The 49340-nt window shown below is 58.9% G+C and carries 38 protein-coding genes and 1 rRNA gene (1 of these 39 running past the window's edge); 22 read left to right on the top strand and 17 right to left on the bottom strand.

Annotated features, from left to right (window positions below):
* The 4 genes from L888_RS0101745 to L888_RS0101725 form a co-directional block, all read right to left on the bottom strand.
* A 16S ribosomal RNA gene (locus L888_RS0101745) occupies positions 1-75 on the bottom strand; the annotation flags it as partial.
* 482 nt (positions 76-557) lie between these two features.
* Entirely contained in the window at positions 558-1151 is a 594-nt protein-coding gene (locus L888_RS0101735; RefSeq protein ID WP_027951626.1) for a LemA family protein, read from the bottom strand.
* 61 nt (positions 1152-1212) lie between these two features.
* Entirely contained in the window at positions 1213-2046 is an 834-nt protein-coding gene (locus tag L888_RS0101730; protein WP_027951625.1) for a TPM domain-containing protein, read from the bottom strand.
* Between the two features lie 13 nt (positions 2047-2059).
* Positions 2060-2764 carry a peptidylprolyl isomerase gene (locus L888_RS0101725; protein WP_044248357.1) on the bottom strand — a complete coding sequence of 235 codons (705 nt, stop codon included), beginning with the start codon at positions 2762-2764 and terminating at the stop codon, positions 2060-2062.
* A 208-nt stretch (positions 2765-2972) separates the two neighbouring features.
* Between L888_RS0101725 and L888_RS0101720 the strand changes: the two genes are divergently transcribed.
* From L888_RS0101720 to L888_RS0101700, 5 genes are all read left to right on the top strand, one after another.
* Positions 2973-3845: a GumC domain-containing protein gene (locus tag L888_RS0101720; protein ID WP_005843714.1), complete on the top strand. Its 873-nt coding sequence runs from the start codon at positions 2973-2975 to the stop codon at positions 3843-3845.
* A 160-nt stretch (positions 3846-4005) separates the two neighbouring features.
* Complete coding sequence (locus L888_RS0101715) at positions 4006-5523, top strand: TolC family protein (protein WP_075261826.1); 1518 nt, start codon at positions 4006-4008, stop codon at positions 5521-5523.
* 33 nt (positions 5524-5556) lie between these two features.
* Positions 5557-6543 (top strand): HlyD family secretion protein, encoded by a 987-nt coding sequence (locus L888_RS0101710; protein ID WP_005843718.1) that lies wholly within the window; start codon positions 5557-5559, stop codon positions 6541-6543.
* The gene (locus L888_RS0101705; RefSeq protein ID WP_027951622.1) at positions 6540-7712 is read left to right on the top strand and encodes an ABC transporter permease; all 1173 of its coding nucleotides are present in this window, start codon (positions 6540-6542) and stop codon (positions 7710-7712) included. The genes L888_RS0101710 and L888_RS0101705 overlap by 4 nt, the downstream gene beginning before the upstream one ends.
* A 2-nt stretch (positions 7713-7714) precedes the next feature.
* Complete coding sequence (locus tag L888_RS0101700; RefSeq protein ID WP_027951621.1) at positions 7715-8974, top strand: ABC transporter permease; 1260 nt, start codon at positions 7715-7717, stop codon at positions 8972-8974.
* Between the two features lie 62 nt (positions 8975-9036).
* Here L888_RS0101700 and L888_RS0101695 read toward each other — a convergent pair whose 3' ends face one another.
* Complete coding sequence (locus L888_RS0101695; protein WP_027951620.1) at positions 9037-11109, bottom strand: DNA topoisomerase 3; 2073 nt, start codon at positions 11107-11109, stop codon at positions 9037-9039.
* A gap of 257 nt (positions 11110-11366) precedes the next feature.
* Here L888_RS0101695 and L888_RS0101690 point away from each other — a divergent pair, with 257 nt between their 5' ends.
* The 3 genes from L888_RS0101690 to L888_RS0101680 all read left to right on the top strand — a co-directional run bounded on the left by L888_RS0101690 (position 11367) and on the right by L888_RS0101680 (position 15430).
* On the top strand, positions 11367-12968 hold the full coding sequence (locus L888_RS0101690; RefSeq protein WP_027951619.1) for a tetratricopeptide repeat protein: 1602 nt from the start codon (positions 11367-11369) through the stop codon (positions 12966-12968).
* A 541-nt stretch (positions 12969-13509) separates the two neighbouring features.
* On the top strand, positions 13510-13785 hold the full coding sequence (locus L888_RS0101685) for a hypothetical protein (protein WP_015298394.1): 276 nt from the start codon (positions 13510-13512) through the stop codon (positions 13783-13785).
* A 40-nt stretch (positions 13786-13825) separates the two neighbouring features.
* Positions 13826-15430, top strand: a complete 1605-nt coding sequence (locus L888_RS0101680) for a hypothetical protein (protein ID WP_027951618.1) — start codon at positions 13826-13828, stop codon at positions 15428-15430.
* A gap of 376 nt (positions 15431-15806) precedes the next feature.
* Here the strand turns inward: L888_RS0101680 and L888_RS0101675 are convergent, their stop codons facing one another.
* From L888_RS0101675 to L888_RS0101645, 7 genes are all read right to left on the bottom strand, one after another.
* On the bottom strand, positions 15807-17105 hold the full coding sequence (locus tag L888_RS0101675; protein WP_027951617.1) for a DegT/DnrJ/EryC1/StrS family aminotransferase: 1299 nt from the start codon (positions 17103-17105) through the stop codon (positions 15807-15809).
* Between the two features lie 14 nt (positions 17106-17119).
* Positions 17120-18058 (bottom strand): GNAT family N-acetyltransferase, encoded by a 939-nt coding sequence (locus L888_RS0101670; RefSeq protein ID WP_027951616.1) that lies wholly within the window; start codon positions 18056-18058, stop codon positions 17120-17122.
* 10 nt (positions 18059-18068) lie between these two features.
* Entirely contained in the window at positions 18069-18467 is a 399-nt protein-coding gene (locus L888_RS0101665; protein ID WP_027951615.1) for a sugar 3,4-ketoisomerase, read from the bottom strand.
* A 340-nt stretch (positions 18468-18807) separates the two neighbouring features.
* Positions 18808-19989 carry a formate-dependent phosphoribosylglycinamide formyltransferase gene (purT, locus tag L888_RS0101660; RefSeq protein WP_027951614.1) on the bottom strand — a complete coding sequence of 394 codons (1182 nt, stop codon included), beginning with the start codon at positions 19987-19989 and terminating at the stop codon, positions 18808-18810.
* A 30-nt stretch (positions 19990-20019) separates the two neighbouring features.
* On the bottom strand, positions 20020-20346 hold the full coding sequence (locus L888_RS0101655) for a hypothetical protein (RefSeq protein ID WP_027951613.1): 327 nt from the start codon (positions 20344-20346) through the stop codon (positions 20020-20022).
* Between the two features lie 39 nt (positions 20347-20385).
* The gene (locus tag L888_RS0101650) at positions 20386-21051 is read right to left on the bottom strand and encodes a cytidylate kinase-like family protein (protein ID WP_027951612.1); all 666 of its coding nucleotides are present in this window, start codon (positions 21049-21051) and stop codon (positions 20386-20388) included.
* The gene (locus L888_RS0101645; protein WP_027951611.1) at positions 21044-22426 is read right to left on the bottom strand and encodes an MATE family efflux transporter; all 1383 of its coding nucleotides are present in this window, start codon (positions 22424-22426) and stop codon (positions 21044-21046) included. The genes L888_RS0101650 and L888_RS0101645 overlap by 8 nt, the downstream gene beginning before the upstream one ends.
* A gap of 129 nt (positions 22427-22555) precedes the next feature.
* Here L888_RS0101645 and L888_RS0101640 point away from each other — a divergent pair, with 129 nt between their 5' ends.
* The 8 genes from L888_RS0101640 (at position 22556) to rhaM (ending at position 33254) form a co-directional block, all read left to right on the top strand.
* Positions 22556-24013 carry a S8 family serine peptidase gene (locus L888_RS0101640; RefSeq protein WP_044248350.1) on the top strand — a complete coding sequence of 486 codons (1458 nt, stop codon included), beginning with the start codon at positions 22556-22558 and terminating at the stop codon, positions 24011-24013.
* A gap of 19 nt (positions 24014-24032) precedes the next feature.
* Positions 24033-25349 (top strand): exodeoxyribonuclease VII large subunit, encoded by a 1317-nt coding sequence (gene xseA / locus L888_RS0101635; RefSeq protein WP_027951609.1) that lies wholly within the window; start codon positions 24033-24035, stop codon positions 25347-25349.
* A gap of 12 nt (positions 25350-25361) precedes the next feature.
* On the top strand, positions 25362-25553 hold the full coding sequence (xseB, locus tag L888_RS0101630; protein ID WP_027951608.1) for an exodeoxyribonuclease VII small subunit: 192 nt from the start codon (positions 25362-25364) through the stop codon (positions 25551-25553).
* A gap of 85 nt (positions 25554-25638) precedes the next feature.
* On the top strand, positions 25639-26655 hold the full coding sequence (locus L888_RS0101625) for a branched-chain amino acid aminotransferase (protein ID WP_005843747.1): 1017 nt from the start codon (positions 25639-25641) through the stop codon (positions 26653-26655).
* Between the two features lie 197 nt (positions 26656-26852).
* Complete coding sequence (locus L888_RS0101620) at positions 26853-29060, top strand: sodium-translocating pyrophosphatase (protein ID WP_027951607.1); 2208 nt, start codon at positions 26853-26855, stop codon at positions 29058-29060.
* A gap of 283 nt (positions 29061-29343) precedes the next feature.
* On the top strand, positions 29344-31770 hold the full coding sequence (locus tag L888_RS0101615; RefSeq protein ID WP_027951606.1) for a TonB-dependent receptor: 2427 nt from the start codon (positions 29344-29346) through the stop codon (positions 31768-31770).
* Positions 31771-31975: 205 nt separating this feature from the next.
* Complete coding sequence (gene pnuC, locus L888_RS0101610) at positions 31976-32605, top strand: nicotinamide riboside transporter PnuC (protein WP_027951605.1); 630 nt, start codon at positions 31976-31978, stop codon at positions 32603-32605.
* Between the two features lie 328 nt (positions 32606-32933).
* Entirely contained in the window at positions 32934-33254 is a 321-nt protein-coding gene (rhaM, locus tag L888_RS0101605) for an L-rhamnose mutarotase (protein ID WP_005843752.1), read from the top strand.
* Positions 33255-33865: 611 nt separating this feature from the next.
* Here the strand turns inward: rhaM and L888_RS0101600 are convergent.
* Both L888_RS0101600 and L888_RS0101595 read right to left on the bottom strand, forming a co-directional pair.
* The gene (locus L888_RS0101600) at positions 33866-34492 is read right to left on the bottom strand and encodes a hypothetical protein (RefSeq protein WP_005843753.1); all 627 of its coding nucleotides are present in this window, start codon (positions 34490-34492) and stop codon (positions 33866-33868) included.
* Between the two features lie 6 nt (positions 34493-34498).
* A complete protein-coding gene (locus L888_RS0101595; RefSeq protein WP_027951604.1) occupies positions 34499-35035 on the bottom strand; it encodes a hypothetical protein in 537 nt (178 codons plus the stop codon).
* Between the two features lie 240 nt (positions 35036-35275).
* On the opposite strand from L888_RS0101595, the gene L888_RS0101590 reads away from it, so the two are divergent.
* The 5 genes from L888_RS0101590 (at position 35276) to L888_RS0101570 (ending at position 42949) form a co-directional block, all read left to right on the top strand.
* Positions 35276-35830: a glutathione peroxidase gene (locus L888_RS0101590; RefSeq protein WP_027951603.1), complete on the top strand. Its 555-nt coding sequence runs from the start codon at positions 35276-35278 to the stop codon at positions 35828-35830.
* Between the two features lie 83 nt (positions 35831-35913).
* Positions 35914-36843: a thioredoxin-disulfide reductase gene (gene trxB / locus L888_RS0101585; RefSeq protein ID WP_005843759.1), complete on the top strand. Its 930-nt coding sequence runs from the start codon at positions 35914-35916 to the stop codon at positions 36841-36843.
* A gap of 148 nt (positions 36844-36991) precedes the next feature.
* Positions 36992-39748 (top strand): SusC/RagA family TonB-linked outer membrane protein, encoded by a 2757-nt coding sequence (locus L888_RS0101580; protein ID WP_005843763.1) that lies wholly within the window; start codon positions 36992-36994, stop codon positions 39746-39748.
* Between the two features lie 11 nt (positions 39749-39759).
* On the top strand, positions 39760-41409 hold the full coding sequence (locus L888_RS0101575; RefSeq protein ID WP_245594797.1) for a RagB/SusD family nutrient uptake outer membrane protein: 1650 nt from the start codon (positions 39760-39762) through the stop codon (positions 41407-41409).
* A gap of 178 nt (positions 41410-41587) precedes the next feature.
* On the top strand, positions 41588-42949 hold the full coding sequence (locus tag L888_RS0101570; RefSeq protein WP_027951601.1) for a TrpB-like pyridoxal phosphate-dependent enzyme: 1362 nt from the start codon (positions 41588-41590) through the stop codon (positions 42947-42949).
* 191 nt (positions 42950-43140) lie between these two features.
* Here the strand turns inward: L888_RS0101570 and L888_RS0101565 are convergent, their stop codons facing one another.
* The 3 genes from L888_RS0101565 to L888_RS0101555 all read right to left on the bottom strand — a co-directional run bounded on the left by L888_RS0101565 (position 43141) and on the right by L888_RS0101555 (position 48715).
* Positions 43141-45276 carry a DUF3857 domain-containing protein gene (locus L888_RS0101565; protein WP_052323268.1) on the bottom strand — a complete coding sequence of 712 codons (2136 nt, stop codon included), beginning with the start codon at positions 45274-45276 and terminating at the stop codon, positions 43141-43143.
* A gap of 83 nt (positions 45277-45359) precedes the next feature.
* On the bottom strand, positions 45360-47162 hold the full coding sequence (locus L888_RS0101560) for a transglutaminase domain-containing protein (protein WP_027951599.1): 1803 nt from the start codon (positions 47160-47162) through the stop codon (positions 45360-45362).
* Between the two features lie 782 nt (positions 47163-47944).
* The gene (locus L888_RS0101555) at positions 47945-48715 is read right to left on the bottom strand and encodes a gliding motility protein GldB-related protein (protein WP_044126757.1); all 771 of its coding nucleotides are present in this window, start codon (positions 48713-48715) and stop codon (positions 47945-47947) included.
* A 238-nt stretch (positions 48716-48953) separates the two neighbouring features.
* On the opposite strand from L888_RS0101555, the gene L888_RS0101550 reads away from it, so the two are divergent.
* Positions 48954-49340: the 5' portion of a DUF4861 domain-containing protein gene (locus L888_RS0101550; protein ID WP_027951598.1), read on the top strand. 825 nt of this gene lie beyond the right edge of the window; only the first 387 of its 1212 coding nucleotides appear in the window; the start codon lies at positions 48954-48956; its stop codon lies beyond the right edge, outside the window.

The raw sequence follows: 49340 nt of genomic DNA, 5'->3' as shown, positions 1-49340 counted from the left end.
ATGCTGCCCCTCGACTTGCATGTGTTAAGCCTGTAGCCAGCGTTCATCCTGAGCCAGGATCAAACTCTCCATGGTAAAATATAACATTGTACGTACCTACAATCACCACAAGGCCAATGCCCCACGGCAAATGAAAGCACGACGTCTTGCCTGTCACAGAACGCCTGGAAATGTATCGAAGTTCAAGTAAAACCTGTGAATCTCATCCAAAATGAATCGGACGGTTCTCATTCATACCCAATTCCCCGAAACCCAATAAAAACAGGAACGGGGACTTGCTTCTTGTACTACTACTCTGTCTATGTAAATACTTTCAAAGAACTCTTTCTGCATATTCGCCATGAGCCACAATCTTCCGACTGCCTCAACAGCAGCTTCCTGAATCCACGAATCAATTTCTATTATTGCTTGTTTATCCTCGAAAGCAATTGCAAAGTTAATGCAAAATCCGATTCCCTCCAAATAATCAAAGCAGAAAAACGCGAAAACCGCTATATTTTTCTGCTTTAATTACAAAAAGATCCTTATATACCTCCTAAGCAAAGAAAGAACCGTCCTTATTCAAAATTCAGTTCTGGAGCCTTTTCTGCTCCTGAATCTGCCTCAAATTTAGTCATTCGCTCAAATCCAAAGGCTCCTGCAAACAACACATTTGGGAAGGAGCGCACATTCTGGTTGTATTCCTGAACAGCCATGTTGTATTTCTGCCGGGCCTCGTTAATACGATTCTCCGTTCCCTCCAGTTGGATCTGCAGACTCTTGAAATTCTCGCTGGCTTTCAATTCCGGATACCTTTCGGCCACAACCATCAGCCGACCCAAAGCCTGGGAGAGCTCTCCTTGAGCCGCCTGAAACTGCCTCAATTTCTCGGGAGTCAGGTTGTCGACATCCAGTTTGATTTGGGTTGCGGCTGCTCGGGCCTTGGTCACAGCCTCATAGGTCTCCCTCTCATGCTTGGCATAGGTCTGAACCGTCTTGGCCAAATTGGGTATCAAGTCGGCTCTGCGCTGATATGTGGCCTGTACATCTGCCAAAGCTGTCGTTGCCGCTTCCTGTCCGTTTACCATTCCGTTATAGGAGTTACAAGCTCCCACACAGAGCATACAAAACAAAACAATCACGACGATTGTCACTGTCTTTCCTTTTTTCATTTCTCTTTTAATTAATGTATATACCTTTTTAATATAAACCTTTTTATATATAGGCCGGTCATTACCAACCTCCACCGGCACCGCCACCTCCAAAGCTGCCGCCACCGAAGCTACCGCCCGAGACACCTCCTCCGGATGCTGTTCCTCCGCCAAAGATAAAAGGCGGAAACCAATCATCGTCCTTTCGATTTTTACCACGCTTCGTCACCTTGCGGGGAGTCATCAACCCCAGTGATTCCAAAATGTTTCTGACGAACAACCATACGGGCATTCCAAAGAAAATTGCAAATAGGAAAATTCCCAACCACACGTCCGATTCCGTGGACTCTCCCCCATTGTCTACTTGCGGAATGCCCGTCTTGCCTGTCTTCAACTTCTGATAGATTGCCTTTGAGGTTTCCAGCACAGCATCGCCCACCCGGTTGACCCGCATGTTGGAGACAATGCAAGCACGGCCAATATCATCACACTCAACGTCTGTCAGGTCTGCTTCCAGTCCCTTGCCCGGAGCAATGAAATACCGACGGTCGTCGACAGCCAGAACGATGACCAGTCCTTTCCGTTCCTTTCGGGTACCAACGCCATGCCGGTTGCCCACATCTTGAGCCATCCGAAAGCAGTCGCCGTCTTTCACGTTGCCCACAACCACAAACACAGTCTGCACGCCACATTCCCTGTGCAGCCTCGCCAAATACGCATCCGACGAGTCGCGCTCTTCCTGCGTCAGCCGTTGTTCCGGGTCACAGACATAGCGGTTGCGATCCTGCAAATGAACCATCGGTACCTCATCCGCCGACCACACGTGGGCCCCAGCCTGCAAAGGTGCCCATGCCATTGCCCAGCAGAGCGCCAGCAACACGAAGAACGGACCAGTCCTTTTCAAACTTTCCAACATGGAAGCCTACCTTTTATTGAAGAACCGTAGCCTTCAAGATTCTCACATCGTTCACCGGACGGCTATAATCATCGGTGTCCACATAGTCGATGTCTCTCACAACGTCCAGCCCATCTGTCACCTCTCCAAACACGGTGTACTGTCCATCAAGGTGCGGACTTCCACCATATTTCTTATAATGCTCGCGTATCTCGGGTGTGAGCACCACCTTTCCCTGTGTGCGTTCGTCCAGACGCCCCTGCACCCGGTCGAGTCCTAATGTGCTGAACGTGCTACCATAGACGATGTAAAACTGGGAAGCCGACGAAGACCGCTCCGGGTTCCCTTGGTCGCCCTCGCGTGCAGCCGCCAGTGCCCCACGCTTGTGAAAGAACTGCGGATAGACAATCTCGGCCGGAATGGTGTAGCCCAAGTCGTGGGTGCCCACCGTGTCACCAGGCTTGGCGTGCCTCGTAGTGGAGTCGCCGGCCTGTATCATGAAATCTGCTATCACCCTGTGCCACAGCACGCCGTCATAATAACCCTCGCGTACCAAACGCAGGAAATTGTCGCGGTGACGCGGCGTCTCATTGTAAAGTTCTACGATTATCTTGCCTTTGGAAGTCTCCAAGAGCACCCGCTGACGCGCGGCTCCCTCCTGCACTTGTGCCAGCACGGGCACCTGCATCAGGAGCAAGAAGAACAGTACCAAGCGTTTTTTCATATCGTTTGCTTTCATTCCAGCTTTTGTTTTACGCACGTAAAAGTAAGCAATTATCTTGAATTTTGTTCTAAATTTCCCGAAAAATATTAATTTTTAATAGAAACCCAGGACGCTTCCAGCCTTTTTCTTTGCCGTTTAACGGAAATAGATTAAATTTGCAGGATGTTAGAACACCTCCCATGAACGGAAGAAAGACAAACTTCCAAAGAAAAAATGATGGAACATGAATAAAAAAATTATCCTTCCTTTGATACTGGTCATTCTCCTCCTCGCAGGTGGCATTGCATGGCTCTACGTCAGTCTTGACAAGCAGAAACAGGCCAACGAGGAAATGGTGCAACTGGCCGAGATGGACAAGAAAGAGATGGAGAACGAGTATCAGCAGTTCGCCAATCAGTACAGCGAGATGAAAACGCAGATCAACAACGACTCCATCGTGGCCCAACTCACGCAAGAACAGGAGCGCACGCAGCGGCTGCTCAAGGAGCTTCGGGACACCAAGAGCACCGACGCCCGCGAGATTGCCCGACTCAAAAAGGAGCTCGCCACCGTGAGAGCCGTGCTGCGCAGCTACGTCATCGAGATAGACTCGCTCAACCGGCTCAACCAAAACCTCACGGCCGAGAACACACGCATCAAAGGCCAATACGAAGAGGCCAACCGTCAGATCGAGGGACTGAACACCGAGAAACAGTCGCTCTCCGAGAAAGTGGCCATCGCCGCCCAGCTCGATGCCGTGGGCATCAGCCTCACCGCCATGGACAAGCACAACAAGGCCACCCGCAAGACCAAGAAAGCAAAGGCCCTGCAAGTCAGCTTCTCACTGGCCAAGAACGTGACTGCCCAGAGCGGCAACAAGACGGTCTACGTCCGTCTCACCTCGCCTACGGGTTCCCTCATGGGCGGCGCTGGAACATTCACTTATGAAAACCGCAGCCTGGAATGCTCCATGAAGCGCACCGTTGAGTACGGCGGCAAGGAGACTCCCGTCTCCCTCTACTATACCATCGACCAAGCCCTGCAGGGCGGCACCTACAGCGTCAGCATCTTTGCCGACGGCAACATGATTGGGAGCCGCAGTTTCACGTTGGAATAACCTTTCCTAAACGTTGGAGCAACCTTTCCTGAACGCTGGAATAACCCTCCCCGAACGTTGGAGCAACCCTCCCCGAACGTTGGAGCAACCCTCCCCGGCACAAGGACGACGCCGGCGTTACCCCCTCCACGGGCTTCAAACAAGATTAAGACCATTTATAATGAAAAGCGTTTCTTTCATTATCCTATTCTTTGGGTGCATGGCCACAGCCCAGGCCCAGCGCGTGTTGAGCCTGGACAGTTGCCGTGCCCTGGCGTTGCGCAACAACAAGCAAATCAACATTTCTCGCATGAGCAAGCTGGCCACCATGAATGCCCGCAAGGCCGTCCGCACCAAATATCTGCCCAAGGTGGATGCGTTGGTCGGCTACGAATGGACCAGCCGCGAAATCAGCCTGCTCAGCAAAACCCAGAAAGCCAACCTCGGCAACCTGGGCACCAACGGCCTCCAGCATGCGGGAGCCAACCTCTCGAGTGCCATTTCTTCACAGATCAACGGCCTCGTCCAGCAGGGCACCCTCACCGTCGATCAAGCCCAACGGCTCGGTGCGCTGATGCAACAGATGGGCAGCGGGCCCATTGCCCAGTACATCGGCAGTCTGGGCAACGCCATCGGCCAGGAACTGGCCAATGCCCTGCGCACCGACACCCGCAACCTCTTCGGCGGGGCCATCATGCTGCGCCAGCCGCTCTACATGGGCGGGGCCATCACGGCAGCCAACCGCATGGCCGACATCTCGGAGCAGATGGCCGACAACGACGTGAACCAGAAGACCCAGGCCACGATCTACAGCATCGACCAGACTTATTGGACCGTGGTTTCGCTCCGGCAAAAGCAGAAGCTGGCCAACAGTTACCGCGACCTGGTGCAGAAACTCGACGACGATGTACACAAGATGATACGCCAAGGGGTAGCCACCCGCGCCGACGGACTCAAGGTGGACGTCAAGGTCAACGAGGCCGACATGCAGATCACGCAGGTGGACGACGGCCTGGCCTTGGCCAAGATGCTCCTCTGCCAGCTGTGCGGACTGCCCATCGATGCCGACATCACACTGGCCGACGAGACCGACGGCGGAGCCTCTGCCACCGTCTGCCCCGACCCCACTTTCACCCCCGACCCCACCCTCTCCAGCCGCCCCGAGATACGCCTGTTGCAGAATGCCGTCGATATGAGCGCGCAGACCACGCGCCTCGTCCGTGCAGCCTATCTGCCCCACGTGGCCCTCACCGGCGGCTACATGATTTCCAACCCGAACGTGCTCAACGGATTCCAGAAACGTTTCTCCGGTCTGTGGAACGTGGGCGTGCTTGTCCAGATTCCCGTATGGAACTGGTTCGAGGGCGCCTACAAGGTGCGCGCCGCCAAGGCAGCCACCAGTATGGCCTCGCTCGCGCTCTCCGACGCGCAGGAAAAGATAAACCTTCAGATCACGCAAAGCCGCTTCAAGGTGAAAGAGGCCCGCAAAAGGCTTGCCATGGCCGAGAAAAACATCAGCAGCGCCGAGGAGAACCTGCGCTGTGCTCAGGTGGGATTCCGCGAGGGTGTCATCGAGTCCACCGACGTCATGGCCGCCCAAACCGCCTGGCAACAGGCCCAGAGCCAGAAGATTGACGCCGAGGTAGAGCTGCGGCTCAGCCAGGTGAACCTCGAAAAAGCGCTCGGCATTCTCAACTAACATCCAACGAACCGCATAACAAACCCAAATATCATGTCAGCAAAAACACAGCATAACAACATCCTCCTAGCCGTTCTGGGCTTTGCCACCGCCGTGGTCGTCGTGGCCCTCATCGGATTCTTCACCCTCGGCAAGACCGACGACACCATCCAGGGCGAAGTCGAAGTGTCCGAGTATCGCGTCAGCTGCAAGCTCCCCGGCCGCGTGGTCGAGCTCCGTGTCAAGGAAGGCGACTACGTGCACGTGGGCGACACACTGGCCATTCTTGAGGTTCCCGAGGCTAATGCCCAGCAGCGCGTGGCCGAAGCCGCCGAGGGAGCCACCCAGGCGCTGAGCAGCCTTGCCGAGGCCGGCGCCCGCAAGGAGCAGATTCAAGGGGCCTACCAGCTCATGCAACAGGCCATGGCCGCCGAGGAAATCACCCGCAAGAGCTACACCCGCATGCAGAATCTCTACGACGAAGGAGTGATGAGTGCGCAGAAGCGCGACGAGGCCTTGGCGGCCTACAAGGCGGCCGAGGCGCAGGTGGCCGCGGCCAAGAGCCAGTACGACATGGCCCGCAGCGGAGCCCGCGTCCAGGAAAAGGAGGCGGCCCGCAAGAATGCCCAGGCAGCCCAGGGGGCCGTAGACGTGGTGAAATCGCTGCTCCGCGAGACGGTACAAGTGTCCAATGTCGAGGGCGAGGTGAGTTCCATCTACCCCAAGGTGGGCGAACTCGTCGGCATAGGCTCGCCCATTATGAGCATCTCCATGCTGGGCGACATGTGGGGCACGTTCAATATCCGCGAAGACCAGCTCAACGGAATGAAGGTGGGCAGCCGCTTCACTGCTTTCTCGCCCGCATTCAACAAGGACGTGCAAATGACCGTTTACAACATCAAGGACGAGGGATCCTACGCCGTCTGGAAAGCCACCAAGAGCAACGGACAGTACGACCTCAAGACCTTTGAGGTGAAGGCCCGTTTCACCCGTCGGTTCGACGGGCTGCGTCCCGGCATGTCTCTCATCATCAGGAAATGAAAGATCTTCTGAGCCGCATCTGGCATCTCTCCTTGCGCGAGCTGGGCATCATGCGCCAGAACCCCATCTATGGGTTCTGCACGCTGGGCTTCCCGCTGCTCATCGTGGTGTTCTTCACCTCGCTGATGAGCCAGGGCGTGCCCGTCGACATGCCTGTCGGCGTGGTCGATCACGACAACACCGCCACCTCGCGCGCCATGGTGCGCCAGCTCGACGCCTTTCAAACCTCACACATCGTGGCCCGCTACGCCAACGTCAACGAGGCCCGCAAGGCCATCCAGCGCAACGAAATCTACGCCTTTCTGCTCATTCCGCAAGGCACCACCCGCGGCCTCATGACCTCCACCCAGCCCCGCATCTCGTTCTACTACAGCAACGTGTCGCTCGTGGCCGGCTCCATGCTCTTCCGCGACCTCAAGACTCTCGCCACGCTGGGCTCGGCGTCGGTGGGCGCCACCAAGCTCGCCGCCCGCGGCAAGACCGGCCGGGAAATCCGCACTTTCCTCCAGCCCATCACCATCGACCTGCACATGGTGGGCAATCCGTGGGGCAATTACAACATCTATCTCAGCACGGCCATGGTGCCCGGCGTGCTCATGATTTTCGTTTTCCTGCTCACACCTTATTCTATTGGCACCGAACTCAAGTTCCACCGCTCGCGCCAGTGGATTCGCATGGCGGGCGGTAGCATCCACGTGGCCGTCGTGGGCAAGCTCCTGCCCCAGACGCTCGTCTTCCTGCTGGTCATGTATGGTTTCGAGTTCTACGTGTTCTATGTCCTCGACTTCCCCCATCCCGGCGGCGTGGCACCCATGCTTCTGCTGGGCTTGCTCTCCATTTTGGCCTGCCAGGCCTTTGGAGTCTTCGCCTTTGGGCTCATCCCTTCGCTGCGCATGTCCATGTCGGTGTGCTCGTTGTGGGCGATGGTGAGCTTCTCCACCTGTGGCGCCACTTTCCCCGTCTTCGCCATGGACGGCGCCATCCAGAGTCTGGCCCCGCTTTTTCCCCTGCGTCATTTCTATATGATTTACCAGATGTGCATCTTCAACGGCTTCCCCCTGGCCAGTGCATGGGCCAGTTTCGGGGCCCTCGCCATCTTCATTGCGCTGCCCGTTCTGGCCATGAACAATCTGCGCAAGGCCATGCTCATCTACGCCTATATCCCGTAATCATGGAAAAAGACAGTCTGCTTTATAAAATCAAGGAGGGCTTCGCCGACACCTGTTACATCTGGACCAAGGAGATACGCAGCACCATTTCCGACGAGGGCGTGCTCATCTTCTGCATCCTTGTGCCCCTGCTCTATCCGCTGCTTTATTCCTGGATCTACAACAATGAGGTGGTGCGCGACGTGCCCGTGGCCGTGGTCGACCTGTCCCACTCCTCCACCTCGCGCGCGTTCATCCGTGCCGTCGATGCCACGCCCGACGTCCGAGTGGCCTACCACTGCACCTCCATGGCCGAGGCGCGCGACCTCAACCGCCGCCAGCAGGTGCGTGGCACGCTCTATTTCCCGCCCGATTTCGACACCCGTCTCTACCGCGGCGAGCAGTCGGCCGTGGGTGTTTATGCCGACATGAGCCTTATGCTCACCTACAAGGCCATCTACCAGTCGTCCCAGACCGTAGCCACCGAGCTCAACAGCCACATCCAACTGCAGCAGGGCGGCGGCTTCACCCAGCGCGACGACGAGGTGGCCGCCCTGCCGCTGGCGTTCGACGAGGTGCCCATCTTCAACGTCACCGCCGGCTATGGCAACGCCATCCTGCCCGGTGTGCTCATGCTTATCCTGCAGCAGACCCTGCTGTTGGGCATCGGTCTGGCGGCCGGAACCGCCCGTGAGAACAACCGTTATCAGGACCTCGTGCCCATCTCGCGCCACTACAGCGGCATCTTCCGCATCGTGCTGGGCAAGTCGAGCTGCTATTTCATGCTCTATCTCGTCATGGGCGCCTATCTCGCGCTGGTCGTTCCACGCCTGTTCGGCTTCGTCTCGCTGGTCTCCTGGCCCACGCTCGCGGGCCTCCTCGTGCCCTACATTCTCTCGTGCATCTTCTTCGGCATGATGCTCTCGTGCCTCGTGCGCTACCGCGAGAATGTCATGTTGCTCGTGGTCTTCACCTCCGTGCCCTTCCTGTTCCTCACGGGACTGAGCTGGCCTCAGAGCAACATCCCCGGCATCTGGCAGGGCTTTGCCTACCTCATCCCGTCCACTTTCGGCGTGCGCGGCTTCCTCCGCATCTCGTCCATGGGGGCCACCCTGTCCGACATCCGCGTGGAGTACCAGGCCCTGTGGATTCAGGTCTTCGCCTATCTAGTGCTCACCTGCGCCGTCTACCGCTATCAGATCAACGCCACGCGCCGCCGCGCCTTCGACCACATGGAGCGCATCAAGGCCAAGGCCGCCGAGGCCAAAAACAAGAAACTGTAGGGACACGCCCGTGGGCGTCCCTACAGTTCATTGCTTCACGGCACAACCCTTTCTGTCTCTGTTCAGAAAGGCTCACGCCAGTCGCAGCCCTCGCGCCAGCGCGAACAGCCGTAGGCTGTCCGCCCTTTCACCACCCGGCCCTGCCCGCACTTGGGGCACACGCCGCCCACCTGCACCTGCTGCCGGCCCTCCTCGGCCGCCGTCTGCGCCGCCGAGGCCTCTGTCTGCGCCACCGCCGTTTTGCGGGTGCGCCGCAGCTTGCGCGACTCGGCCGTTTTCTCCTTGCCCTTTTTCTCGTCTTCCAGCCTGAAAGCCTCTATCTGCCGGCTGCTGCTGTCGCGCATCACGTCGGTCACTATCTTGGCCACTTGCTCCTTCAGCTCCGCAATGAACTGCGCCGGGCTGTACTTCCTCCGCTCTATGTCGCGCAGCTTTTTCTCCCAGATGCCCGTCAGTTCGCAGCTCGTGAGTAGCCGCTCGTGTATGGTGTCGATGAGTTGAATGCCCGTGGGCGTGGGCACCAGGTTCTTCCGCTCGCGGCGAATGTAGTGACGCTTGAACAGCGTCTCGATGATGCCCGCCCGCGACGAGGGCCGCCCGATGCCGTTCTCCTTCATCGCGGCGCGCAGCTCGTCGTCGTCCACAAACTTGCCGGCCGTCTCCATGGCACGCAGCAGCGAGGCCTCGGTATAGTGCTTGGGTGGCTGCGTCTGCTTCTCGGTCAGCGTGGGCGTGTGCGGCCCCGACTCGCCTTTCACAAAGGCGGGCAGCGTGCGTTCCTCCTCGTTCTTCCGGCCCTCATCGTCCTGCTGTTCCTCCTTGGAGTAGACGCTGCGCCACCCCGGCTCCAGTATCTCCTTGCCGCTGGTCTTGAATGCCACCGCGTCCACCCGTCCCGTCACCGTCGTTGTGGCAAATTTGCAGTCGGGATAGAACGCCGCCACAAACCGCCGCGCTATCAGGTCGTACACCTTCAGCTCCATGTCGGTCAGCGCCACGGGCGTCTGGCCCGTGGGAATGATGGCGTGGTGGTCGGTCACCTTGGCCGTGTCGAACACGCGTTTGGGCTTCGGCAGCTTGGGGCTGAGGGCGGCCAGCGCCTTGATGATGTCCAGATAGGGCTTCTGTCCGGCCTTCATCATCTGGCTCACCCCGTTCAGGATGCCCGGACACTTGGGGTAAACGTCGTCCGGGAGATACTGCGTGTCCACGCGCGGATAGGTGGTGAGCTTCTTCTCGTAGAGCCCTTGTATCAGGTTCAGCGTGGTGTCGGCCGAGAATCCGAACTTGCGGTTGCAGTCCACCTGCAGCGACGTCAAGTCGTAGAGCGGCTTGGGGGCCTCCCTGCCCTGCTTCTTCTGTACGCCGTCCACCGTGAAAGGCTTGCCCTCGATGAGGGCAAAGTCCTGCCGTCCGTCCTCCTCACGGCTGTATCGGCCCGAGGTGGCGGTGAACAATGTGTCGCGGTAGAGGGTCGAGAGCACCCAGTAGGGCTCCGGCCTGAACTGGTCTATCTCTTTCTGCCGGTTCACGATGAGGGCCAGCGTGGGTGTCTGCACCCGTCCGATGGAGAGCACCTGGCCCTGCTGCTGACGGTAGCGCAGGGTGTAGAGGCGCGTGCAGTTCATGCCCAACAGCCAGTCGCCGATGGCTCGGCTCAGCCCCGCCATGTAGAGACTTTCGTAGTCTTGCTGCTCCTTCAGGTGGGCAAAGCCCTCGCGGATGGCCTCGTCGGTCATCGACGAAATCCATAGACGCTTCACCGGGCACTTCACTTTGGCCAGCTGCATCACCCATCGCTGGATGAGCTCGCCCTCCTGCCCCGCGTCGCCGCAGTTCACAATCATTTCGGCTTCGCCGTAGAGCCGCGCGATGGTGGCAAACTGCTTCTCGAACCCATGGTCGGGTATCAGTTTGATGCCAAACCGTTGGGGGATCATCGGCAGGGCCGCCAGCGTCCAGAAACGCCAGTTCTGCTCGTAGTCGTTGGGCTCTTTCAGCTCGCACAGATGACCAAAAGTCCACGTCACCTGGTAGCCGTTGCCCTCCATATAGCCGTCTTTCGGCGTGTTGGCGTTCAGAATGCGGGCTATGTCGCGCGCCACACTGGGCTTCTCGGCAATACATACTATCATGTCGTTTGTCCTGTTTTTATAGTCTCTTGCAAAGTTACGCAAACCATCCGGATTACCTGCACTTTCCGCCAAGATTATCCCGCCGCACGCCCCCTGCGCCGTCGTCGCCCGCCTATTACGGCGCAATCGCCACGCGTTTACACCGTCATCGCAGCACGTCTGCGCCGCCGCGACGGCCGCATTTGTTAAACATCATTAAAACTTCGCCCCACCAAGGCTTTTTGGCTACCTTTGCAACGAGATATTATATTTGGACCATGCAAAAACTTCATAACCTTTACCGTTTCGCTCTCACGGCCGCAACGGCCCTCCTGCTCTTCTCCTGCAACGGCGGAAACCGCACCGCACAGCGGCTCTGCACCTATGCCGACTCACTCAAGCGGGCCGACGAGGTCATCCGCACCACCGACAGCCTCCTCACCCACACCCATACCTCCCGCCACCAAAAAGCCCTGCTCCGGCTGGCCAAAGCCAAGGCCATGTTCGTGAAGCACTTCTTCTCGCCCCAGTTTCCCACCGGCCTCGACTCCCTCATCGACAGCAGCGTGGCCACCATGGAGCGGCACGGTTACAAGGAACGGCTGGCCGAGGCCCACTATTTTCAAGGTATGATTCAGAGCCTCTTCTTCGGCAGACAGGTGGAAGGCATGGTGGCCCTCGAGAAAGCACGCCTCGAAGTGCCCGACGACAACCTCGACTTGCAGTCGCGCATCTACCAGCAACTCGGCTCGGTCTACGAGCTCATGGGCAACCTCGACATGGCCATCAACTACATGCGACGCGTCATCGCCATCGAAAAGCGGCGGCGAGACCCCATGGTCATCATGGTCAACAGCTACAACATCCACACGCTCTTCCGCAAAAACGGTCAGACCGACAGTGCCGACTACTACCTGCGCCTCGTCATCCGCGAGCGGCCCAAGTTCAAAGACCCGCGTTTCAATGTCTTCAACGAGTCGTTCGGCACCTACTATCTCGAGCACCACGACCTCAGACGGGCACGCTATTACTACGACCACGCCCTCCGGACCGACGGCCGTCTGCCCGAGGTGCAGCTCGGACTGGCCCAGATAGCCCGACTCGAACGCCGCCCCGCCGAGGCCCGCCGCCATCTGCAACTGGCCGAAGCCATGGCCGACACGCTCTTCAGCACCAACCAGAACTACCGCATGGCCATGCCCTATTTCCTGCGTCGGCTCGCCGCCTGCCACCATGCCGACGGCAACACGCTGCAGGAGCTCCGCGCCCTGGCCCGCCTCGACTCGCTCTCCACCGTCATGAACCGCGCCAACGAGCGGCTCGTCAACAAGGCCACCCTGCTCGAACAAGACTATCTGGCCCGGCTGATCGAGAAGCAACACCGCCGCGAGGTCCGCTTCACCGTGGCCATCATCGTGCTTGCCAGTCTCATCGCCGCCATCCTGGCTTTCTTCTTCGTGCGCCGGCTCGTGCGCTCCTACCACGCCCGTCTCTACACCGCCACCCAGCGCAGCTACAAGCAAGCCTACGAGATTGGCAAACTCAAGACGCGCATCGAAGAGATGCCCATCGAGCTCACCGACAAGATTCAGGCCGGCAAACCACTCTACGAGGCCATTGCTTTAGGCCGCCAGACCATGAAAGACTGGGGGCGGAAAGAGCTCGAATGCTACATCAACTACGCCCGTCTGGCCGACAAGGAGATATTCTCCCTCCTCGATACCAACTACAATCAGCTGGCCACCAAGCCCACCATCTTCCTCTATCTCTGGAAGAAGGGCTACACCGATACCGACATTTCGCGCATCATGGGCGTCAGCAACGGCAGCATCCGCACCATGCGCTACAACATCCGCAAGCAGCAAAAGGAGTCCCTCTAACCCTCCCGCACCCTCCCTGCACCCCTCCTTTCCTCCCACTGTGCCCCCTTTTCTTTCCCGCTGCACCCCTTTCCTTTCACCCAGAGCCCTCTCTTCTCTTTCACGCAGAGCCGCAGAGAGAGGGAGTTTCCTCTCTCCTATCACCTCTTATCATTGCCTATCGCCCCTCCTATCATTGCCTATCGCCCCCTATCCCAGCCTATCCCCTCCTATCATCGCCTACCCCCATCCCCTCCTATCCCCGCCCATCCCCTCCTATCCCCGCCCCCCTTATTTCCCCTCTGCGCCTCCGCGTGCCCCCTTTCACCCCCTCTTCTCTGTCAAAATCTCCTAAAATCCTCGTAACTCTCTGGCTTTCAATTGTTTAAAAATGTCAAAAATGGGGGGGGGTAGACCCGTTTTTTCCTTTCCCTTTTGACACATCTTGCCGTCTCATCAAAGATTTTTCTCTTTTGGCTTGCCACTTTTTTGCTCCCTTTCTAACTTTGCATCAATTCCGAAGCAACGGTTAAGAATACACCAAACATAAAGTAAGCAAACCATGTACAGTGAAGTATCAACCAAGCGCATCTACGTCAAGCCTTTCTGTGAGGTCATTCCCGTAGAGGTCGAAAGCGGGTTCTTGTACACCTCTTTCCATGGACAGCACAACCCTGCACACCACGGAACCGTGCCCGAAGAGGACAGCGGGGGCGGCCAGCACAACCCAGGCCATCACGGTACAGGGCCCACGGGTGCCAAGATGTTCCGGCTGTCAAGCGACGAAGACGAGCTCGTGCCCGTAGGACGAAGCGGCTACAGCCCGTGGGACGACTAAGCCAACCTTAACAAAAGTCTTAAAAAATAAAGAGCACAACATGAAGACAACAAAAGCATTCTTCCTCGCAGCCCTCGCCACGGCAACCCTGTTGCTCGGCGCCTGCTCGGGCAGCGACCTGCCGCAAAACGGCAAAGACAACAAAGACAACAACCCCTCGGAGAACCAGCTCACCGAGTTTGTAGCCAACTCCCCCGATAAAAACACCACCCGCACCTCCATGGACTACGCCTCGGGAGCGTTCTATTGGGAGAAAGGCGACAGGATATGGGTCAAAGACGACGACGGCGTCTGGCAGCAAAGCACCAATGCCGTAGACCTCGATCGCCAGGCCAGCTTCAGGTTCAAGGTGCCCGGCAAGTTCACGGCCAGCCCCGTTTACACCGTCTACTACTCGGGCAAGAATGGCGATAAAAACCAAGTCTCCATTCCTGCCACGCAGAAAGCCACCGTGCCCAACAACACCACGGACTTCGGCATACAGGGCGACTGCGGCATGGCCCCGGCCACTCGCAAGGGTTCCTACTTCGATTTCCACCTTGACCACAAGGCCTCCTACCTCGTGTTCCAGGTCTACACCATCGGTCCCAAGCTGCGCAGCAGCTACCTCACCAAGGTAAAGGTCACGTCCGACAACAACATCACAGGCAACTATACCCTTGATCCTGCCACCAACAAGCTCTCGGGATCGGGTGCCGGCTCCGAAATCACCCTTAACGTGAAAGGCACTGGCAAGTATGCCGACGGCTTCCCCGTGAACGCCGGCGGGGCCGACATCAAAGTCAACGGGGCCTATATGGTCATCGCTCCCGGTCAGCACACCCTTCAAGTAGACTATACGGTGAAAGATCCCTTGACCAATACGGAAAAGACCATCCGCAAAAACCTCGCCGCTTTCGATTATCAAGAGAACTATTATTACGACATAACGGCCCAGATCGAGCTGCCCAACTTCCAGTACAACAACGAATACTACAAGTGGGATGCCAAGGAAAACTTCTGGTATGGCCACGAATGGTACAGCAATAGCAACTGGCAATCCGGCTCAATATTCCCCGGAGCCAATCAAGAATCGGACGACGGAATCCCCGAGAACGATGCAAACTCGAAAGCTACAACCAGTGCCAGCAATTCGTGCACCATTTGCCCTACTGCAAACGAACTGTTATGGTATATCCGAAAAGGTGATCCACGTTACGACGCAACCCAAGAATGGATTGCCTTTGGGGGACACTACAGGGGCGGCATTTGGTTCAAGAAAAAGGCTGTAATATGCAAAGAGCAAGGCATTACCCCCCAGCAGATGAGAGATCACTATATGAATGGTGATAGACCAGTCGATATACGCACGATAACTTCGTCAGCTGGTATATCCCTATCAAGGAACATTTACGGGACGACGAGGCCTTCCAGAGCGGAAATCGACAAGTATTTCTTCGTGCCATTCAGAGGTTACTACTCGATTTATACATCCTTTCCATTGGGAGTGGAGCTTTCAGGAATAGAGAGTATCGGGCGATACTGGTCGTGTGACCGCAGCCATATCTCAGGTGGTGGTGCTTGGGCTCTGTATATTCACAGTTATGAAGCAATGTTGGTGAACAGTGATATTACGTATGGGCTGTACGTGCAGCAATTCGAATAACCCGCAGCTCGCCGCGGCCCAACCCCGCATCGCGGGTGCCGGCAGGTAGGGACACACCCCGTGCGTGTCCTTGCACCCCCGGCCACCACACCCTCTCCCCCCGTTCTTTGACATACCGACACACGCAAAAGAAAGGCAAAAATCCCGGCCACTCATTTGGATATGCCGTTGGAAAACCGTAAATTTGCCAGCGAAACAACAAGGAATTATAACCTCTTATTTTTGTATTTATATTTGTACTCTTACATTGTTAAGGAGCCGCAGGACCGGTAGGTGATCTATAGGTCCTGCGCATTTTTTTTGTTTTAGCGTGTGGAACGGAGGCGAACAAGCGGTGCAATTCCAAATTCTAAATTCAAAATTCAAAGCATAGAGCTTATATCTTGTTGCCACGGAAAGCGTTGAGGGCACGGCAAACAGCGGCCACATCTGCATCGGTCATGGTCTGGTTGCAGGGAATGCTGAGCTCGTGGGCAGCGATGGACTCGGTGACGGGCAGCGAGAGACCGTGCCATTCGGGGTAGCAGTCCTGAAGATGGGGCGGAATGGGATAGTGAATCATTGTGCCGATGCCCTGCGCCGTGAGCCAGGCCTGCAGCTCGTCGCGGTGACGGCAGAGCACGGGGAAGATGTGATAAATGCACGCCTCGTCGCGTCCGGCCATGCCGTCGCCGAGCGGAGCGGCCGTAGCCCACTCCTGCCAGCCCGGCAACGTCAGCTCGGGGTTGTCGATATGGCTGTAGTAATGGTCGGCGATGGCCTTGCGCCGCCTGTTTTCTTCGTCCAGATATTTCAGTTTCACGCCGAGCACGGCAGCCTGAATCTCGTCGATGCGGCTGTTCATACCGCGATAAGGGAACACATACTTGCGGCTCGACCCATAGTTGCCCAGTGCGCGAACCACCCTTGCCAGCTCCTCGTCGTCGGTGGTCACGGCCCCCGCATCGCCCAGCGCCCCCAGGTTCTTGCCGGGGTAGAACGAGTGGGCGGCGGCACTGCCGAGGCTGCCACAACGCCCCAACGCACAGCCTTGGAGCCTGTAACTTGGAACTTTAGGCTTTAAACTTTGAACATTAAGCCCTGAACTTGGAACATTAAGCCCTAAACTTGGAACTTTGAGCCCTGAACTTGCAGCTTTGAATTTTGAATTTTGAATTTTGAATTGGGAGAGGCGACAGCCAACTCCCTGCGCATTGTCCTCGATGAGCCGGAGATGGTGGCGTGTGCAGATGTCGCTGATGCCCTCTGTCCACGCACAACGCCCGTAAAGATGCACCAGAAGCAGGGCTCGTGTGCGCTCCGTGACGGCCTCCTCGATGCGTGTCTCGTCGAGCTGGAGCGTGCCCGGACTCGGCTCCACGAGCACCGGACGCAACCCGTTCTCGCTGATGGCGAGGATGGAAGCAATGTAAGTGTTGGCCGAAACAATCACCTCATCGCCCTCGTGGAGCACCCCCATCTCCTTGTAGGCGCGGAAGATGAGCGACAGCGCATCCAGTCCATTGCCGCAGCCCACGCAGTGGCGGGTGCCGATGTAACGGGCATAGTCGGCCTCGAACTGCGCCGTGGCCCTGCCCTGCAGGTACCAGCCGCTGTCCACCACCCTGCTCACGGCCTCCTGTATTTCGTCGCGGTGCATGGCCGTGACCTTTTGCAGACTCAGATATTCCATCATGTCGGTATGCTGTTTCAGAGTTCCCACTCATACGTGTCGTACACCACGCCGCGGCCGCCGTAGCCTTCTTTATGCGCAATGAGCCCCTCGTTGATGACGCTGCCGCCCTGCTCCGTCGAGCTTCCAAAGTCGAGATAGGGGCGGTCGGGATAGTCGTGCGCCATCACCTGCTCGTAGATGGCCTCCATCGCGCCGTATGCCTTGCCCTCGTCGTTGGTGGAGCTGTACTGCCCGTGCACCACCTGCGGAGTGATGTAAAAGGTGAGGCCGCCGATGATGCGGCCCTCGCGGTAGGCGTTGTACTGGATGATGCTGTCGGGAAAACGGCCTTTCAGCAGCTCCATCTCCCGCAGCGTGTGCACGGGCGACGCCCCGAAGCGGTGCATCAGGTTGGCCTCGAGCAGGGGCCAGAAAGCGACCAGACTGTCGTCGCGCACCACCGTTACGCCGCCGTCGTGGGCGTTACGCAACCGCCGCAGATGGTCCTTGCGCCAGCGCAGGTGCTGTTGCACGAAGATGGTGGTGCCGATGTTGCGCGTGCGGAGCCGGGCCCCGCACTTCCAAAAGATGGCGTAGAGGTCTTCCTCGGACGGGTGGCGGTGGTAGATCCAGGGGATGGGGCGGTAGACAACACGCCGGAATCCCGCACCGCGCAGGTAGTCGTTGAGGACAATGAACAGCGCGCAGGTGTCGGCAATGGTCACGTGGATGTCCATCACGAGGCCGCCGTAGGTGAGTCCGAAATGGGAATACAGCGTGTCGTCCACGCGGTGGGCGGGCAGCAACGCGTAGAGACGGCCGTCCTTGTAGCACAGCAACGAGTGGTCGTCGAACCGGTCGGCATGATAGTCCATGTAGTCGCGGCGGAAGAGAAAGGTGGCATTGCGGGCCCGGTCCACGTAGCGGTCCCAGAGCGGCTTGTCGGCCGCGGTGTAGCGTCTCACTTCAAACATGGCTCCAAGGTTACAGGGATTTGCGGTATTCGGCATACTCGCGGATGTAGTCGACCTCGTCGAAGGCATCCTCGGCGAGCACCAGACAGACAGCGCCCGAGGAGAAATCTTCCAGCGTGCGCCACACCATCCGCTCCACCAGAAGCCCCTGATAGGGATGGTTGAGCAGGAAGGAGCGGCGGTCGGTGCCGTTGTCGAGCGTCACCGTGAACGATCCACTCACGGCGATAATCAGCTCGCGGCAGTGCCGGTGGGCGTGTCCCCCGCGGTGTTCGCCCGAGGGCACGTCGTAGGTCCAGTACACGCGGCTGATGCCGAAAGGCACGTCGCGCAACTGTTCGGCCACGGTGAGGTTGCCGCGCGGGTCGGTGATTTTGGGCAGATTTATGATTTCTCCAAGTTGTTTCATCATCTTCAAGTTTATGTTTTTACGGAAGTTGCCGATGCAAACGCATGGGGCTGGCGCAACGTTGCATGAGTATTGGCAATGCCATTAAACTGGCGCGCAGCCCCCGCACCCTGTTGTTCGCCATTCCACCACGCCGTAACGGCATCACAATAACGGCGTAAACGCATCGCGATAACAGCGTAAACGCGCGGCGATAACGGCGTAATCACGACGCGATAACGGCATTTTCGCAACGCCCCCGATACCTCGGGGCATTCTGCCCCACGCCTCACGGCATCACCTCGCACGCCCCACGGCGGCGCAGCGGCGCCCTCGCCCGGGCCCAGCGGCCGGCCGGCGGCTACTTCTTCATGTACGGATCGGTGCCCAGCACCGTGGCGGCCAGCCGACGGGCCTTGCCGCGCAGGGCATCCATGTTGCAGCCCAGCTCGTCGTAGCAGAGCACCACACCCATGCGACGACCCACGTGGGCCTCGGGCTTGCCGAAGATGCGCACGCGCGAGCGATCCTCGGCGCACACCGCTTCCAAGTGGTAATCGAGCGGCTCGGCCGACTCAACCGGCGACAGCACCACGGCCGAGGCCCCGCTGTGCTCCAGGTGAATGGCCGGGATGGGCAGGCCGAGGACGGCCCGCAGGTGGAGCTCGAACTCGCTGAGGTTGGTGCAATGGCTCAGCGTAACCATGCCCGTATCGTGCGGCCGCGGGCTCAGCTCGCTGAAAATCACCTCGCCCTGCTTCGTCAGGAAGAACTCCACGCCCCAGATGCCACAGCCCGTGAGGGCGCGCGTCACCTCGGCAGCCATGTGCTCGGCCGCCTTCAGGGCCTCGGGGGCGAGGGCAAAGGGCATCCAGCTCTCGCGGTAGTCGCCGCCGCGCTGCACGTGGCCAATGGGCGGACAGAAGAGCGTGGGGCCGACCTTTTGCGTCACGGTGAGGAGGGTGAACTCGGAGTCGAAGTCGATAAACTCCTCGATGATCACCTCTTTCACGTCTCCGCGCCCCTGCTCCATGGCCTCGCGGAAAGCCTCGCGCAGCTCGTCATCGTTGTGCACATAGCTCTGTCCGTGGCCCGACGACGACATGAGGGGCTTCACCACACAGGGGAAGCCTATCTCGTCGGCGGCCCGCTTGAACTCGTCGAACGTCTTGGCATAGAAGTACTTGGCCGTGCGCAGCCCCAGGTCGCGGGCGGCCAGGTCGCGGATGGCGCGGCGGTTCATGGTGAAATTGACGGCCCGGGCCGAGGGCGCCACCTGAACGCCGCCCTGCTCCAGCCGCAGCAACCGCTCGGTGCGGATGGCTTCTATCTCGGGCACGATGATGTCGGGGCGGTGCTTCCGCACCACGGCCTCGAGGGCATCGCCGTCGAGCATGGAGAACACCTCGCGCTCGTCGGCCACCTGCATGGCCGGCGCCCGGTCGTAACGGTCGCATGCAATGACATACTGCCCGGCGCGTTTGGCCGCAATGGCAAACTCACGGCCCAGCTCGCCCGAGCCTAACAACAGGATTTTTTTCATGGTTTCATCTTGTTTTTCGGTCGTCCACGGCTACCCGTCGCCCAGCCGCCGCCGCACCAAGGGCGGGAACCGGCTCAGCAGCATCTGCCACTCGGGCGTGACGGCGAGCTTGCGCAGGTCTTTCTCCAGTATCTCGACGATGGCTCCGGGCGGCACGCCATAGCGTGCGGCAATGGCCGCGAGGGGCTGCCGGACCGTGCCGAAGAGGCCGTAGCGGGCGCAGATGATCTGCTTGTCCACCTCGCCGAGCATGGTGATGAGGATGTCCATGTTGGCCCGGTCGCCGTCGGTGAAGAGCAGCGCGGAGCGGGCCATGAGGTCAAGACACTGGTGCAGTTGTTGGGAACAGGTGTCCATGGAGACGTGGGTTTTAGTTTTCGGGGTTGACTACAGGGCTCAACGCGGGGGCTCGGGGGCCGTGGGCGCAGCCGTTGCGGTCGGCCGGGCCATGCGCTGGCGGATGAACTCGGCCACGAGTCGGGCCGACGCCTCGATGCCGAGCAGACTGGAATTGATGCAGAGGTCGTAGCTCTCGGCCCGGCCCCAACGCTTGCCCGTGTAGTAATTGTAATAGGAGGAGCGGGCGTCCTCGTGACTCTCGATGTACTTGCGGGCGGCGGCGGCATTGAGGCCATGGCGGCGGGCCACCCGCTCGACGCGCTGCTCCAGGCGGGCCGTGACGAAGATGTTGACCACGTTGGGGAAGTCGCGCAGCACGTAGTCGGCCGTGCGCCCCACGAACACGCAGCTGCCCGCCTCGGCGGCACGGCGTATGGCGTCGCTCTGGAACTGGTAGAGACTCTCCTGTGAGAAGTTGTTCTTGTAGTAATTGTTCTCGCCCATGAGGGGCACGTGCACGTGGGAGAGGGAGCGGAGAAAGCCTTTACGCTCGTCGTTCTGCTCGAAGAACCGCTCGCTGAAACCGCTCTCCCTGGCGGCCAGATTGAGCAGTTCGCGGTCGTAGAACGTGCAGCCGAAGCTCTCGGCCAGCTGCCTGGCAATCACCCGGCCGCCCGAACCGATCTGCCGGCCGACGTTGATAATGATGTTTTGCTCATCCATGATTTGAGAATATGACTTGTTTCTTGAACTTTCGCATGTACAGAGACATGATGGCCGCGGCCACGAGGGCGGCCGTGAGGTCGGACACGGGGAGCGAATACCACACGCCATCGACCCCGAAGAACCGGGGCAGCACGGCCAGCAGCGGCAGCAAGAACAGCAGCTGGCGCGACAGCGAGAGGAAGATGCTCACCTTGACCTTGCCGATGCACTGGAAAAAATTGGTGACCACCATCTGAAATCCAATGACCGGGAAGAAGAACATGTTGATGCGGATGGCCTTGATCGACAACGCGACGAGCGTGGCGTCGGCCGTGAACAGACGGGCGCAATAGTAGGGCAACAGCATGGCCACGAGCCATCCGGCGGTCATGATGCAGGTGGCGCCCACGATGGAGAGGCGCAGCACACGCATCAAACGGTCGGTCTGCTGGCTGCCATAGTTGTAGCCTGCAATGGGCTGCATGCCCTGATTGAGGCCCAACACAAACATGAGGAACACCGTGGAGATGGCGTTGGCAATGCCGTAAGAGCCCACGACAAGGTCGCCGCCGAAGCGCACGAACTGGTTGTTCATGAAGATAACGATGATGCAGGCACACACGTTCATAAGGAAAGGCGAGATGCCGATACCCACAATGTTCTTCACCAGACCGGCCTTGAGGCAGTAGATGCCACGCTTGAGGTGGAGCAGTTCGCGCCGGTCGGCAAAGAGTTTCATCTGGTAAACGAGGGCCAGCGTCTGCGAAATGACCGTGGCAAAGGCGGCGCCGCGGATGCCCCAGCCCCACCAAAGAATGAAGATGACGTCGAGCACGATATTCATGACCACGGTGAAGATGGTGGCATACATGGCCTGGCGCGGCTTGCTGGCGGCGCGCAGCACGGCGTTCATGCCGAAGTACATGTGCGTAATCATGTTTCCGGCCAGTATCACCTGCATGAAGTCGCGGGCGTAGGGCAGCGTCTGCTCGCTCGCGCCAAAGAAGCGAAGAATGGGGTCGAGGAACAAAAGGCACACCACTCCGAACGTAAAACCGATGATGAGATTCAGGGTGACGGTGTTGCCCAACAGCCGTTCGGCCGTCTGATAGTCGCGTTGTCCCAGCTTGACAGAGATGGCCGTGGAGGCCCCTATGCCCACCGCCGCACCGAAAGCACCCGACAGATTCATGAACGGGAACGTGATGGCCAGACCCGAGATGGCCATGGGCCCCACCACCTGACCGATGAACGCGCGGTCGATGATGTTGTAGAGCGAGGAGGCCGTCATGGCAATGATGGCCGGAAGGGCGTATTGCGCCAGCAGCCGGCCCACGGGCTTGGTGCCCAATTCGAGCGTCGCCTTGCGGTTGTCAGTGTTGTCTTGCGTCATGAGAACGTACAAATGTCGGATTGCAAAATTACGAAAAAGATTTGGAGTTTCGCCATTTTCACATTACTTTTGCACGTGATTCGCCGTAAATCACACGCGAACCGCAGCTATATAGAACAGATATTGCGAATGAGAAAAACTTTACTCCTCCTGCTCCTCTGGGTCAGTGGCGCAAGCCTTTGGGCCATGGGCGCGGAGCTTGAGGCTGGGCGGGGCCGTCTTTGGGCCCTCCGGGCCGACTCCACAGCCTATCCCGACGGGCAGTTCCGCATCTACCGCCTCGCTCTGAAAGACAAGCGGGGCACGGCACACAGCCTGAAACATCCCGAAAAATTCCTGTCGGAGAAGGCGCTGGAACGGCGCTACCGGCAGGGACTGCAGGTGGACTCTACCGACCTGCCCCTGTCCGAACGCTATCTCAGACAGCTGGCCGAGCGGGGGTTCCACGTCATCGGCGGTAGCAAATGGAACAACACTGTGCTGGTCAAGACGGCCCGCACGGCCGCCACAGACCTTTTCACGGGGCTGCCTTTCGTCGCCAAGGTGACGCGGGTGTTCACCACGCCCGACTCCATCAGGGCGGAACGCGTGGACACCGTCGTGGCCGACACGGCCGCCCTGCGCCGTCCCCGCACCCATCGCTACGGGTTGGGGCAGAGCCAGATAGACATGCTCAATGGAGCAAGACTCCATGCAGCGGGCTTCCGCGGCGAGGGCAAGCTCATCGCCATCATCGACGGAGGCTTCATGAACGCCGACAAAATCGGCTACCTGCAACAGGTCAACATCGTGGGACAACGCGACATGGTGTACCCCTATCAGGCCGACGTCTACCGGCTGTTGGACCATGGAACGATGGTGCTTTCGGACATGGCGGCCCACGCCGACAGCCTCTTCGTGGGCACGGCGCCGGGTGCCAGCTTCCTGTTGCTGCGCAGCGAGGACGGCCGCACCGAGAACCTCGTCGAGGAAGACTACTGGGCACAGGCCGCCGAATACGCCGATTCCGTGGGTGCCGACATCATCAACTCGTCGCTGGGATACCACCAATTCGACGACAAAGCGGCCACACACCTGTACCGCGAACAGGACGGACACACCGCGCTCATCTCCCGAACAGCCTCGATGCTGGCCCGCAAGGGCATGATTCTGGTGAACAGCGCGGGCAATGAAGGCATGCGTTCGTGGAAGCGCATCGGCTGTCCGGCCGACGCCGAGAACGTGCTCACCGTGGCCGCACTCAACAAAGACAGCGTGAACGCAGCGTTCAGCTCCGTGGGCCCCTCCATCGACGGGCGCGTCAAACCCGACGTAGCATCGCGCGGCGTGGGGGCCACAGTCATCGACGGCTCGGGCGTCATCACGCAGGCCAACGGCACTTCGTTTGCCACGCCCATCCTTTGCGGCATGGTGGCCTGCCTGTGGCAGGCGCTTCAGGGCAAGACAGCCAGCCAGATTATGGACTTGGTGCGCAAGGCCGGCAGCCGCGCCGACCATCCCGACAACGTGTTCGGCTACGGCATCCCCGACTTCTGGAAAGCCTATCAGGCGGGGCTCGGCCACAAACCGGCCGCCGTCGACAACTAAACGCAGGAGGCACCGCAGCATGAAAGCGTCGGCACTGACCCTCTTCGAGCTCAACGCGCTGGTGCGCGAAGTCATCGAATCGACTTTCACCACCTGCTATTGGGTGGAGGCCGAACTGTCCGAGGTGCGCGAGGTGCGGGGCCACTGCTACATGGAGCTCGTGCAGAAAGACCTGTTCTCGCCCACGCCCGTGGCCCGCGCCTCGGCCAAATGCTGGAAGAGCCGCTGGGCCTTGCTGCGCCCCAAGTTCGAGCAGACGACCGGGCAGTCCCTGCACGCAGGCATGAAAGTGATGCTCAAGGTGGCCGCCAGCTTCCACGAGGCCTACGGGTTTGCGTGGATTGTGCAGGACATCGACCCCACCTACACCCTCGGCGACATGGCCCGCAAGCGACGGGAAATCGTCCGACGGCTGCAGCAGGAGGGGGTGTTCGACCTGCAAAAAGAGCTCACTATACCCCTGTTTGCCCAGCACATTGCCGTGATTTCCAGCGAGCAGGCGGCCGGCTACGGCGACTTCTGCCGTCAACTGGCCGACAACGACCTCGGTCTGGCCTTTGAGCCGCAGCTGTTTCCGGCCGTCATGCAGGGCGATCAAGTGGAGCCGAGCATCATCGCCGCCCTCGATGCCATCAACGCCGAAGCCGACCGTTTCGACGTGGTGGTGATTATCCGGGGCGGCGGCGCCACGGCCGACATGAGCGGATTCGACACCCTTGCCCTGGCCGAGAACGTGGCCAACTTCCCCCTGCCCATCATCACGGGCATTGGACACGAGCGCGATGAGAGCATCCTCGACATGGTTTCGCACACCCGTGTCAAGACACCCACGGCGGCAGCAGCCCTGCTTGTGGACCATTTGGCCGGGGTGTGGCACCACGTGGACGACTGCCAACGCCGCATGACCACCTGCGTGAGTCGCCGCCTGGAGACGGCCCACGCGCGGCTCGAACGCTGTGCCGGACGCATCCCCACGCTGTTCTCGCTGGTCAAAGTGAGGCAGGAGGCGCGGCTCGAACGCCTCTCCACCCAGCTCACCGCCCTTATCCAGGGACAGCTCGGCGGGGCCGCCGCCCGGCTGCAACAGCTCGAAGCTCTCGTGCCCACCCTCGCCAAGCAGCGCATGACCGACGAAATGCACCGGCTGGAACGCACCCAACTGCGGCTGCGCGCCGTGGACCCGCAGCTGTTGCTGAGCCGCGGCTACAGCATTACGCTGCACCAAGGCCGCGCCGTGCACGACGCGTCGCAGCTCAAACCCGGCGACGAGATAGAGACCCGACTGGAACACGGCACCGTGCGCTCCACCGTAAACCCCATTCACCACCCATCCTAAACATCACCAACCATGGCAACAGAGACCAAATACGAGGATGCCATCCGACAGCTGGAGGACATTGTCGAGCGACTGGAAAACAATGAACTCGACATCGACGAGATGTCCAAGCAGCTCAAGAAAGCGCAGCAACTCATCAAGCTGTGCAAGGTTCGGCTCACCAAAACCGACGCCGAGATACAGAAAATCCTGGCCAACGGGTAGAAAACGGCAGCAATTGTTGCGATATATAATTATTATTCGTACTTTTGCCATGATTTATAAGCTGAACGTTTAAAGCAAAAAAGATATGAAAGAATTGGATTGGGCTAATTTGTCTTTCGGTTACATCAAGACCGATTACAACGTGCGCTGTTACTATCGGAACGGCAAATGGGGCGAAATGGAGGTGAGTTCGGACGAGTATCTCAAGCTCCACATGGCCGCCACTTGCCTGCATTACGGCCAGGAAGCCTTTGAAGGGCTCAAGGCATACCGCTGTCCCGACGGCAAGGTGCGCGTGTTCCGGATGGACGAAAACGCCGCCCGACTGCAAAATACATGCCGCGGCATTCTGATGCCCGAGGTGCCCACGGAGCTGTTCGAGGAGATGGTGAAGAAGGTGGTGCGCCTCAACCAAGAGTGGATTCCCACCTACGAGAGCGGCGCCACCTTATATATACGTCCGCTGCTCATCGGTACAGGCGCACAGGTGGGCGTGCATCCGTCCAAGGAATACTGCTTCCTCATCTTCGTAACACCCGTAGGCCCCTACTTCAAGGGCGGCTTCGCCAGCAACCCCTACGTCATCATCCGCGACTACGACCGCGCTGCACCGCTGGGCACCGGCATCTACAAGGTGGGCGGCAACTACGCCGCCTCGCTCAAAGCCAACCAGATTGCCCACGCGAAAGGCTATGCCAGCGAGTTCTATCTGGACTCCAAAGAGAAGAAATATGTGGATGAATGTGGCGCCGCCAACTTCTTCGGCATCAAGAACAACACGTATGTGACGCCGAAATCCTCGTCCATCCTGCCTTCCATCACCAACAAGAGCCTCATGCAGATTGCCGAAGACCTGGGGCTGAAAGTGGAACGCCGTCCCATCCCCGAGGACGAACTGGAGACCTTCGAGGAGGCCGGCGCCTGCGGCACGGCGGCCGTCATCTCGCCCATCTCCCATCTGGACGACCTCGACACGGGCAAGCAATACAACTACGGAACGAAGCCCGGCCCCTGGTCGACCAAGCTCTACGAGACCCTGCGCGGCATCCAGTATGGCACAATCGAGGACAAACACGGCTGGACAACCGTGGTCATTGACTAAGCGGAGGCGCGCCGACCGGCGCCCCCAGACCTCCGGGGCATGACCCCGACCCCCAAAAAGATACGCCTCCGGCTCCCCGGAGTGCAGCCACGACGGTGCAGACAAGCCTTGGAAAACACAGCAAACGGTGCTTCCGGCGGCTTGTCTGCACTTTCGTTTCACCTATCCGACTAACCCTTTAACACTGACAAACGCTTATGAACACGGAAACAACAATTCCTTTTGTCTTTTGGATCATCCCCCTGGCCTCGGTCTGCGCGCTGGCTATGGCCTGGTATTTCTTCCGCAGCATGATGAAAGAGGAGGAGGGCACCGCCCGCATGGCCGAGATTGCCCTATACGTACGCCGCGGTGCCATGGCCTATCTGAAACAGCAATACCGGGTGGTGCTCATCGTCTTCCTGGTTCTGGCCATCCTCTTTGCCGTCATGGCCTACGGCTTCAACGCCCAGAACCCGTGGGTTCCCTTTGCTTTTCTCACCGGCGGATTCTTTAGCGGGCTGGCCGGTTTCTTCGGCATGAAGACAGCCACCTACGCCAGTGCCCGCACGGCCAACGCCGCGCGCCACAGCCTCGACCGCGGGCTGCGCGTGGCTTTCCGCTCGGGAGCCGTCATGGGTCTCGTAGTGGTGGGGCTGGGTCTACTCGACATCGCAGCATGGTTCCTCGTCCTCACCTGGTTCTACAAGGGCGACAGCAGTGCCCTCATCACCGTCACCACCACCATGCTTACCTTTGGCATGGGTGCCTCCACACAGGCCCTCTTCGCCCGTGTAGGCGGCGGCATCTATACCAAAGCCGCCGACGTGGGGGCCGACCTCGTGGGCAAGGTGGAGGCCGACATCCCCGAAGACGACCCGCGCAACCCCGCAACCATTGCCGACAACGTAGGCGACAACGTGGGCGACGTGGCCGGAATGGGGGCCGACCTCTACGAAAGCTACTGCGGTTCCATCCTCAGCACGGCGGCTCTGGGGGCCACAGCCTTTGCCTCGGCGGCCGGCGACATGCAGATGCGCGCCGTCGTCGCCCCGATGCTCATCGCTGCAGTAGGGGTGTTTCTCAGCCTGCTGGGCATCTGGCTGGTGCGCACCCGCGAGGGGGCCACGATGAAAAACCTGCTCCACTCGCTCGGAATGGGCACCAACACGGCCGCCGCACTCATTGTCGTCGCCACGTTCCTCATCCTCTGGCTGCTGCGCATCGACAACTGGGTGGGCGTGGGCTTCTCCGTCGTCAGCGGGCTGGCCGCCGGAGTTGTCATCGGCCAAGCTACCGAATACTACACCTCGCAGTCATTCCGCCCCACGCAGGACATCTCCCGTTCCTCACAGACCGGGGCCGCCACGGTCATCATCAAGGGCATCGGCACGGGCATGATCTCCACCTGTGTGCCCGTGCTTACCATCTCGGCCGCCATCTTGTTGAGCTACCTCTGCGGCAACGGCTTCGACATGTCAATGAGCGCCCACAGCATCCAGACCGGGCTCTACGGCATCGGCATCGCCGCCGTGGGCATGCTTTCAACGCTGGGCATCACGCTGGCCACCGACGCATACGGCCCCATTGCCGACAATGCCGGGGGCAATGCAGAGATGAGCGGGCTGGGTGAGGAGGTGCGCCGGCGCACCGATGCCCTCGACGCACTGGGCAATACCACCGCTGCAACGGGCAAGGGCTTCGCCATCGGGTCGGCCGCCCTCACGGCCCTGGCCCTGCTGGCCTCTTATATAGAAGAGGTGAAGATAGCCATGCACCGCGTGGGCGACACGATGACCAGCGTGGGAGGACAGACCATCGATGCCGCCCAGGCCACAATACCCGACTTCATGAACTTCTTCCAGGTGAACCTGATGAACCCCAAAGTGCTCGTGGGAGCCTTTGTGGGGGCCATGGCTGCCTTCCTGTTCTGCGGCCTTACGATGGGTGCCGTGGGGCGTGCGGCCGCCCGAATGGTCGAGGAAGTGCGCCGGCAGTTCCGCGAGATACCGGGCATTCTCGACGGCACGGGCACGCCCGACTATGGCCGCTGCGTGGAAATCTCCACGCTCAGCGCCCAGCACGAGATGGTTGTGCCCTCGTTGCTGGCCATTGTCATCCCCATCGTCGTGGGACTGCTGCTCGGTGTGGCCGGGGTGCTGGGGCTGCTCGTGGGCGGACTGGCTGCCGGCTTCACGCTGGCCGTCTTCATGGCCAATGCCGGCGGGGCCTGGGACAACGCCAAGAAATACGTGGAGGAAGGCCATTTCGGCGGCAAGGGCTCCGACTGCCACAAAGCCACCATCGTGGGCGATACCGTGGGCGATCCGTTCAAGGACACCTCGGGGCCCTCGCTCAATATCCTCATCAAACTCATGTCAATGGTGAGCATTGTCATGGCCGGCCTCACGATAGCCTTCGCCTGAGACGGCCTGATTCGGGCCACATCCGGGCCTCAACCCATGCCGTTTGCACCGTCCTTTCACCCTGACGACGGTGCAAACGGCACTTTTTGGGCCATTTTCCGGGCAAATGTTTTGACGCTTTCACATTTAAGCCGTACCTTTGCACGCGGAAAGCAAACGGCTTTCTAAGGGGTGCCAGCCCGTTTGGGCGGCTGAGATTATACCCTCGAACCTGATCCGGATAATGCCGGCGTAGGTAAGATTTCATCCCTTTACGTATCATTGTTTCATCATTAAGGTATCCATGAACAAGCTGATTTGGACCTCAACGCTGGCATTGGCTGCCCTCGGCACGGTGCCCGCACAGGCGGCTGACGCAGACTCCGTCATGCTGGCCGACCTGCAAGAAGTGGTCGTCAAGGGCGTGCGCGCCCAGCAAAACGCACCGTTTGCGGTGGCAAACCTCAACAAACAACAACTCAAGAACTTCTCCGCGTCGGGGCAGGAACTGCCCTTGCTCTTCGCCCAAACGCCCGGTGTGTTGGCGTGGAGCGAGAACGGCATGGGCATCGGCACCACCCACATGCGCATCCGAGGCGCTGCCGGCAGCCGCATCAACGTGACACTCGACGGCGTGGCCCTCAATTCGCCCGAAGACCAGACGGTTTTCTGGGCCAACATGAACTCCTACGCAGCCCTGCTGGGCTCGGCGCAGATACAGCGGGGCATCGGCACATCGACCAACGGCGACGGGGCCTTCGGCGGTTCCATTTCGCTGGCCATGGCCGCCCCGAGCGAGACACCGCGGCTCGAAGTGACGGGTGCCTACGGCAGTTACAACAGCTATCACACCGGGGCCAGCTTCTCCACGGGGCTGCTCTGGGGCCACCTCATCTTCGACGGGGCCTACCACGAGACGGGCACCGACGGCTACCTGCACGGCACGAGCGGCCGATCGGGCTCCTATTACGGCGGACTGACATGGCTGGGCAGCAACTTCACGCTACGCTACAAGAACGTGGGCAACTTTGAAAAAACCGGCCAGGCCTGGAACGGCATCACCGCAGGCAACAGCGACTACAGCCTGAACAGCTACGACGGCATACGCACTTACAAGGACATGTACGCGCACGGGCTTGGCCGTTTCAACCCGCTCTACGAGCGGATGGTCTTCGACGACCATACGTGGGCCTTTGTCAAGGACGCCAACGGCAACTACCAGACCACACGCTACCAGCTCGACGGCGGCCGCTTGTGGGACAAGACCACCGACAATTTCTACCAGAACCACAACATTCTCTCGGCTACCTGGAAGCCCAACGCCCACTGGGCACACAACGCCGCCCTGCACTACACCTACGGCTACGGCTACTACAAGGAGTTCAAATACAACTATAAGTTTGCCAAGTTTGGCATTGTTCCCGTGCCGGCCGGCCAGCAGCCCGTCCCCGGACAAAAGCTGAAGCCCACCGTGAAAAAGGGCGACTTCGTGCGCCGCAAGGGGCTGTGCCAGCACACCTACGGCCTGCTCTACAACGCCAACTACACCGACAACACGTTCGACATCCTCGGCGGCGTGAACCTGCAACAGTTCCGCGGCAACCACTTCGGCTATCTGGACTACATTTCCTACGTGGGGCCGTCCGAGAAAGCCCTTGATTTCCTGCACCCTTGGAACGGCAACAAATACTACGACTCGGATGCCGACAAGAACGACTACTCGGCCTTTCTGAAAGGCACCATGCACCTCACGCAAGCGTGGGATGTGTTTGCGGACCTGCAATACCGCCACGTGGACTACAAGACCGACGGCATCAACGACCGGTTCTACCAGAAAGCCGACGGCACTTATACCAACCACGCGCTCGACATCGACAAGCACTACAACTTCTTCAACCCCAAAGCCGGCGTCACTTTCCACCGGGGCGGGCACCGCGCCTACGCCTCCGTGGCCTATGCGAGCCGCGAACCCGAGCGCAACAACTTCACCAACAACGGCTCCTACCCCGCACCCAACGCCGAGCACCTGACCGACTTCGAGCTGGGCTACAACTATGCGGGCGGCAACTGGCACGCCGGCGTGAACCTCTATTACATGGACTATAAGGACCAGTTCGTACAGACGGGGCAGAAGAGCGACATCGGCGAATCGCTCACCACCAACGTGAAAAAGAGCTACCGCATGGGCGCAGAGCTGAACGCCGACTGGAGCCCCCTGTCGTGGCTCACCGTCATAGGCAACGCCGCCCTCTCGCAGAACAGAATCAAGGACTTCGACGAGGTGGTGGAAACCTACGATGCCGACTGGAAAGAAATGGCCCCCACCCCCGTGCACTATGACCATTCCACGCTGGCTTTCTCGCCCGCTGCCATCCTCAACGGCTTCCTCAACCTGCACTATCGCGGTCTGCAGGCCACCTGGCACACCAACTATGTGAGCCGCCAGTACCTGGACAACACGGCCAACCACGACCGTTCGCTGCCCTGTTACACGCAGACCAACGTGAACCTGAGCTACACGCTGGGACTGTCCCGCCGCGTGGCCGGCATCAAGGAGGCCGTGTTCGGGCTCAGCCTCAACAACATCTTCGACCGTCACTATGCCGCCTCCGGCTGGGCTTACTCGGCCATCGTGGGCAACAAATACCCCGAGCAGCACCGCTATTACCAGCTGGGCTACATGCCTATGGCCGGTTTCACGGCCATGGGGTACGTGACCATCAAGATTTAGCAATGCAAAATTCAAAATTCAAAATTCAAAATTTGGCTGCGCGGCATTCTGCTATCGACTTCATCATGGAACAGTACAGAGAACCATCTGTTCCAATCTTGATGGCAGCTTCACGGCGCAGCCAAATTTTGAATTTTGAATTTTGAATTATGAATTGCTAAGCCACCGATTGCATGTAACCGCGCAGCGAAATTTTGAATTTTGAATGATGTATTTTGAATTGCTAAGCCTCGATCTCATCACCACCCTCCTCGGGCTGGCCTATATCCTGCTGGAGTACAAGGCGAGTGTGTGGCTTTGGCTGGTGGGCTTCGTGATGCAGGCCCTCGACATCGTGCTCTACTACGACAAAGGACTCTATGCCGACTGCGCCATGGAGTTCTATTACATCGCCATGACCGTCTACGGCTTCTACGTGTGGACGCGCAAGAAAACGGGGCAAGCCATGCCCGAGACTGCAACGGGGCCCTCATCGGAGCGTCCCGACGGGGCCATCACCCACTTCAAGCGCAGCCTCATCCTGCCTTGGATGCTCGCCACGCTGGCCATCTGGGCCTTGCTGTGGTACTGGCTGGTGCAGGTGGGGTCCACGGTGCCCGTGGCCGACGCCTTCACCACGGCCCTGAGTTTCGTGGGCATCTGGGCGCTGGCCCGCAAATACGTGGAGCAATGGCTCATCTGGATTGTCGTCGACGTGGTGACCAGCGCGCTCTATTTCTACAAGGACATCCCTTTCAAGGCCTCGCTCTACGCGCTTTACGTGGTCATTGCCGTCTTCGGCTACTTCAAGTGGCGGCGCATGATGGCACTGCAAAAGGTACACGCCGCGAGCTGACGGGCCGGGGGGCAAACCGTCCGCGGTGTTGTCGCGTCGCCGTTACACCGTGATCGCGCGGCCATTACGGCATAATCGCATCGCCATTACGGCGTGATCACGCGGCCGTTACGCCGTCATCGCGAGGCCCCTGCGGCGCAGTCGTCAGGCCGTCGCCCTACGGCAACGGGCGGCCCTGCCCGCAGCGGCGTCAACGCAGGGCGAAAAAGGGTCAACGACAGCAATTCGCCGGCCGATTATTTGCGCGGAACCCACATTTTCACTATCTTTGCAAACATGCGCGTGCACCCGGCATGCCATCTACCCCAACCAAACGATTTAAAAACTTATGAAACGATTTGCATTTAAAATGTACCTGAAGCCCGGCTGCGAACAGGAGTATGCCAAGCGGCATGCAGTCATCTGGCCCGAACTGAAGAAGATGATTACCGAGGACCAGGGCGTGAGCAACTATTCCATTTTCTGGGACAAGGAGACCAACTTGCTCTTTGCCTACCAGGAATGTTCCAAGGACACCAACTCGCAAGACACCACCGACGTGGATCCCATCACCCAAAAATGGTGGGACATGATGGCCGACATCATGGACACCCACCCCGACCATTCGCCCGTCTCGGTGCCCCTGCAGGAGCTGTTCCATCTGGATTGAGGCCGGAGCGCAGCCCCCGCTCCCGCCTCCTTTTCACACAGATTCCACGTCTTCCCCACACGGTTTTCGCGCATTATTCTCACAGATTCCACAGATTTCACAGATTCTTCTCTGTGTTTTTCTCACGGATTCCACAGATTTTACAGATGCTACGCCTACCCATTGTGGGGAATACCTCCACCAGAGAACCGCCCGCCCAGCACCCGTGACCGACCAAAGGATATTGGCGGGTGGGCGGGATATGCGGCGAAGAATGCCCCATCGGGGCATGCAGGCCGGTATGAAAGCCGGCCACTACAGTCGCAGCGGAATGCGCGACAAAGGAGAGAACACCTGCAGCATAGGCGCAGAAACAAGTGTTTTGTGCCACAGACAAGCACCGATAACCACAGATGCGCCACGTTTTGCAGCATTACATTCCCATCAGGGCCCCTATGCAGCATCTGTGAAATCTGTGGAATCTGTGAGAATAAAGCGTGGAATCTGTGAGAAAAAAAAGAAAAGACGACGACAACCCACAGTGCCCATCTGTGGCAAGAAGAGGCTGGAGCGACCGCCACAAACGGCAGCGGTGCGGAGCAGCCCAAGGGAGCCGCACCGCACCGCGCACTTTATTTCTTGACGAAGACTATCTTCTTGATGCCCGTGATGCCGCGCGAGGCACGGGTCTGGGCGTACCGATTGAACCAGAAATCGTCCACTTCGTTGCCGTTGGTGGCCTGCAAGTAGCCCGTGAAAGAGCGGTTATTCAGGTTCAGATCGTCGTAGGCGATGGTCATCACATAGTCTGAGGTGGTGCCGTTGGCGTTCACTTCCTTGTAGGTCAAGTAGATATTGCCCGTCTGTGGGTCGATATACCAGGTGAAGTTGCGCTGCAGTTCCAGCTTGTCGTTGGTGGGATTGAAGTCGTACTGCGTGCCCGTACCCGAAATGCTTTGGGCATTATACTGCTTGAACTCTATGTCCGTGCTGTAGGCCATACTGTCGATGACGGTGCCGTTAGCGTCGAGTGCATAAGCCATCATGTTGCCACGCCACTGCCCTGCCAGCGTCTGAGCCATCGCAACAAAGAAGTCTTCGTTGCTCACCTGCTCGTCGGAGGGGCGGTTGTTGTAGTTGTTTCCCCACGTCCAGCCATCGTCCCAGCCGCCATACCACGGGTCACTGTCACAACTCCCAAGGAGTGCGGGTACAGCCAGCATCAGTCCGACTGCCACCCAAATCTTCAGTTTCTTCATATCGTTTTACTTTTCAAAGTTGCGTTTTTGTCCGGCGTGGGTGTCGTCGGAGGCTCGGGTGGACTTGGCATAGCCGCCGCCCCACGGCCAGTAAGAGGTGCGGCCGAGGTTCAGGTTGGCCACAAACTTGCCGTTGTAAGTCTCCAATTGCCCCACCAGGCTGCTGTCGCTCAGGCGGTAGTTGCGTATCACCAGCTCGTCGCCGTTGGCATAGTGCAGATAGATGTTGCCGTAGGCCACCTCCCATCTGAAGTCATAATACTTGTAACGGCTGCTCCAAGCCCTCGGGTCGTAGTCTATCTCCACGCCCTGTCCACTGGTTCCTATCCCGGTGTCGCCGTTGTAGTTCTCGAACCGGAACTCCGTTTCCCACTCGGCATATTCGTCTCCATAGACCGTGGAATAATACTGCCCGAGCGACCCGTGCCACGTGCCGTTGAGCGTTGCAGCCCTGTCCGCATCGTCCGCCGGCTCGCAGGCGCTGAACGAGAGGGCCAGCACGGCCAGCAGAAGCATGGTCAAATGTGTAGTCAACTTTTTCATGTTACAGTGCTTTTTGTTGGTTGTTGCTGCAAAATTAGCGGTTTCCCAAGAATGCTGCAACGTAAAATGGATATTCTTCCGTGGGTTTTCCCTATCCCGTGCAGGGGAAACCCTAAATAACTTTAATTCTTGGAAAAACCGCAATCGCCGCTCCGCCGACTCCAAATCTTTTTTTGTACTTTTGCCCTACAAAGTGTCAACGAACTTATAAAAAAGACAAAACATTAGAACGACAAGGAAATGAGAACTGTTTACGAATTCGCTGTCAAAGACAGAAAAGGTAAAGATGTATCCATCAAGGAGTATGCCAACGAGGTGCTGCTCATCGTGAACACTGCCACGAAGTGCGGTTTCACGCCCCAGTATGAGGAGCTGGAGAAGCTCTACGAGACCTATCATGCACAGGGTTTCGAGATACTGGACTTCCCCTGCAACCAGTTCGGGCAGCAGGCTCCCGGCACCGATGAGTCCATCCACGAGTTCTGCAAGCTCACCTATGGCACGGAGTTCCCACGGTTCAAAAAGGTTAAGGTGAACGGCGGCGACGCCGACCCGCTCTTTCAATTCCTCAAGTCGCAGAAGGGATTTGCCGGCTGGGACGAGAGCCACCCCATCTACCCCATCCTCGACAAGATGCTCTCCGAGGCCGATCCCAACTACAAGGAGTCGGCCGACATCAAGTGGAACTTCACCAAGTTCCTCGTGAACAAGAAAGGCCAGGTGGTGAAACGCTACGAGCCCACCGAGAAAACAGAGCACATCAAGGCCGACATCGAGGCAGTGCTGGCCGAATAAGCAGAAACTGGCACGGTCTTTGCCGATAAGCAGGAAGTGAATATTGTACAAACATTAAAATATTTTAGCAGACTCTTGAGTATATGGAACATACCAAATGCTTGATTATCGGTAGTGGCCCCGCCGGCTATACGGCTGCCATCTATGCCGGGCGCGCCGACCTGCAGCCCGTGGAATACTGTGGCCTGCAGACGGGCGGACAGCTCACGCAGACCACTATTGTAGAGAACTTTCCGGGCTATCCCGAGGGCGTGGACGCCAACCAGATGATGATGGAACTGCGCCGACAGGCCGAGCGTTTCGGTGCAGACGTGCGCGATGGCATCATCACCGACGTGGACCTGAGCCGCAAACCCTACGTGGCAACCACTGACCGCGGCGTGCAGATCGAGGCCGACACCATCATTGTGGCCACCGGAGCCTCAGCCAAATATCTGGGACTGCCCGACGAGGAGAAGTACAACGGGCAGGGTGTGAGCGCCTGCGCCACCTGCGACGGCTTCTTCTACCGCAAGAAAGTGGTGGCCGTGGTAGGCGGTGGAGACACTGCCTGCGAGGAGGCCACCTATCTGGCTAACCTGTGCAGCAAGGTCTACATGATTGTGCGCAAGCCTTATCTGCGCGCGTCGGACATCATGCGCAAGCGCGTGGAGGAGAACGAGAAGATCGAGATACTCTACGAAACCAACACGCTGGGCCTCTACGGCGAGGGCGGTGTGGAGGGCGCACACCTTGTTCACCGCAAGGGAGAGGCCGACGAACGCCGGTACGACCTGCCCATTGACGGCTTCTTCCTGGCCATCGGACACAAGCCCAACACCGACATCTTCCGCGGCAAGCTCGACATGGACGAGACCGGCTACATCCGGGTGGAGGGCGACACACCCCGCACCAGCGTGGAAGGCGTCTTCGCCGCCGGCGACTGCGCCGACCCCACCTACCGCCAAGCCATCGTGGCCGCTGGCTCGGGCTGCAAGGCTGCCCTCGAGGCCGAACGCTGGCTCAACCGATAAACCGGCGGAGACAACGGGCGGCATGCGCTGCGGCGGTGCTCTCCCGCAGTCGGAAAACCTTTTCCAAATCGCGCAATCTGCAAGGATTGCGCGATTTTTTATGCCCCATTCTCTTGCAACCGACCGTTATTTTACCTATATTTGTCCCATGAAACTCTGCCTCCTCCCCCTGTCGCTCGCCTTGTTTGCCCCCGTCTCCGGCCAGGCCCAAGTGCTGCGCCCCGCAATGATTCCCAGCGACTCGCTGGGTGTGCTCATGCTGAAACCCGTCACAGGTTCCGTAGACGTGGTGACCGAACAACGCATGAACAAAGGCCTCGTCACCAGTTCGCTCAACGCCCTGAACGGTCAAGCGGCCGGCGTAAACATCTCGTCGGGCGAGAACCGCATGGCGCAGCTCAGCTCCGTGCGCGTTCGCGGCACCACCTCGCTCACCGGCGGCAACGACCCGCTGGTCATCATCGACGGCGTGTACTCGGATCTTTCCACGCTGTCGAGCATCTATCCGGCCGACATCGAGAGCTTTGCCATCCTGAAAAACGCCGCCGAGACGGCGCAATATGGCTCTCGTGGCGCCTCGGGCGTGATTCAGGTCACCACCAAGAAAGGCAGCGGCGCACAGTTTCATATCTCTTATGACGGCAACATCGGCTTTGAATCGAAATACAAAACCATCGACATGCTCGACGGGCCAGGCTACACCGCCACGGCGAAGTCCTTGGGAGTCAGCTACAACGACGGCGGTTACAACACCAATTTTCAGGATGTAGTGACCAGAACGGGCTTTGTCATGAACCACCATGTGGCGTTCAGCGGCGGCAGTGAGAAGTCGAGTTACCGCGCCTCTATCGGTCTGATGGATCACCATACCATCCTGCGTGTAAACGAATACCAGAACTATGCCGCCAAGTTCGACCTGTCGCAAAAAGCTTTCGACGACCTGCTACAAATCGATTTCGGTATCTTCGCCTCCTCACAGAAGAACAAATATCCTTTCAACGAACAACAACTCTTCTACAGTGCGGCTACCCAAAACCCCACTTTCCCAGCCGGAACCAACGCCGCCGGCAAATGGGACAGGAATGGAACCGCCTCGCAAATCGCCCCGCCCGCCGCCCTGCTCAAGGAGAAAAACGACGAACGCAGCCAAAATGTAAACGCCCATCTGAGGCTCGATTTCGACCTGCTGGGCATCGTTACAGGCACTCCCGCCCACAAGGGGAGCACGGGAAACGAGGCCCTGCACCTGAAGTTCTTCGGGGCATACAGCTACAATTCGCTGGAAAACGCCATTTTCTGCCCCACGTGGGTGTGGGCGCAAGGCCAGGCCTACCGGGGAGAACACAAAACTGAAGACTGGCTGGGCAACGCCATGCTCACGTATGAGAACACGTGGGGTGCCCATCATCTCGGGGCCACACTGCTGGGCGAGTACCAGAAGAGCAACCGCAGCGGATTCTGGACACAGGTGAAAGGATTCACCACCAACGCAATGGGCTATGACAATCTGGGGGCGGCATCCACCATTCCCTGGGGCGGAACCGGCTCCGAAGCCGCCGCGCCGGCCCTCGCGTCACTGATGGGCGGAATCTCCTACACGCTTCTCGGTCGCTACACGCTCGACGCAAACCTGCGCGCCGACGGCAGCTCCATGTTCGGAGACCACAACAAATGGGGCTACTTCCCGTCGGTATCGGCCTCATGGAACATCGCTGACGAACCTTTTTTTGCCTCGTTTCGGCCCGGCATCGGGCTGTTCAAGCTGCGCGTGGGCTACGGCCAGTCGGGCAATCTGGGCGGCATCGACTCCTACAACTCCCTCAGTCTGGTGAGACCCACAGGCACGGTGTCGGTGGGTGGAACGCCTACAACTACAATGGGACTCTACCGCAACGCCAATCCCGACCTAAAGTGGGAGACGCGATCCACACTGAACGTGGGTGCCGACATTGGTTTCTGGCACAACCGAATCGTGCTCACCGCCGAGTATTACTACTCCAAAACCACCGACATGCTCTACCAGTACGACGTGCCTGTACCGCCATTTGTCTTCGACAAGATACTGGCCAACCTGGGCAGTATGAGCAATCAGGGACTGGAAATAGGCCTTGGTGTCACCGCCATCAAGAAGCGCGACGTGGAACTTAACGTCAATCTGAACCTCTCTTGGCAGAAGAACAAGCTGCTCTCGCTCTCGGGCGACTACAACGGCACACGGCTTTCGGCATCCGACATCACGGCTATCGGCTCCCTCAACGGTGCCGGATTCCACGGCGGCAACAACAACATCGTGTATCAGATTGTGGGGCAGCCGCTGGGCGTTTTCTACCTGCCCCACTGCACAGGACTCGCTCGAAACGCCGACGGCTCCTATAGTTACACCATCGCCGACCTGGACGAGAACGGACGTATCAACATCGAAGATGGTGGCGATCGCTATGTGGCGGGCCAGACTACGCCCAAGTGGACGCTCGGTTCCAACGTCAGTCTGCGCTACAAGGCATTCGACATCTCGCTGCAAATAAACGGTGCTTTCGGCCATAAAATCTACAACGGCACGGCCCTGACCTACATGAACATGTCGAGTTTCCCCGACTACAACATCATGGCCAAAGCCCCGGGACAGAACATTCAGGACCAGACGGCCACCGATTACTGGCTGGAACGGGGCGATTATCTCAACTTGGACTACCTCACCGTAGGCTGGAACGTGCCCGTAAAGTCGCGCTATGTCAGCGGTCTGCGCCTCTCGGCCTCGGTCAACAACCTGTGCACCCTCACTTCATACAGCGGCATCACGCCCATGATTAACAGCTATATCGTGAACGGCACGCTCGGCATCGACGACAAACGCAGCTATCCTGCCTACCGCTCCTACAGTCTGGGGCTGAGCATTCAGTTCTGAAACTTTCCTCCATGACCCACCAACCAATCCCCATACACCTCATGCCCATCCGACATATACTCCCCCTGCTGGCAGCCTCCGTGCTGCTGACCTCCTGCCTGAAAGACGAGCCCAAGGGCCTGTTGCCCGAAGCCGAGGCCTACGACAACGCCGCCAACCTCTACAACAACGCCGTTGCCACCTTATATAATTATATAGGAGGCACCGCCGACTCGCAGGGGTTGCAGGGTACCTACCGCGGCGTGTACGACTATAATACCTTTACCACCGACGAGGCCATCCTCCCCACGCGCGGCGGCGACTGGTTCGACGGCGGCTTTTGGCAGAACCTTTACCTCCACTCCTGGACGGCCGCCGACCTGCCTTTACGCAATACTTGGGACTATCTTTACAAGGTTATCATGCTCTGTAACCACTCGCTGGCTCAGATTGAAGCGAACAAACAGCTGCTCACCACGGCTCAGCAGCAGTCCTACCGCGCTGAGGTGACGGGGCTGCGCTGCCTTTTCTACTACGAGTTGCTCGACCTTTTCGGCCGCGTGCCAATGGTCAAGACCGACGGAGCAGCCCTCAACGACGTGGTGCAAGTGGAGCGCAGCGTGCTCTTTCGCGACTTGGTGGAGGAGCTGCAAGCCTGTCTGCCCTATCTCGAAACCGGCCGCAGCAACTGGGAAGGCACCGACTACGGCCGGCTGACACGCCCCGTGGCCCAATTCCTACTGGCCCGTCTGTTGCTGAATGCCGAGGTCTATGCCGACGACAACTGGACCGACGCCCAACGGCCCAGCGGCCGCGACATCACCTTCAGCGTTGAGGGAAAGACGCTGAACGCCTGGGAGGCCTGCATCTATTACTGCAACCAGCTGGAGGCCGCCGGCTATCGGCTGGAGACCGACTATGCTACGAACTTCGCCGTACACAACGAGAACTCCTCGGAAAACATCTTTACCATCCCGATGGACAAGATAAAATACCAGCATCAGTTCTGGAATCTCTTCCGTTCGCGCCACTATGCCCACGGCTCGGCCATCGGCATGGATGCCGAGAACGGCTCGTCGGCCACGCTGGCCACGGTTCGCGCCTATGGCTACGGCACCGACAGCCTCGACCATCGCTACGCCCTCAACTTTTATTCCGACACGGTTCGCGTGGACGGCAGCGTCGTGCGGCTCGACAACGGCGAGGCACTGGTCTACCATCCACTCGTCATGGCCCTCGACCTCACGGGCTCGACCTACGAGAAGACGGCCGGCGCCCGCATGTCCAAATACGAAATAGACCGCAAGGCCCACGCCGACGGCAAGCTGCAGGACAACGACATCGTGCTCTTTCGCTTTGCCGATGTGCTGCTCATGCGGGCCGAGGCGCAGGTGCGCAACGGCGACAACGGCCAAGCCGACCTCGATGCCGTGCGTACCCGCGCGGGCATGCCGACGCGCCCTGCCACACTTGCCAACATCCTGGCAGAGCGGCGGCTGGAGCTGATGTGGGAGGGAAGCCGGCGGCAAGACCTCATCCGTTACGGCCTGTTTGCCGCCGCCTACGACCTCCGCCCACAGCTCGACGGCGAGGCTTCAGGCTATACCACGGTGTTCCCCATCCCCTCCAAGGCCATCGAACTCAACCACCGACTCACACAAAACGCGGGCTACCACCATTAGTCCGCACCGCCTCCACCCTGTCTTCACGGCATACGATTTGTCAGGCAAAAGCCGCTTTCGCCAAACAAAACGGCGATTCGTTGCGGTCTTTTGCCTTTTTTCGTTACCTTTGCATCGCGATACGGGGCACCCTCCGGCGCGTCGTCGCAAATCCAGATTAGCAACAAACCCTACAAATATGAGACAGAAGAAATTCATACTCCAGGAGAAAGACATCCCCACGCAGTGGTACAACATCCAGGCCGAGATGCCCAACAAGCCGCTTCCCCCGCTGAATCCGGCCACCAAGCAGCCGCTCTGCGCCGAGGACTTGGCCCATATCTTCAGCCTTGAATGCTCCAAGCAGGAGCTCGACGCCGAGCACCCGTGGATCGACATCCCCGAAGAGGTACAGGAGAAATACACCTTTTACCGCTCCACCCCCTTGGTGCGCGCCTACGCTTTGGAGCAAGCACTCGACACGCCGGCCCACATCTACTTCAAGAACGAGTCTACCAACCCGCTGGGTTCACACAAGGTAAACTCCGCCATTCCCCAGTGCTACTACTGCAAGCAGGAGGGCGACACCAACGTAACCACCGAGACCGGCGCCGGCCAGTGGGGTGCCGCGCTCTCGTATGCCGCCCGACTCTACGGCCTCGAAGCCGCCGTTTACCAAGTGAAGATCACGCTGCAGCAGAAGCCCTACCGCTCGATGATTATGCGTACTTTCGGCGCAACGGTCGAGGGATCGCCCTCCATGTCGACCCGCGCCGGCAAGAACATCATCACCGTAGACCCCAACCATCCCGGCTCGCTCGGCACGGCCATCTCCGAAGCCATCGAACTGGCCACTACCACACCGGGCTGCAAATACACGTTGGGCTCGGTACTCAACCACGTGGCCCTGCACCAGACGGTCATCGGACTGGAAGCTGAGAAGCAGATGGAGATGGCGGGGGAGTATCCCGACAAGGTGATTGCCTGCTTTGGCGGCGGTTCCAACTTCGGCGGCATCGCTTTCCCGTTCATGCGCCACCTGTTCGACGGCACCCACAAGAACACTGAATTCATCGCCGCCGAGCCCAACAGCTGCCCCAAACTCACGCGCGGCAAGTTCGAGTACGACTTTGGCGACGAGGCCGGCTACACGCCCCTGCTGCCCATGTACACGCTGGGGCACGACTTCAAACCGGCCAATATCCATGCCGGCGGCCTGCGCTATCACGGCGCCGGCGTGATTATCTCCCAGCTTATCAAAGACGGTTACATGCACGGCGTAGACATCCCGCAGCTCGAGACCTTTGCCGCCGGCGTGCTCTTTGCCCAGACCGAGGGCATCGTTCCCGCCCCGGAGAGCTGCCATGCCATTGCCGCCACCATTCGTGAGGCCCAGAAAGCCAAGGTCGAGGGCAAGTCGCCCGTCATCCTTTTCAACCTCTCGGGCCACGGACTCATCGACATGCCGTCGTACAACAGCTACATCAACGGCGACCTGACCAACTATATGGTCTCCGATGAAGAGATTGAACGCAACTTGGCCAAGGTGCCGCAGGTGTAGAACCCAAGCCATGCGGCCAGGCAGACAGAGGCGGAACTCTGCTGCCTGGCCGCATGTTTTTTATCGGACACAGCCTCCAAACACTCCGGCAGACACTTGCGTGTCTGCCGTTTTCATTCCCCGAAACGAGACGGAGTGGCTGTCTCCGCAATACAGCAACACGGCGGCCGCCCGTGGGCGGCCGCGTGCAATTACTTCTTGCGCAGCACCACCTGCTGCGAACAGAAAGTATAGGCGGCATCGAGCACCTCGAGCAGGCTCGGCCAGTTGGCGGCCGGCTCCAGCTGATGCTTGTACACCTTTCTGACCGTGAGCACGAGCTTGCCCCCGTCGAGCCGGGCGGCGGCCTCGAAACTGCCCGTGGCATTGTCCACATGGGCGCCGAGCCGCTGCAGGCTGGCGGCGTTCACCATGTAGCCGGCAGGGAGCTGCAGGTTCACCTCCACCTCGTAAGTCTTGGCAAAGGCACGCATGATGTCGCAATCGCGCGTGCGTTCGCGGCCCTCGATGTGGATGTGCCGGCCCAGCAACTGCCCGATGGACACCACCAGATTCTGCCCGGCCGTCTTCACCATGCCGTCCATCTGATAGTCAACAGTGTAGGCCAAGGGGCCGCCGTTCTCGCCCACCAACTCCACCTTGGTGCCTGTAATGGCCACAGGGGCGCGGTCATGATACTGCGTCACCTCGTCCCTGAAGTTGTCGGCAATGCGCTTTTCGCTGTTCTTCATGCCCTCGGCCGCCTTGTCTTTGGCGTTCTTGCCCGTGAAAAAGTCGACATAACGCGTGTAGCCGTAGGGCTTGCCCCAGCCCCGCATAATCTCGTCGGGCGTGGCATAGTCGTCAATGAGTCCCTCCTTGCAGCAACCCGTGAACTCCGATCGACGGCTGATGTTGAGGTGGCTGCCGTCGACAGTGGCCTGGACGGCGATGCGCTCCACGTTGTCCTGGGCCTGGCTGACCGGGGTGACAGCCTGTTCAAACGGGCCCTTGGCATAGTTGCCCTCGCCCGTATAGACGGAGGCCGCACGGCCTTGATACATGGACGGTATCATACTGGCACTCGCGGCGTAGCCCAAGGGCAGGTAGTAACGGCCGCTCTTAAGCCGCAGGGCCCAGGCCGCATTGCCGTAGCTGATGAGCTGGCCGAGGGGTTCCTTGAGCCAGCTGGTGACGAGCACGTGATCCATTTTCACGCCGCACTTCTTGAGAATGTCTTCCAGCGCGCACGGCAGGTCACGGTAGTCCAGATAGTCCTGGCGGTTCACCAGCGAGGACATGACCATGAAATTGTAGACGTGATCGGCCTTGGCCTCGTCGGAATCCAGCTTCTTGGCCTGGCCTATCACGTTCTTCAGATACTTGTTGAAGCTCCACTTACCCTTGTTATAGCTCTTCCACCAATTCCAGGCGTCCTCTTGAATGACGGTGGCGTCGGGGTTGGCGTGCAGCCCTTTGTCCTTGGTGCTCTTGGGCAGATAGCCCAGATCCACCTTGCCCGTCACGTAGAGCAGCGTGATGGGCGACATGCTGATGCTGTTGTAACCGTAGTCGGGCTGGGTGCGGTCCACGTTTTTCACCTCGGCATCCAGCACCACGTTGCCGTCTTCATCGGTCGAAGCCGTGAAGTCGGGGGCTCCGTTGAGCGTGCGGTACTGGGTGCAGAACTTGCGGTCGATGACACAATGCACCCGGTAAGAGAGCATGGGATAGTCTTCTTCAAACACAAATCTCATCGGGTCCACGTTCTCTTCCTTCACCTTGCTCTGGTAATAGGAGAACACGTCGATGAGGTCGCCCACCTGCAAGTTGGGCACGGCGAGCTTGGCTTTCTTCTCTTGTCCGCGCTTGCCTTCGGTCTCCGACACGTAGTCGTCGCCGCTCACCTCGGTTTCGCTGCCGTCGGGTTTGATGACGCGCACGCCCAGCACGTTGCGCACGTCGTCGGTGCCGAAGCCCGTGTTGAACTGCCGCCGGTAGGTGGAATAGTCGAAAGTGGAGAACTTCTCCAGCGAGGCTTTGTCCTGAATCTTCACCAGCATGCGTCGCAAGTGCCCGCTGTTCACCTGCTTCACCGAGTAACCGCTGGAGTAAATAGAGAACTTTCGTTTTTGGTCCACGCTCACTTCCTCGTAGGAGGCGAGTATCACGGCCGACTCATTCTTGTACTTGGCCGGCACGCTACGCGTCTTGAAGTCAGGCATGTCTCGGCTCCACACCTCTTTGCGCACCTGGGCGGCAAAGGCCTTGTAGTCGTCGTTGTCGAAGGCCCAGCCCGTCAGACAAGTGACGAGGAGCACAAGGGTAATCATGGCTTTTCTCATCATGGGAGTTGATGTTAGGTAATAAATGATAGCTGATGGTTGTTCTGTGGGGTAAATTGCAGAGGGGCCGAGACCCCGCCGGGCCGTCAGTGTCTGAGCACCAACTGGCGGTTGCAGGCATCCTGCCACCGGCTGATGGCCGTGTTCCAGGCCGGAATCTCGGCGCGGGGTATGCGGCGGCGGTTAATCTGCATCTTCTGGTGGTAGACAATGCGGCCTCCCTGCCGGCTGAACGTGCAGCTCAGCACGCCGCCGGGCAGGGTGAAGGTGGCCGGACGGGGCAGCTCGGCCACGCGGAAGCCGGCGGGCAGGGTGAGCACGGCCTGGCGCACGACGTTGCAACGCACGGGCAGATAGTAGTCGCCCACGCGGTCGGTGGTATCTATCCGACTGTCGAAGAGGTTGTTGTGAGGGTTCAGTTCCACATACACTTCGCCGTCCACGCGCTGCACGGCGGCCGTGTTGCTCACGTTGCCCTCGAACCGGGCCCACTCCTCGCGGGGGTCGCGGGCAATCCATTTCACGCCGCTCACGGCCATGCTGTGGTTGTCGGCATTGAGGTTGGCCCCCAGCATCTCGTCGTTGTCCTTGTTGCCCGCCTTCTCGGCCGAGGTCATAAACCACTCTTTCATGTCGCCGCGCAGCTGGTAAATGGCCTTGCCCACGAGGGCATCGCCCTGCAGCCGGTACTGGTAGCACAGGCTGTCGAGGGAACTGTCGGCCGGGCGCACGGGCACCGTTTGGAGCAGAGGCTTGGGCCCGTCCTCGATCATCGCCTGCGAACCCTGTATGTGTTGCGGCACGTAGGTGTAGGGCACGTACTTGCAGGTGGCGTCCAGATAGTAGTCGCGCCCCTTGTGGCGCACGGTGCAAATGGCGTGGTTGGTGGCGGCCAGCGTGGGCGCCTCGGTCATGGTGCAGGGTACTTCGTCGGTGCCGATGTCGGTAAGGCGGGCGTCGAAGCCCTCGGCGCGGAGCAGAGTCTTGAGCAACAGGGCCATGCCCTTGCAGTCGCCGTAACGCTTGCGCAGCACCTCGGCGGGGGTGTCGGGGCGGAATCCCGACATGCCGGCCTCGAAGGCCACATATCGGATGTGGTCCTGCACCCAATGATAGGTGTTGCTCAGCCGCTCCTCGTCGGTCTTGCAGCCGGCCGTGATCTCCTTGACCAGGGCCTCCAGACCGGGCACCGCGGTGTCCACGGCCGACATCTGGGCCGACCAAGTGTAGAAATCGTCCACACTGGGAAACGAACCCAGCACCATGAGATAGGGGAACACGTTGGAGGCCGGCGGCGTGTTTTCCTCGTCTTTCATGCGTGAGGCATGGTCGATGGTGTAGGTATAGACCTCGGCATCGACCGAGGAAGTGTGCGAGGCGGCGATGGGATAGCCCGCAAAGTTCATCTCCTTGATGCGGTAGCCCGACAGTGCACGGGGAATGGTGACGGTCACCGTCTTGTGCCGGATGAAGTAATCGTCGAGCAGATAAACGCGGGTAAAATACTTGATGTCGGTAAACGTGCGGCTCCAGCTCACCTCGCCCGTCTTGCCTTTCTTGCGGATGGGACAGGTGATGAAGCAGCCCTTGCTGTCATCGTAGAACACGTTCTCGGGCGTAACGTTCTTGTAAGTCTTCGTGCCGGGTGTGGAAACGCGTCCCAGCTCGATGTTGTCGCCATAGAGGGCTACGGTCTGGGCCGTCACCCCGACCGCCGACAGCGACTCGTAGGTCACGCTCGTCTTGTTCTTCACAACGGGATGACCGCCGTCCATCTGCAGGATGTACTGGTCTTCACAGTCAGCAATCACGATTTTGTCGTCCCATTGCTGGGCACGGGCTCCCAGTCCGCCGAGCAGGGCCAGACCGAGGAGAATGATTTGTTTCATTCGTTATTTGTTTCAGACAAGTTACTCTTTGTTACGTGCAAAGATAGGCGTTTTTTTGACATGTTGCACTTTTTCTCCCACTTTTTTCCCCATTTTTTTCGTCAGAAGCCCTCTCCGGCCATGCCGCGCCCCAGCCCTCGCACCCTTTTGCATGTATCTCCGCCTCTATGCCGACATGAGAAATGAAACAAATATTCAAACCATCAAAAGACAATACACAAGCCATCAAAACACAGAAAACCGAGAGACAACCATACAACGAGGCATGATGAGAAGGCGGCAACAAAATGGCAGCATCATCCTGACACGACAACCGCCCAACCACAACGCCGTAATCGCCCCACGATTACGGCAAAAAGGCAACGCGATTACGGCATAAAGCCCCTGCGATAACGGCCTAATCATCACGCGATTACACCGTAACACCAACTTGTCGACAGTGCCACGGCCGGGCAACAACAGTGCAACGCCCTCCCCTGTCATCGCCCTTATCACAGCCTATCACCTCTTATCCCCTCCTATTCAAGCCCACTCCCCAGCCCCCAAAAGCACCCCGCAACAGTCTGTCATCGCCCTTATCACCGCCTATCACTTCCTATCCCTCTCCTATCTAAGCCTATCTCCCAGCCCCCCAAACAGCCCATGGCCCCTCACCGGGGCCTCAAGCCACAGAAATCTACCGCACCACAGAGCCGGCAAACAACCTGGAGGCAATGCGAAATATAAGAATAAGGTATGGAAGAAAGACCGAACCGCGCCTCGTGCACCGTTCAGTCAAGTCATTATTGCATCTTGCTGTAGTCGTCGCTCTCGAGCAACTGGGCGATGGAGACCGAGGGATGGCTGTGCATGTAGCGGGCCACCATCGTGGTATAGTCGGTCCGGAACAGCTGGTTGCCCAAGGCCTTGTTCACCACCCACATCACTTTGCCCATGTGAAGGTCTTTCTCCAGCTGCGTGCGCGAGTCGTAATTGTCCATCGGGTAGAGGCTGAGCAGATAGAAAGAAAGGCAATCGGGCACGATGTAGCAACGGCCCATCGTGCGCAATTGCTCGGGCGAGTAGCCATAACGCTGGTAGATGGCATACCTGGGGCCCATGTATTTGTCGAGCGAGATGCCAATCATCTTGTCGCCAACGACGATGCTCTGGTTCAGCGCGCCTATCTGGGCGTACACGCGCGGCAGGGGCATCGTGGGCAGCCACTCCTGCAACCGGCCGAAGCCGTGCTCCAGATCGCGGTTGATGTCGTCCATATTGGCATACTCGGATTCGGCGTCGTTGATGAGGGTCTGCAGGGTGGAGTCCTGATAAAAGCGCAGGAAACGCTCGTAGATGTCGTGGTCGCTCACCTCGCCAATCTGTAGCATTTTCTCCACCAAAGTACGCGTTTCGATGGGGTATTCCATGTTCATTTGCTGCAGGGCAGAGAAGTCTCCCGTGATGAGATAACGGCTCTGCAGCCGGTCATATCGTTCCACCTTGATATGACTGGCATCTGCTTCATCGTCGTTGGGCTTGAGTTTGAACTCGCACGCAACGCAGAAGAGCATGGCTAAAAGCAATATGTAATAAACCTTGCGTACCAAATCTTTCGTCAAATATACGTGCAAAAGTACTAAAAAACATTTTAAACGCAAAGAAATAAGCTAAAAAACTTAAATATTTTCCCGTATTTTCCATTTTTAAGTTTATTTTTTTGAAAAATCGGCAAAAGTGTAGACGCACCGCCATGACTATGGGCAAAAGATTTCGTAACTTTGTCTGCAAAGACTAAAACAAGCCAAAATCATGAAACGCAAACTCGCAATGACGGCCGCATGGGCCCTGTGCACGGCCGTGGGCGCCCAGACCACGGTCAACTTGAAACTCTCCTCTCCCCTGGCGCGGCAGGATGCACCCGTCGTGCTCCGGCTGGCCCCCTACGGCGACGTGCGCTCGGCCGTGGTCACGGTAGACGGGCATGAGACGCCCTGCCAGATAGACGACCTCGACCAAGACGGCACCAATGATGAGTTGAGTTTCCTTGTAGGCTTCGACAAACGGCAGGTGCGACGGGCCGCAGTGACGCTCCATGCCGAGGGCGAGCCACGCCAATATCCGGCGCGCACCTATGCCGAGATAGTGTTGCGCAACCCTAAAGTGACCGAGAAGAACAAGCACGACATCTACCTCTCC

The sequence above is a fragment of the Hallella seregens ATCC 51272 genome, assembly GCF_000518545.1.
Lineage (GTDB): Bacteria > Bacteroidota > Bacteroidia > Bacteroidales > Bacteroidaceae > Prevotella > Prevotella seregens.
The sequence above is the reverse complement of the archived record's forward strand: the minus strand, read 5'-3'. Positions and strand labels throughout refer to the sequence as shown.

Excerpts from the sequence above, each read along its gene's own strand:
- L888_RS0101735 (WP_027951626.1), bottom strand. The coding sequence starts at position 1,151 with ATGAAAAAAGGAAAGACAGTGACAATCGTCGTGATTGTTTTGTTTTGT.
- L888_RS0101730 (WP_027951625.1), bottom strand. The coding sequence starts at position 2,046 with ATGTTGGAAAGTTTGAAAAGGACTGGTCCGTTCTTCGTGTTGCTGGCG.
- L888_RS0101725 (WP_044248357.1), bottom strand. The coding sequence starts at position 2,764 with ATGAAAGCAAACGATATGAAAAAACGCTTGGTACTGTTCTTCTTGCTC.
- L888_RS0101720 (WP_005843714.1), top strand. The coding sequence starts at position 2,973 with ATGAATAAAAAAATTATCCTTCCTTTGATACTGGTCATTCTCCTCCTC.
- L888_RS0101715 (WP_075261826.1), top strand. The coding sequence starts at position 4,006 with ATGAAAAGCGTTTCTTTCATTATCCTATTCTTTGGGTGCATGGCCACA.
- L888_RS0101710 (WP_005843718.1), top strand. The coding sequence starts at position 5,557 with ATGTCAGCAAAAACACAGCATAACAACATCCTCCTAGCCGTTCTGGGC.
- L888_RS0101705 (WP_027951622.1), top strand. The coding sequence starts at position 6,540 with ATGAAAGATCTTCTGAGCCGCATCTGGCATCTCTCCTTGCGCGAGCTG.
- L888_RS0101700 (WP_027951621.1), top strand. The coding sequence starts at position 7,715 with ATGGAAAAAGACAGTCTGCTTTATAAAATCAAGGAGGGCTTCGCCGAC.
- L888_RS0101695 (WP_027951620.1), bottom strand. The coding sequence starts at position 11,109 with ATGATAGTATGTATTGCCGAGAAGCCCAGTGTGGCGCGCGACATAGCC.
- L888_RS0101690 (WP_027951619.1), top strand. The coding sequence starts at position 11,367 with ATGCAAAAACTTCATAACCTTTACCGTTTCGCTCTCACGGCCGCAACG.
- L888_RS0101685 (WP_015298394.1), top strand. The coding sequence starts at position 13,510 with ATGTACAGTGAAGTATCAACCAAGCGCATCTACGTCAAGCCTTTCTGT.
- L888_RS0101680 (WP_027951618.1), top strand. The coding sequence starts at position 13,826 with ATGAAGACAACAAAAGCATTCTTCCTCGCAGCCCTCGCCACGGCAACC.
- L888_RS0101675 (WP_027951617.1), bottom strand. The coding sequence starts at position 17,105 with ATGATGGAATATCTGAGTCTGCAAAAGGTCACGGCCATGCACCGCGAC.
- L888_RS0101670 (WP_027951616.1), bottom strand. The coding sequence starts at position 18,058 with ATGTTTGAAGTGAGACGCTACACCGCGGCCGACAAGCCGCTCTGGGAC.
- L888_RS0101665 (WP_027951615.1), bottom strand. The coding sequence starts at position 18,467 with ATGAAACAACTTGGAGAAATCATAAATCTGCCCAAAATCACCGACCCG.
- purT (WP_027951614.1), bottom strand. The coding sequence starts at position 19,989 with ATGAAAAAAATCCTGTTGTTAGGCTCGGGCGAGCTGGGCCGTGAGTTT.
- L888_RS0101655 (WP_027951613.1), bottom strand. The coding sequence starts at position 20,346 with ATGGACACCTGTTCCCAACAACTGCACCAGTGTCTTGACCTCATGGCC.
- L888_RS0101650 (WP_027951612.1), bottom strand. The coding sequence starts at position 21,051 with ATGGATGAGCAAAACATCATTATCAACGTCGGCCGGCAGATCGGTTCG.
- L888_RS0101645 (WP_027951611.1), bottom strand. The coding sequence starts at position 22,426 with ATGACGCAAGACAACACTGACAACCGCAAGGCGACGCTCGAATTGGGC.
- L888_RS0101640 (WP_044248350.1), top strand. The coding sequence starts at position 22,556 with ATGAGAAAAACTTTACTCCTCCTGCTCCTCTGGGTCAGTGGCGCAAGC.
- xseA (WP_027951609.1), top strand. The coding sequence starts at position 24,033 with ATGAAAGCGTCGGCACTGACCCTCTTCGAGCTCAACGCGCTGGTGCGC.
- xseB (WP_027951608.1), top strand. The coding sequence starts at position 25,362 with ATGGCAACAGAGACCAAATACGAGGATGCCATCCGACAGCTGGAGGAC.
- L888_RS0101625 (WP_005843747.1), top strand. The coding sequence starts at position 25,639 with ATGAAAGAATTGGATTGGGCTAATTTGTCTTTCGGTTACATCAAGACC.
- L888_RS0101620 (WP_027951607.1), top strand. The coding sequence starts at position 26,853 with ATGAACACGGAAACAACAATTCCTTTTGTCTTTTGGATCATCCCCCTG.
- L888_RS0101615 (WP_027951606.1), top strand. The coding sequence starts at position 29,344 with ATGAACAAGCTGATTTGGACCTCAACGCTGGCATTGGCTGCCCTCGGC.
- pnuC (WP_027951605.1), top strand. The coding sequence starts at position 31,976 with ATGATGTATTTTGAATTGCTAAGCCTCGATCTCATCACCACCCTCCTC.
- rhaM (WP_005843752.1), top strand. The coding sequence starts at position 32,934 with ATGAAACGATTTGCATTTAAAATGTACCTGAAGCCCGGCTGCGAACAG.
- L888_RS0101600 (WP_005843753.1), bottom strand. The coding sequence starts at position 34,492 with ATGAAGAAACTGAAGATTTGGGTGGCAGTCGGACTGATGCTGGCTGTA.
- L888_RS0101595 (WP_027951604.1), bottom strand. The coding sequence starts at position 35,035 with ATGAAAAAGTTGACTACACATTTGACCATGCTTCTGCTGGCCGTGCTG.
- L888_RS0101590 (WP_027951603.1), top strand. The coding sequence starts at position 35,276 with ATGAGAACTGTTTACGAATTCGCTGTCAAAGACAGAAAAGGTAAAGAT.
- trxB (WP_005843759.1), top strand. The coding sequence starts at position 35,914 with ATGGAACATACCAAATGCTTGATTATCGGTAGTGGCCCCGCCGGCTAT.
- L888_RS0101580 (WP_005843763.1), top strand. The coding sequence starts at position 36,992 with ATGAAACTCTGCCTCCTCCCCCTGTCGCTCGCCTTGTTTGCCCCCGTC.
- L888_RS0101575 (WP_245594797.1), top strand. The coding sequence starts at position 39,760 with ATGACCCACCAACCAATCCCCATACACCTCATGCCCATCCGACATATA.
- L888_RS0101570 (WP_027951601.1), top strand. The coding sequence starts at position 41,588 with ATGAGACAGAAGAAATTCATACTCCAGGAGAAAGACATCCCCACGCAG.
- L888_RS0101565 (WP_052323268.1), bottom strand. The coding sequence starts at position 45,276 with ATGATGAGAAAAGCCATGATTACCCTTGTGCTCCTCGTCACTTGTCTG.
- L888_RS0101560 (WP_027951599.1), bottom strand. The coding sequence starts at position 47,162 with ATGAAACAAATCATTCTCCTCGGTCTGGCCCTGCTCGGCGGACTGGGA.
- L888_RS0101555 (WP_044126757.1), bottom strand. The coding sequence starts at position 48,715 with ATGCTCTTCTGCGTTGCGTGCGAGTTCAAACTCAAGCCCAACGACGAT.